The organism is Pararhizobium sp. O133, assembly GCF_051669845.1.
GTDB lineage: Bacteria > Pseudomonadota > Alphaproteobacteria > Rhizobiales > Rhizobiaceae > Pararhizobium.
Window position 1 is genome coordinate 2,571,194 of sequence record NZ_CP196426.1, and the last position, 57,233, is coordinate 2,628,426.

The 57,233-nt window shown below is 61.1% G+C and carries 49 protein-coding genes (1 of these 49 cut by a window edge); 28 read left to right on the plus strand and 21 right to left on the minus strand.

The annotated features are described in order from the left end of the window. A protein-coding gene (locus ACST81_RS12280; RefSeq protein ID WP_438747995.1) for an IS1182 family transposase crosses the window boundary here: on the plus strand, positions 1-1,047 show its 3' portion. It extends 324 nt beyond the left edge of the window; only the last 1,047 of its 1,371 coding nucleotides appear in the window; the start codon falls outside the window, past its left edge; it ends in the stop codon at positions 1,045-1,047. Between the two features lie 191 nt (positions 1,048-1,238). On the opposite strand, the gene ACST81_RS12285 is transcribed toward ACST81_RS12280, so the two are convergent. Together ACST81_RS12285 and ACST81_RS12290 are read right to left on the minus strand one after the other, a co-directional pair. Beyond that, on the minus strand, positions 1,239-1,976 hold the full coding sequence (locus ACST81_RS12285; protein WP_438747997.1) for a helix-turn-helix transcriptional regulator: 738 nt from the start codon (positions 1,974-1,976) through the stop codon (positions 1,239-1,241). Positions 1,977-2,142: 166 nt separating this feature from the next. Beyond that, entirely contained in the window at positions 2,143-4,455 is a 2,313-nt protein-coding gene (locus ACST81_RS12290) for an NADP-dependent malic enzyme (protein ID WP_438747999.1), read from the minus strand. 204 nt (positions 4,456-4,659) lie between these two features. On the opposite strand from ACST81_RS12290, the gene ACST81_RS12295 reads away from it, so the two are divergent. Together ACST81_RS12295 and ACST81_RS12300 are read left to right on the plus strand one after the other, a co-directional pair. Continuing rightward, positions 4,660-5,499 carry a UDP-2,3-diacylglucosamine diphosphatase gene (locus tag ACST81_RS12295; protein ID WP_438748001.1) on the plus strand — a complete coding sequence of 280 codons (840 nt, stop codon included), beginning with the start codon at positions 4,660-4,662 and terminating at the stop codon, positions 5,497-5,499. A 93-nt stretch (positions 5,500-5,592) separates the two neighbouring features. Further along, a complete protein-coding gene (locus ACST81_RS12300; RefSeq protein WP_438748003.1) occupies positions 5,593-6,813 on the plus strand; it encodes an MFS transporter in 1,221 nt (406 codons plus the stop codon). Here the strand turns inward: ACST81_RS12300 and dgcA are convergent. Further along, positions 6,765-7,748, minus strand: a complete 984-nt coding sequence (dgcA, locus tag ACST81_RS12305) for an N-acetyl-D-Glu racemase DgcA (RefSeq protein ID WP_438748005.1) — start codon at positions 7,746-7,748, stop codon at positions 6,765-6,767. The two genes, ACST81_RS12300 and dgcA, sit on opposite strands and share 49 nt — an antisense overlap. 141 nt (positions 7,749-7,889) lie before the next feature. Between dgcA and ACST81_RS12310 the strand changes: the two genes are divergently transcribed. The 4 genes from ACST81_RS12310 to ACST81_RS12325 all read left to right on the plus strand — a co-directional run bounded on the left by ACST81_RS12310 (position 7,890) and on the right by ACST81_RS12325 (position 12,161). After that, positions 7,890-9,032, plus strand: a complete 1,143-nt coding sequence (locus ACST81_RS12310) for an MlaE family lipid ABC transporter permease subunit (protein ID WP_438748007.1) — start codon at positions 7,890-7,892, stop codon at positions 9,030-9,032. Between the two features lie 35 nt (positions 9,033-9,067). After that, the gene (locus ACST81_RS12315) at positions 9,068-9,883 is read left to right on the plus strand and encodes an ABC transporter ATP-binding protein (RefSeq protein WP_438753541.1); all 816 of its coding nucleotides are present in this window, start codon (positions 9,068-9,070) and stop codon (positions 9,881-9,883) included. A gap of 93 nt (positions 9,884-9,976) precedes the next feature. After that, positions 9,977-11,347, plus strand: a complete 1,371-nt coding sequence (locus tag ACST81_RS12320) for an MlaD family protein (RefSeq protein ID WP_438748008.1) — start codon at positions 9,977-9,979, stop codon at positions 11,345-11,347. A gap of 199 nt (positions 11,348-11,546) precedes the next feature. Continuing rightward, positions 11,547-12,161 (plus strand): ABC-type transport auxiliary lipoprotein family protein, encoded by a 615-nt coding sequence (locus tag ACST81_RS12325; RefSeq protein WP_438748009.1) that lies wholly within the window; start codon positions 11,547-11,549, stop codon positions 12,159-12,161. A gap of 3 nt (positions 12,162-12,164) precedes the next feature. On the opposite strand, the gene ACST81_RS12330 is transcribed toward ACST81_RS12325, so the two are convergent. Next, positions 12,165-12,428 carry a BON domain-containing protein gene (locus ACST81_RS12330; RefSeq protein WP_438748011.1) on the minus strand — a complete coding sequence of 88 codons (264 nt, stop codon included), beginning with the start codon at positions 12,426-12,428 and terminating at the stop codon, positions 12,165-12,167. Positions 12,429-12,585: 157 nt separating this feature from the next. Here ACST81_RS12330 and ACST81_RS12335 point away from each other — a divergent pair, with 157 nt between their 5' ends. Further along, complete coding sequence (locus tag ACST81_RS12335; protein WP_438748012.1) at positions 12,586-12,858, plus strand: hypothetical protein; 273 nt, start codon at positions 12,586-12,588, stop codon at positions 12,856-12,858. 72 nt (positions 12,859-12,930) lie between these two features. Here the strand turns inward: ACST81_RS12335 and hemF are convergent, their stop codons facing one another. Next, the gene (gene hemF / locus ACST81_RS12340) at positions 12,931-13,842 is read right to left on the minus strand and encodes an oxygen-dependent coproporphyrinogen oxidase (protein WP_438748014.1); all 912 of its coding nucleotides are present in this window, start codon (positions 13,840-13,842) and stop codon (positions 12,931-12,933) included. A 210-nt stretch (positions 13,843-14,052) separates the two neighbouring features. On the opposite strand from hemF, the gene ACST81_RS12345 reads away from it, so the two are divergent. After that, on the plus strand, positions 14,053-14,313 hold the full coding sequence (locus ACST81_RS12345; protein WP_438748016.1) for a hypothetical protein: 261 nt from the start codon (positions 14,053-14,055) through the stop codon (positions 14,311-14,313). Between the two features lie 86 nt (positions 14,314-14,399). After that, positions 14,400-15,605: an MFS transporter gene (locus tag ACST81_RS12350; protein WP_438748018.1), complete on the plus strand. Its 1,206-nt coding sequence runs from the start codon at positions 14,400-14,402 to the stop codon at positions 15,603-15,605. A gap of 13 nt (positions 15,606-15,618) precedes the next feature. Here the strand turns inward: ACST81_RS12350 and soxR are convergent, their stop codons facing one another. Beyond that, on the minus strand, positions 15,619-16,089 hold the full coding sequence (gene soxR / locus ACST81_RS12355) for a redox-sensitive transcriptional activator SoxR (protein WP_438748020.1): 471 nt from the start codon (positions 16,087-16,089) through the stop codon (positions 15,619-15,621). 74 nt (positions 16,090-16,163) lie between these two features. On the opposite strand from soxR, the gene ACST81_RS12360 reads away from it, so the two are divergent. Beyond that, positions 16,164-16,733, plus strand: a complete 570-nt coding sequence (locus ACST81_RS12360) for an NADPH-dependent FMN reductase (protein ID WP_438748021.1) — start codon at positions 16,164-16,166, stop codon at positions 16,731-16,733. 15 nt (positions 16,734-16,748) lie between these two features. Here the strand turns inward: ACST81_RS12360 and ACST81_RS12365 are convergent, their stop codons facing one another. Then, complete coding sequence (locus ACST81_RS12365; protein ID WP_438748024.1) at positions 16,749-17,207, minus strand: tRNA (cytidine(34)-2'-O)-methyltransferase; 459 nt, start codon at positions 17,205-17,207, stop codon at positions 16,749-16,751. Between the two features lie 397 nt (positions 17,208-17,604). Between ACST81_RS12365 and ACST81_RS12370 the strand changes: the two genes are divergently transcribed. From ACST81_RS12370 to ACST81_RS12390, 5 genes are all read left to right on the plus strand, one after another. Continuing rightward, positions 17,605-19,458, plus strand: coding sequence for an ABC transporter ATP-binding protein (locus tag ACST81_RS12370; RefSeq protein WP_438748026.1), 1,854 nt, complete (start codon positions 17,605-17,607; stop codon positions 19,456-19,458). A gap of 136 nt (positions 19,459-19,594) precedes the next feature. Continuing rightward, positions 19,595-21,460 carry an ABC transporter ATP-binding protein gene (locus tag ACST81_RS12375; RefSeq protein WP_438748028.1) on the plus strand — a complete coding sequence of 622 codons (1,866 nt, stop codon included), beginning with the start codon at positions 19,595-19,597 and terminating at the stop codon, positions 21,458-21,460. Positions 21,461-21,831: 371 nt separating this feature from the next. Further along, positions 21,832-22,410 (plus strand): ubiquinol-cytochrome c reductase iron-sulfur subunit, encoded by a 579-nt coding sequence (gene petA / locus ACST81_RS12380; RefSeq protein WP_438748030.1) that lies wholly within the window; start codon positions 21,832-21,834, stop codon positions 22,408-22,410. A gap of 14 nt (positions 22,411-22,424) precedes the next feature. Then, complete coding sequence (locus tag ACST81_RS12385; protein ID WP_438748032.1) at positions 22,425-23,681, plus strand: cytochrome b; 1,257 nt, start codon at positions 22,425-22,427, stop codon at positions 23,679-23,681. 23 nt (positions 23,682-23,704) lie between these two features. After that, a complete protein-coding gene (locus ACST81_RS12390; RefSeq protein ID WP_438748034.1) occupies positions 23,705-24,586 on the plus strand; it encodes a cytochrome c1 in 882 nt (293 codons plus the stop codon). Between the two features lie 185 nt (positions 24,587-24,771). Here ACST81_RS12390 and ACST81_RS12395 read toward each other — a convergent pair whose 3' ends face one another. The 3 genes from ACST81_RS12395 to ACST81_RS12405 all read right to left on the minus strand — a co-directional run bounded on the left by ACST81_RS12395 (position 24,772) and on the right by ACST81_RS12405 (position 32,254). Continuing rightward, positions 24,772-25,158, minus strand: a complete 387-nt coding sequence (locus ACST81_RS12395) for a type II toxin-antitoxin system PemK/MazF family toxin (RefSeq protein WP_438748036.1) — start codon at positions 25,156-25,158, stop codon at positions 24,772-24,774. Further along, the gene (locus tag ACST81_RS12400; protein ID WP_438748039.1) at positions 25,094-25,447 is read right to left on the minus strand and encodes a hypothetical protein; all 354 of its coding nucleotides are present in this window, start codon (positions 25,445-25,447) and stop codon (positions 25,094-25,096) included. The genes ACST81_RS12395 and ACST81_RS12400 overlap by 65 nt, the downstream gene beginning before the upstream one ends. Before the next feature lie 174 nt (positions 25,448-25,621). Next, positions 25,622-32,254: a kinesin gene (locus tag ACST81_RS12405; RefSeq protein ID WP_438748040.1), complete on the minus strand. Its 6,633-nt coding sequence runs from the start codon at positions 32,252-32,254 to the stop codon at positions 25,622-25,624. Between the two features lie 666 nt (positions 32,255-32,920). Here ACST81_RS12405 and ACST81_RS12410 point away from each other — a divergent pair. Continuing rightward, on the plus strand, positions 32,921-33,289 hold the full coding sequence (locus ACST81_RS12410) for an Hpt domain-containing protein (protein ID WP_438748042.1): 369 nt from the start codon (positions 32,921-32,923) through the stop codon (positions 33,287-33,289). 206 nt (positions 33,290-33,495) lie between these two features. After that, positions 33,496-33,816, plus strand: coding sequence for a 2Fe-2S iron-sulfur cluster-binding protein (locus ACST81_RS12415; protein ID WP_438748043.1), 321 nt, complete (start codon positions 33,496-33,498; stop codon positions 33,814-33,816). 422 nt (positions 33,817-34,238) lie between these two features. On the opposite strand, the gene ACST81_RS12420 is transcribed toward ACST81_RS12415, so the two are convergent. Beyond that, positions 34,239-34,907, minus strand: coding sequence for a DUF922 domain-containing Zn-dependent protease (locus tag ACST81_RS12420; protein ID WP_438748044.1), 669 nt, complete (start codon positions 34,905-34,907; stop codon positions 34,239-34,241). A gap of 140 nt (positions 34,908-35,047) precedes the next feature. Between ACST81_RS12420 and folP the strand changes: the two genes are divergently transcribed. The 3 genes from folP to folK are packed head-to-tail and all read left to right on the plus strand — an operon-like array spanning position 35,048 to position 36,852. Continuing rightward, the gene (folP, locus tag ACST81_RS12425; protein ID WP_438748046.1) at positions 35,048-35,896 is read left to right on the plus strand and encodes a dihydropteroate synthase; all 849 of its coding nucleotides are present in this window, start codon (positions 35,048-35,050) and stop codon (positions 35,894-35,896) included. A 28-nt stretch (positions 35,897-35,924) separates the two neighbouring features. Then, a complete protein-coding gene (folB, locus tag ACST81_RS12430; protein ID WP_438748048.1) occupies positions 35,925-36,293 on the plus strand; it encodes a dihydroneopterin aldolase in 369 nt (122 codons plus the stop codon). Position 36,294: 1 nt separating this feature from the next. Beyond that, positions 36,295-36,852, plus strand: a complete 558-nt coding sequence (gene folK / locus ACST81_RS12435) for a 2-amino-4-hydroxy-6-hydroxymethyldihydropteridine diphosphokinase (protein WP_438748051.1) — start codon at positions 36,295-36,297, stop codon at positions 36,850-36,852. 16 nt (positions 36,853-36,868) lie between these two features. Here folK and ACST81_RS12440 read toward each other — a convergent pair whose 3' ends face one another. Continuing rightward, on the minus strand, positions 36,869-37,423 hold the full coding sequence (locus ACST81_RS12440; RefSeq protein WP_438748052.1) for a hypothetical protein: 555 nt from the start codon (positions 37,421-37,423) through the stop codon (positions 36,869-36,871). Positions 37,424-37,681: 258 nt separating this feature from the next. Here ACST81_RS12440 and ACST81_RS12445 point away from each other — a divergent pair, with 258 nt between their 5' ends. Both ACST81_RS12445 and ACST81_RS12450 read left to right on the plus strand, forming a co-directional pair. Then, positions 37,682-38,545, plus strand: coding sequence for a cytochrome b/b6 domain-containing protein (locus ACST81_RS12445; protein ID WP_438748053.1), 864 nt, complete (start codon positions 37,682-37,684; stop codon positions 38,543-38,545). After that, the gene (locus tag ACST81_RS12450) at positions 38,542-39,333 is read left to right on the plus strand and encodes a molybdopterin-binding protein (protein ID WP_438748054.1); all 792 of its coding nucleotides are present in this window, start codon (positions 38,542-38,544) and stop codon (positions 39,331-39,333) included. The genes ACST81_RS12445 and ACST81_RS12450 overlap by 4 nt, the downstream gene beginning before the upstream one ends. Here the strand turns inward: ACST81_RS12450 and ACST81_RS12455 are convergent. The 4 genes from ACST81_RS12455 to ACST81_RS12470 form a co-directional block, all read right to left on the minus strand. Further along, entirely contained in the window at positions 39,330-40,412 is a 1,083-nt protein-coding gene (locus ACST81_RS12455) for a YcjF family protein (protein WP_438748056.1), read from the minus strand. The genes ACST81_RS12450 and ACST81_RS12455 overlap by 4 nt on opposite strands. After that, positions 40,409-41,884, minus strand: coding sequence for a YcjX family protein (locus ACST81_RS12460; protein WP_438748059.1), 1,476 nt, complete (start codon positions 41,882-41,884; stop codon positions 40,409-40,411). Before ACST81_RS12460 ends, ACST81_RS12455 begins: the two co-directional genes overlap by 4 nt. A 109-nt stretch (positions 41,885-41,993) precedes the next feature. Continuing rightward, positions 41,994-42,524, minus strand: coding sequence for a SixA phosphatase family protein (locus ACST81_RS12465; protein WP_438748060.1), 531 nt, complete (start codon positions 42,522-42,524; stop codon positions 41,994-41,996). Positions 42,525-42,602: 78 nt separating this feature from the next. Beyond that, on the minus strand, positions 42,603-42,854 hold the full coding sequence (locus ACST81_RS12470; protein WP_438748062.1) for an EAL domain-containing protein: 252 nt from the start codon (positions 42,852-42,854) through the stop codon (positions 42,603-42,605). Between the two features lie 334 nt (positions 42,855-43,188). On the opposite strand from ACST81_RS12470, the gene dksA reads away from it, so the two are divergent. Next, positions 43,189-43,608, plus strand: a complete 420-nt coding sequence (gene dksA, locus ACST81_RS12475; RefSeq protein ID WP_438748063.1) for an RNA polymerase-binding protein DksA — start codon at positions 43,189-43,191, stop codon at positions 43,606-43,608. 112 nt (positions 43,609-43,720) lie between these two features. On the opposite strand, the gene ACST81_RS12480 is transcribed toward dksA, so the two are convergent. Continuing rightward, positions 43,721-44,800, minus strand: a complete 1,080-nt coding sequence (locus tag ACST81_RS12480; RefSeq protein WP_438748065.1) for a flagellar biosynthetic protein FliO — start codon at positions 44,798-44,800, stop codon at positions 43,721-43,723. A 344-nt stretch (positions 44,801-45,144) separates the two neighbouring features. Here ACST81_RS12480 and cckA point away from each other — a divergent pair, with 344 nt between their 5' ends. Then, positions 45,145-47,745, plus strand: a complete 2,601-nt coding sequence (gene cckA / locus ACST81_RS12485) for a cell cycle histidine kinase CckA (RefSeq protein WP_438748068.1) — start codon at positions 45,145-45,147, stop codon at positions 47,743-47,745. 83 nt (positions 47,746-47,828) lie between these two features. On the opposite strand, the gene ACST81_RS12490 is transcribed toward cckA, so the two are convergent. Together ACST81_RS12490 and ACST81_RS12495 are read right to left on the minus strand one after the other, a co-directional pair. Beyond that, complete coding sequence (locus ACST81_RS12490; RefSeq protein WP_438748069.1) at positions 47,829-48,758, minus strand: pseudouridine-5'-phosphate glycosidase; 930 nt, start codon at positions 48,756-48,758, stop codon at positions 47,829-47,831. A 28-nt stretch (positions 48,759-48,786) separates the two neighbouring features. Next, positions 48,787-49,734, minus strand: coding sequence for a carbohydrate kinase family protein (locus tag ACST81_RS12495; RefSeq protein WP_438748071.1), 948 nt, complete (start codon positions 49,732-49,734; stop codon positions 48,787-48,789). Positions 49,735-49,969: 235 nt separating this feature from the next. Between ACST81_RS12495 and recA the strand changes: the two genes are divergently transcribed. The 3 genes from recA (at position 49,970) to ACST81_RS12510 (ending at position 55,049) form a co-directional block, all read left to right on the plus strand. Next, positions 49,970-51,061: a recombinase RecA gene (recA, locus tag ACST81_RS12500; protein WP_438748073.1), complete on the plus strand. Its 1,092-nt coding sequence runs from the start codon at positions 49,970-49,972 to the stop codon at positions 51,059-51,061. A gap of 224 nt (positions 51,062-51,285) precedes the next feature. Continuing rightward, positions 51,286-53,949: an alanine--tRNA ligase gene (gene alaS / locus ACST81_RS12505; protein ID WP_438748074.1), complete on the plus strand. Its 2,664-nt coding sequence runs from the start codon at positions 51,286-51,288 to the stop codon at positions 53,947-53,949. Between the two features lie 248 nt (positions 53,950-54,197). Next, positions 54,198-55,049, plus strand: a complete 852-nt coding sequence (locus ACST81_RS12510) for an AraC family transcriptional regulator (protein WP_438748076.1) — start codon at positions 54,198-54,200, stop codon at positions 55,047-55,049. 98 nt (positions 55,050-55,147) lie between these two features. Here ACST81_RS12510 and ACST81_RS12515 read toward each other — a convergent pair whose 3' ends face one another. Continuing rightward, positions 55,148-55,918 (minus strand): HAD-IIB family hydrolase, encoded by a 771-nt coding sequence (locus tag ACST81_RS12515; RefSeq protein ID WP_438748078.1) that lies wholly within the window; start codon positions 55,916-55,918, stop codon positions 55,148-55,150. Next, a complete protein-coding gene (locus ACST81_RS12520; RefSeq protein ID WP_438748080.1) occupies positions 55,888-57,225 on the minus strand; it encodes a glycosyltransferase family 4 protein in 1,338 nt (445 codons plus the stop codon). The genes ACST81_RS12515 and ACST81_RS12520 overlap by 31 nt, the downstream gene beginning before the upstream one ends. Between the last annotated feature and the right edge of the window lie 8 nt (positions 57,226-57,233).

A 57,233-nucleotide genomic window follows, 5' to 3' on the forward strand; every position in this document is an offset into this window, starting at 1 on the left:
CAGAACCGCCGCCGTCGCTTCAAGGATACCGACGTGGCGCAGGATATCTTCGATGCGATCGTCGAGCAGGCGATCCGGCACGGCCTGGTCGATGGCACGGTGCTGTACACGGATTCGACGCATCTGAAGGCCAATGCCAACAAGGGCAAGTACGACTTGGAGATGATTGCCAAGTCACGCGCCGACTACTGGACCGATCTCGACCGGGCAATCGAGGCGGAGCGCGCCGCCCATGGCCAGAAGCCGTTGAAGGAAAAAGAGCGCGAGCCTATGGTGAAGGAAACCAAGGTCAGCCGCACCGACTCGGACAGCGGCTATATGGTGCGCGACGGCAAGCCCAAGGGCTTCTTTTACTTGGATCATCGCACGGTGGATGGCCGCCATGCCATCATCACCGACACCCATGTGACACCTGCCAATGTGCATGACAGCATCGTCTACCTCGAACGCCTCGACCGGCAGCGCGCGCGCTTCGACTTCAACGTCGGTGCGGTGGGGCTCGACGCGGGCTATGCCACGTCGGGCATCGCCAAGGGACTGGAGGACAGAGACATCCTCGGAGTGACCGGCTATCGCAACCCGACACCGCCCAAGGCCGGGATGATGCGCAAGTCGAAGTTCGTCTACGAGCCCGAGACGGACGGCTATCGCTGCCCTCAGGGCCAGTTGCTGACCTATGCCACCACCGACCGCACCGGCTACAAGCATTACGGCTCCGACCCCGCCCTCTGCCGTGACTGCCCGCTGCTTGCCTCCTGCACCTCTAACGCCAAAGCAGAGCGCACCATCACCCGCCATGTCTGGCAAGATGCCCGCGAGCGAACAGACGCTCATCGCAAGACGCCTTGGGGCAAGGCGATTTACAAGCGGCGAAAGGAGACGGTCGAGCGCTCCTTTGCCGACGCCAAACAGCTTCACGGCCATCGTTATGCACGCTTCCGCGGCCTGATCAAAGTCAGATGGCAATGCCTTCTCGCCGCCGCCGCGCAGAACATCAAAAAGATCGCAACCGCAATGACCAAGGCTTCAAAGCCCGCCTGGGGATAAGGCCATGGCCCGCTTCGGATAACACTACCCGGCCGCACAAACACTACCTGAGCGCGCACTCCACAAACAAGAAAACCCGCCGAGAAAAATCGACGGGTTTGTCAGCAGTCTGAACCAGTGCGTCCTGTAAGGACGCACTGGAGGAGGGATGGAATGGGGCTGGAGCGATCAGTACGATCGGCAAGGCTGGCTCAAAGCGACGAGATCAGGTCGCGCCGGACGGCCTGCGCGACGGCCTGGCTGTTGGAGACGACGTTGAGCTTGCGGCGGGCATTGGTCATGAAGAAGCGGACGGTGCGCTCGGAAATGCCGAGGATCGTGCCGATCTCCCAATAGCTCTTGCCGGCGGCTGCCCAGCCGAGCACCTCGGTCTCGCGGTGGGTCAGTGCCTTGGTGCAATGGTCCGACAGCTGGATGCGGTTGTCGTTTTCGAGAAGGGAAGCGTGAAAGAGATTGGCGAGCAGCTGGAAATCGCGCAGGTGGCAGCGCTTGTAGGCCGGCCAGTCTTCCGCCTTCATGTCGGCCTGGATGGCAAGGAAGGCGATCCGCCGCGTCGGCGTCGGGAGCGGCAACGTCACGCCTTCAAGCCCGTGACCGAGTTCGGCGGCCGCGGCAAACAACGGCTCACTGTCGGGATGCAGCTTGCGGGCGGTCGCCCAGTCCACAGGACGCACACCGCCCATCGCCATTTTGAGAACCGGATCGATCCGCCTGAAGCCGCCGTCCATATAGGCGCGCAGGCTGCCGGCACCGAGCGTATGGTGCAGTCGGTGGATTGCAAAACCCGCCGCGAACACATCGGCGTCGAGGTAAAGCAAGTTCGCAATGCTGAAAGTGCCGCGCATCAGGTCGAAAAACTGTGTTGGTTCAACGAGTTTCTCGTTTTCCATAATGTCCAGCAGGTCAAAGAACGCCTGTTGGTCCGCCATGCCGCATACCCTGTTATTCTATGGGTTTCAGCATGATTACGGTTTCAGTCTTTGTCCAGCGCAATCTTCGGTAAACTGGATATTTATAGGAAATTAAACCTATAATTGCATTTTTGAGCGCTTTTCACTCAATGTGAGCCGGAGGATATCCAGCCCACATTGGCGGTCACGCTGGATACGACGCTTCGACCACCGCAAGCGCGGCCATGTTGACCACGCCGCGCGACGTGACCGACGGCGACAGGATGTGCGCGGGCAGGGCCGCTCCAAGCAGGATCGGGCCGACATGCAGGCTGTCCGTCATTGTCTTGACGACGCCGAGCGTGATGTTGGCGGCATCGAGATTGGGGAAAACCAGAAGATTGGCTTCGCCGGCCAGCGTGCTGTTTGGCATGACGCGCTTGCGCAGGGTTTCCGAAATGGCGGAATCCCCGTGCATTTCGCCGTCTGCTTCGAGATCCGGCTCCCGTTCGCGGGCGAGCTGCATCGCCTTGCGCATCTTCGTGGCGCTCTCGGAATCGCGCGAGCCGAAATTGGAATGCGAGACAAGGGCGGCGCGCGGGGTGATGCCGAAGCGGCGGATTTCCTGCGCCGCCATGATCGTCTTTTCCGCAACTTCTTCGGCGCTCGGATTGAAGGTCACATAAGTGTCGGTCATGAAGGTCGCGCCGCGCTGGGAGATCAGCAGGCTGAGGGCGGAGAAGTCGAGAACGCCCTCGCGTTTGCCGATGATCTGGGAAACATCGCGCAGGTGACGGCTGTAGCGGCCTTCCACACCGCAGATCAGCGCATCGGCCTCACCGCGCCGAACGGCGAGCGCGCCGATGACGGTCTGGTTGGTTCGCACGATCGTGCGGGCTGCTTCCGGAATGACGCCGAGACGGCCGACGAGCGAGAAATACTCGTCGACATAGTCGCGGAAGCGCGGATCGCCTTCCGGGTTCACGACTTCGAAATCGGTATCCGGCCGGATGCGCAGGCCATAACGCTTCAGGCGGGTCTCGATGATATGCGGGCGGCCGATCAGGATCGGGCGCGCCGTTCCGTCTTCGAGCAGGACCTGGGCGGCGCGCAGCACGCGCTCGTCTTCACCTTCCGCGAAGATGACGCGGTTTTTCTGGGCGTTCTTGGCGGCCGCGAAAATCGGCTTCATGATGAAGCCGGAGCGGAAGACGAAGCGGTTGAGCTGGTCGAGATAGGCATCGAAATCGGCGATCGGCCGATTGGCGACGCCACTGTCGGCGGCGGCCTTGGCAACCGCCGGCGCGATGCGCAGGATCAGCCGCTGGTCGAACGGCGAGGGGATCAGGTAATCCGGGCCAAAGACCGGTGTTTCGCCCGAATAGGCGCGGGCGGCGACATCCGACGGTTCCTCGCGGGCAAGCGCGGCGATGGCGCGCACGGCCGCCATCTTCATTTCCTCGTTGATCGTCCGGGCGCCGCAATCGAGCGCGCCGCGGAAGATGTAGGGAAAACACAGGACATTGTTGACCTGGTTGGGGAAATCGGAGCGGCCGGTGCAGATCATCGCGTCCGGGCGGGCGGCGCGCGCGACCTCGGGCATGATCTCGGGATTGGGATTGGCGAGCGCCATGATCAGCGGCTTTTCGGCCATCTGGACCAGCAGTTCCGGCTTCAAGACGCCGGCGGCGGAGAGTCCGAGGAAGACGTCGGCGCCGGCAATGCTGTCGGCCAGAACACGGTTGGCGCTGTCCTGCGCGTAGATCGACTTCCACTGGTCCATCAGCACTTCGCGGCCGACATAGACGAGGCCTTCGAGGTCGTGTACCCAGATATTTCCCGGCTGCGCGCCGAGCGTCACCAAAAGGTTGAGGCAGGCGAGTGCGGCAGCACCGGCGCCGGACGTGACGATCTTTGCGTTTGCGATGTCCTTGCCGGCGAGTTCAAGGCCGTTGAGGATGGCGGCGGCGACGATGATGGCGGTTCCGTGCTGGTCGTCGTGGAAGACCGGAATATCCATCTTCTCGCGCAGGCGACGTTCGACCTCGAAACATTCCGGTGCCTTGATGTCCTCAAGGTTGATGCCGCCGAATGTGGGTTCCAGCGCGGAAATGACATTGACCATCTGGTCGATTTCCGGGGCGTCGATCTCGATGTCGAAAACGTCGATGCCGGCAAACTTCTTGAACAGGACGGCCTTGCCTTCCATTACCGGTTTGGAGGCCAGCGGTCCGATATTGCCGAGGCCGAGCACGGCCGTGCCGTTCGACACGACGGCCACGAGGTTTGAGCGTGCGGTATAGTCGGCGGCTGTCGCCGGATCGTCACGAATGGCAAGACAGGGGGCTGCGACACCCGGCGAATAGGCAAGGGCGAGGTCGCGTTGGTTGCCGAGCGGCTTGGTCGGCTGGATCTCGAGCTTGCCGGGGCGCGGATAGCGATGGAAGAACAGCGCTTGCTCGTCGAGGTCGCCGCTTGCGGGTGCCGTTGGGGTCTTGGCCTTGTCGCCGGTGCTCATAATGTCAATTCCTCGCATGTCGTCGCGGCTCTTTTTGCATGAAACGAACCGTCCGTACAGTTTTGAAAAGCCTGTTTATGGCCGGTTTTCTCGAACAGCTGTCTTGCCCGTCGCGGGCCGCGTTCCACAGGCTGTCATTCTCCTGAAACAAGAGTCTGTTTTTGAAGCCCCTTAAGAGAGCCCGAGAGACCTTTGCGAGGCAACATGACCGAGAAAGAGCAAGAGCCAGCCATTCGGCATTTCAGGACCCTGTTCATTTCCGATGTCCATCTGGGATCGAAGGCGGCCAAGACCGACTATCTTCTCGATTTCCTGCGCGTGACGGACGCCGAGACCATCATTCTCGTCGGCGATATCGTCGATGGCTGGCGGCTCAAGCGCAGCTGGTACTGGCCGCAGTCCTGTAACGACGTCGTGCAGAAGCTGTTGCGCAAGGCCCGCAAGGGCAGCCGCGTCATCTATATCCCCGGAAACCATGACGAATTCATGCGGGATTTCCCTGGGGTGCATTTCGGCGGCATCGAGGTCGCCCAGCGTCACATGCACGACGGTGCCGACGGGTTGAAATATCTGGTCCTGCATGGCGACGAATTCGATGTCGTGGTGCGCAATGCGCGCCTGCTCGCCTATCTCGGCGATTGGGCCTATGACATGGCGATCGCCATCAACATTGGCCTGTCCGCCGTGCGCCGGCGCCTCGGCTTGCCCTACTGGTCGTTTTCCGCCTGGGCCAAGCTGCAAGTTAAGCATGCGGTGAATTTCATCGGTGAATTCCAGAAGGTCGTGGCGGAAGAGGCGCGCCGGGAAAATGCCGATGGCGTCATCTGCGGCCATATTCACCACGCCGTCATCGAGGACATCGGCGGTATCCGCTACATCAATACCGGCGACTGGGTTGAAAGCTGCACGGCGATCGCCGAGCATCACGACGGCACGATGGAACTGATCACCTGGCGCCAGCTGAGCGGCGCTCTTGTCGTGAAGGAAGATGCGTCCGAAGTCGAAATGATGATGATACAGGCTCTTTCGCAACAGGCGGCGTGAAAAGTGCACGCGCTGAAGATGTAGGGAAATCTAGCTGCTGGCGTGGTTGTGAGCCACTGTGATAGATCGTGGATATCGTATTCAGGTCACTCCATGATTCCCTCATCACCGCCTCCCTTTCATGAGGAAGCGCCGGCCTATTTCGTGCCGCGCATTGCCTTGCTGTTCTGTGCGCCCCTGATCATCAACGGCTTCGCCATGCCGTATTTTCCGGTCTGGCTGAGCACGCTGTCACTCAGCGATTTCGAGATCGGCATCATCCTGGCGGTGCCGATGTTCGTGCGCGTCGTCACGGCGCCCTTGGTCGGGTTGCTGGCCGACAGGATCGGGGAACGGGCAAGGGTGCTGATCTGGTCGGCCGTGCTCTCGTTGCTGACCGCTCTGGCCTTATTCGTTTCGCACAGTTTCTGGTTCGTGCTGATCATTTATGCGCTGCAAGGCGGCGTCTATTCGCCCTATGTGCCGATCGTCGAAGCCATCGCGCTGACCGGCGTGCGACGCTGGGGTTTCGATTATGCGACCATGCGCGTGTGGGGATCTGTCGCCTTCATTGGCGCTACCATGTTCGGCGGGGTGATGATTGGGCTTTTCGGCGGCGCGATGGTGCTGCCGGCGATGGCGGGCGGCTTCCTGCTGATGATCCTTCTCACTTTTATCGCACCGCGTGTCGGCAAGCCGCGCCGTCCGTCGACGCTGACGACGCTGACCGAGCCGCCGCCGAAGGCGCTGCGCAAACTCGACCTGCAACTGCTGCTGATCGGCGTGACCCTCGTCAACGGCAGCCATGCCATGCTTTTCGCCTTTTCAGCGATCTATTGGCAGCATATCGGTTTTACCGGCACCGAGATTGGCCTTCTGTGGAGTGCCGGCGTCGCGGCTGAGGTTGCGATGTTCTTTTCGGCGCGCTGGGTCATTCGCCGGTTCAGCCTTTGGACGATGATCTTCTCGGGTTGTATTCTTGCCGTCGTCCGCTGGATCATCTTTCCGATGGACCTCGGCTTCTGGGGCTATTTCATCCTCCAGTGCTTCCACGCCTTCACCTATGCCATCATGCATACGGGCATGCAGAACATTCTGGTGCAGCGGGTTCCGGAGGAGCAGGAATCATCCGCGCAAGGCCTGTATTTCTTCTATACCGGCATCTTCTCGGCGATCTTCACATTCACGTCGGGCTACTTCTATACCAGGTTCGGTGTTGACGGATTTTACTCAATGTCGTTGGTCGCCTTTGTCGGCTGCTGTTCCGCGTTCGCGGCCTGGGTCCTTCAACCCCAGAGGGCGGCCGGCGGCGGGAAGACCAGCGAGGCTTCGTAGCGCAGGCCGGGCTCGCGGTCCTGTGCCAGGAGCAACGGCCCGTCGAGATCGACGAATTCCGCCCCCTGCGCCAGAAGCACGGCCGGCGCCATGCCGAGCGAGGTGCCGACCATGCACCCGACCATGATTTTCAGGTTCAGCGCCCGGGCGGCGTCGCGCATGCGCAGCGCTTCGGTGAGACCGCCGGTCTTGTCGAGCTTGATGTTGACGGCGTCATAGAGCCCGGCCATTTTTGCCAAGTCCTCGGTCTTGTGCACGCTCTCGTCGGCGCAGACCGGGACGGGGCGGGCGATTTCAGCGAGAAAGCCGTCCTTGCCGGCAGGCAGAGGCTGTTCGATCAGCGATATGCCCGCGTCGAGGCAGACGGCGAAATGGTGGGCGAGGTTGCCTTCCGTCCAGCCTTCGTTGGCATCAAGGATAATGGCACTGTCAGGGGCCGCAGCGCGGACGGCGCGGATGCGGGAGGCGTCATCCGCCGTTCCGACCTTGATCTTGAGCAAGGCCCTATGGGCGTACTTCGTCGCTTGCGCCGCCATCGCGTCCGGCTCCCCGAGCGACAGCGTGTAGGCGGTGGTGAGCGCCAACGGCTCTTCGACGCCGGCGATTGCGGAGGCACGCGTGCCCGCCGTTTTCGCCTGAAGATCCCACAGCGCGCAATCGACGGCGTTGCGGGCGGCACCGGCCGGCATGGCGTCGCGCAGTTGAACCCTGTCGATGCCCGATTCGATCAGCGGGCGGATTGCCTCGATCGCGGCAAGCACAGTATCGATCGTCTCACCATAGCGGCCATAGGGCACGCATTCTCCGCGTCCGATGAATCCGGCTTGCGCGAGGGTGCAGGTGACCACCGATGCCGTCGTCTTGCTGCCTCGCGAAATGGTAAAGCTTCCGGCGATCGGGAAATGTTCGACGGCGGTTGTCATTGCGCGTTTCATCGATGTCTCCTGTGGCATCCATATCTCAGCGACCAACCGTTTGGCGCGGAAACGTTTCAATCGGTGACAGATGATGCCCGAGCGGTTATGAGTCGCTTACGTTTTATCAAATACAGCCATCTCCGGAAGACAAGAACAGACGTGACGCGTTCGCAAGTGAAAACCGACACCGACGTACAGCTGGAAGATGCTGGCAATGGTGGCAGCAAGGTCTATCGTTTCAGCGGCGATTGGCGCAGCGTCTCCATTCACACCGTCATGCCGCAACTTGACCAGCTGGCATCAAAAGGTGGGACGGCGAGTGAAGTCGATCTCAGCGCCGTCACCGCCATGGACACGGCTGGCGCCTGGGTGGTTCGTCGCTTCCTGACGAAGATCGGCGATGCGAAGCTGACAAGCGACAATCCGCGCTATCTGGAACTTCTCGGTGCCTTGCCCGAAGAGTTGCCGGAACCGAAGGAAGACAAGAAAAAGACGGCTTCCATTTTTTCGCGGTTCTTCGTTGCGATCGGCAAGTCGGTGGTCTCGGCCTGGGAGGACACGGTCGCCGCCATGTTCATTCTCGGTTCGGCGGTACGGGGCGCACAACTGAAGCTTGGCCGCCACAGCGGCCTGTCGCCGGCGGCGATCGTCAACCAGATCGACCGCATGGGCGTCCAGGCGGTGCCGATCATCCTTTTGATGTCCTTCCTGATCGGGGCGATCATCGCCCAGCAGGGCGCTTTCCAGTTGCGTTACTTTGGCGCGGAGCTGTTCGTCGTCGATCTCGTCGGCATCCTGCAATTGCGTGAAATCGGCGTGCTTTTGACCGCGATCATGATCGCCGGCCGCTCGGGAAGCGCGATCACGGCCGAAATCGGCTCGATGAAGATGCGCGAGGAAATCGACGCGCTGAAGGTCATGGGGCTGAGCCCGATCGGCGTTCTGGTGTTTCCGCGCCTCGTTGCCCTGACGGTGGCGCTGCCGCTGCTGACGATCATCGCCAATTTCGCCGCGCTGACGGGGGCTGCGGTCGTTACCTGGAGCTATTCCGGCATCACCTTTGCCACATTCCTGGCGCGCCTGCAGGAAGCAGTCGATTTTTCCTCTGTGCTGGCCGGAATGATCAAGGCGCCGTTCATGGCGCTGATCATCGGCGTCGTCGCCGCGGTCGAGGGCTTGAAGGTCGGTGGTAGCGCCGAATCGCTCGGCAAGCATGTGACGCAGTCGGTGGTGAAATCGATCTTCGTCGTCATCCTGGTCGATGGCCTGTTTGCGATCTTCTATGCGTCGATCGATTTCTGATGGAAGAGATTTTACCGATGGCGACCACTGAGGAGATGACGGCGAGGGAGGGCGATGGACGCGCGTGGGATGGCGCGGAAGTCGTGCTGTCCGTGCAGGACCTGACCGTCGGCTTCGGCTCCAACATCGTGCTCGACAAGCTGAACCTCAACATCTATCGCGGCGAAATCCTCGGCTTCGTCGGCGCGTCCGGCACCGGCAAGTCCGTGTTGATGCGCACGGTGCTACGCCTCCTGCCGCGCCGTTCCGGCTCGATCAAAATCCTCGGCGTCGAATATGATGCGGTGAGCGAAGAGGAGCGCGTGGCGCTCGACATGCGGCTGGGCGTGCTCTTCCAGCACGGCGCGCTGTTCTCATCGCTGACCGTCCGGGAAAACATTCAGGTTCCGATGCGCGAATATCTCAACCTACCGCAGGAACTGATGGACGAACTGGCACGGCTGAAGATCGAGATGGTGGGACTGGCGCCGGAAGCGGCGGACAAGTTCCCCTCCGAACTCTCCGGCGGCATGATCAAGCGGGCAGCACTTGCGCGTGCTCTGGCGCTCGATCCCGACCTGGTTTTCCTCGACGAGCCGACCTCCGGGCTTGATCCGATCGGGGCCGCCGAGTTCGACAACCTAATCGCCAAACTGCGCGACACCCTGGGATTGACCGTGTATATGGTGACTCACGATCTCGACAGCCTGTTTTCCGTCTGCGACCGGATCGCGGTTTTGGGGAAGAAGAAGGTTCTGGTCGAGGGAACGATCGAGGATATGCTCGCCTGCGATGACGAATGGGTCACGTCTTATTTCCAGGGCAAGCGCGCGCGCTCGATCGTTCGCGACGACGACAAGAAGGCCTCGTGACGACATGCGGGCATGACGATCGCCTGTGGTTTCGAGTGATTTGATTAAAGCAGGGAACCGCATGAGCGGCGTCCCCCAAGGGTACCGGTAGCAATGGAAACAAAAGCCAACTACGCCATCGTCGGTTTTTTCACCGTCGCGGTGATTTTCGCGGCCTTCGGCTTCGTTTACTGGATGTCTCAATATGGCCGCAGCGGCGAAATGGTGGAGTTGGTGGTCAGCATTCCCGGTTCCGCCAACGGTTTGAGCGTCGGCTCGCCGGTACGCTTCAACGGCATTCCCGTCGGCTCGGTCCGCAATCTGGCGATCAATTCCAACGATCCGCGTTACTCCGTCGCCGTGACCGAAGTCTCCGCCGATGCGCCGGTCCTGAAATCCACCACCGCGACCCTGGAAATCCAGGGACTGACCGGTGCCGCCTATATCGAACTCAGCGGCGGCAACAAGGGTGAGGAAAACATCCTGCAGAAGGCGCTTGAAAGCGGCAAGTCGGCACAGATCACCGCCGACCAGTCCAGCGTCACCAGTCTGCTTGCCACGGCCGACAAGATTCTCGACCGGGCAAACAGCGCGATCGGCGATATCCAGGGCTTCGTCAAGGATGTGCGCGGGCCGCTCACCAACACGATCTCCAATGCCGATCGCTTCACCAAGTCGCTGGCTGACAATTCCGAAGGGATCGACACGTTCCTGAAAAGCGTCAGCGCGCTCTCGACCTCGATCACGGCGGCCGCGGGCAAGCTTGATTCGACGCTGTCGGCAGCCGATACGCTGGTGAAGTCCGTCGACCCGAAGAAGATCGACCATATCGTCAGCAATGTCGAAAAGATCAGCAACGATCTCAGCGTCGCTTCGAGCGGCGTTTCCGAAACGATCGCCAGCTTCAAGAAGACCGCTGAGACCTACGAGCGCTTCGGCGAAAAAGCGACGGCGTCTCTCGATCGTGTCGATACGTTGATCGCCGCCGTCGATAGCCAGAAGGTGACAGGCGTGGTCAACGACGTCTCGGCCGCAAGCGCCGATGCCCGCAAGGCTATCGCCAACATTGCCGAGCTTGCCGATCGAATCAGGGGCCGTCAGAAGGACATCGACCAGACGATTACCGATGTCACGCAGATGGCGAACAAGCTGAATGCCGCATCGAGCCGGGTCGACGGCATCCTAGTCAAGCTGGACGGGTTCCTCGGCGATGCCGACGCGCCATCGCTCTCTGCCGATGCGCGCGCGACGCTTGCCTCGTTCCGCAAGGTTGCCGACAACCTGAATGCGCAGATCGGCCCGATCGCCGATAATCTCAAGCGTTTCTCCGGCTCGGGTCTTCGGGATATCGAAGCTCTGGTCAGCGATACGCGCCGCACGGTGAAGACGCTCGATACGACAATCTCGACCTTTGACAAGGATCCGCAACGGCTGCTCTTCGGTGGCGAAACCGTCAAGCAATACGATGGCCGCACCCGCCGCTAGGCGGACCGCCGAGACCGTGTCTGATCGATTGATGTCCCGATCGGAATCAGGCTTAGCCTGATGGGCGGGGCCATGCGTGGCAAGGCTGCAATCCCGGCCGGGTTTTTGCCTCATCCCGGAGCATCCGCGCCGCTTTTAGGCTTGTTTTGATGCGATCAGTGTCTAAGTTGCTGCTGATTGACGAAGGATAGTGTTTGAAATGAATTTTCCGGACGTGCTGTTTGGTCCAAAGGCAGGATTGATCCGGGCCTGCGCGGTGTTTTTGGTGGCCGCATCCCTGTCTGCCTGCGCCGGCAAGGCAAACAACGATACTTATGGTCTTTCCGCATCGCCTGTCGTCGAAGGGCCGGCATCGACAGCCAAGCAGATTCTCGTTCCCGAACCGACGGCGTTGAAGGCGCTCGACAGCGATCAGGTCGTGATTCGTCTTTCCGGTTCGGAAATCCAGTATCTGGCCAATTCGCAGTGGAGCGACCGGCTGCCGAAAATGGTACAGTCGAAGCTCGTCCAGGCTTTCGAGAACACCGGCAAGATCGGTGGCGTCGGCAAGCCGGGCGAGGGGCTCGCCATCGACTATCAGGTCATCACGGATATCCGCTCGTTCGAAATCTCGACGGACGGATCGGATACGGCTGTCGTCGAGATTTTTGCGAAGATCGTCAACGATCGCAATGGCACCGTGCGTGCCCAGAAGGCGTTTCGCGCCACAATGCCGGTGAGCGGCAGCGGCCATCCCGCCTTCGTCGCCGCGCTTGACCGCGCCTTCGCGGAAGTCTCGGTTGATATCGTTGGATGGACGCTGAAGGCGATTTAAGCTTTAAACGGCCGTTATCCGGTTGACTATCTCGGCCACGCCTTCCACGGATCGTGCGGCTTGCTCGGCCCTGTCGACCTCTTCAAGCGTCGCGACCGTGCCGGTGAGCAGGATCGTGTTTCCCTTCGAGACCACGGTAACATCGGAAGCGTCGAGCCCATCGACCATGGTCAGGCAGTCGGCGACCCTCGTTTCAAGGTCGGCATAGTCCTGCGGGAAAAACTCCTCCGGCGCCTCGCCGTGAAATGTGCGTTCCTTGAAGACCATGGCTGCGTTCTCCCGTGTTGGATATCGTCCAACAACGCATCCGAACCGCTTTTGTTCGACCCTGTTCCATTCGAAACAGCGCGTATCGGTGCCTCGTGAGATTGTTGGGTCACTGGATGAGACGAACTCATCAGCAACCAACAGAGGAGAAATCATCATGCGCAAGTTCATCATTTCCGCCACTGTCGCCATCGTTGCAGCCGTCTCGTTTGCCGCCCCGTCGCAGGCTGGCGGCTTCTCCATCGGCTTCGGCGGCCACGGCCATCACGGCCATCACGGTCACCATCACGGTGGCAACTTCTCGGTCGGCTTCTATGACGGCGGTTACTACGGCGGCGGCTACTACGAGCCTTCCTGCTTCATCAAGAAGGTGAAGCGCTGGGATAAGTGGGGCAACCTGCGCATCAAGAAGATCCGCGTCTGCAATTGATCTCTTCAATTCAACTACGAAACACCCGGCCGTTTTTGCGCGGTCGGGTTTTTCGTTGAACCAGTTCGCGGATCAGGGCCAGCGAACCACCGGTGGCATCGAGGACAGGATCGAATTGACATTGCCGCCCGTCTTCAGGCCGAAGATCGTGCCGCGGTCATAGAGCAGGTTGAATTCGACATAACGGCCGCGGCGCACCAGTTGCTCGTCGCGATCCTCTTCCGTCCAGGACTTGTTGAAATTCGCGCGCACGATCTTCGGATAGACCATGCTGAAGGCCTTGCCGACATCTTGCGTAAAGGCGAAGTCGGCATTCCAGCCGCCTTTTTCATCATCCGAATGCTGCCAGTCAAAGAAGATGCCGCCGGTGCCGCGCGGTTCGTTGCGATGCTTCAGGAAGAAATAGTCGTCGCACCAGTCCTTGAAGCGCGGATAATCCGCGACAGGATGCCGGCGGCAGGCGATTTCCATGCCCTTGTGGAACAGCATCGTATCGGGATCGGTCTGCGTGCGGCGGCGGTCAAGCACAGGCGTCAGGTCGGCGCCGCCGCCGAACCAGTGGCTGGTCGTCACGACCATGCGGGTGTTCATATGAACGGCGGGCACGTTCGGATTGACCGGGTGGGCGATGAGCGAGACGCCGGAAGCCCAGAAGCGCGGATCTTCGTTTGCGCCAGGAATCTGGCCGCGGAATTCGGGCGAAAATTCGCCATGGACGGTGGACGTATGCACGCCGACCTTTTCGAAGACGCGGCCTTCCATCATCGACATGCGGCCGCCGCCACCCGCACCTTCATCGCGGCTCCAGTCGGTGCCGACGAAACGGCCAGGCTCGCGATCGGACAGCGGACCGGTCAATTCGTCTTCCAGCGTCTCGAAAGCCGAGCAGATACTCGTGCGCAGCGTTTCGAACCAGGCTCTCGCCTTCGATTTCTTGTCCTCGATATCCGCGGGCAATCCCTGCGGCAGGTCCGGTCTTTCCATGGGCGTATTCCTGTTCGACAGTGCTGGAAGCGGCACAGATCGGCCGATTCACGTCCGGTTTGACGTCTCACATTTCTGCCATGCTTGGCAACGGCGGTCTGGTAACCCGGTCTTTGTGTCACAGGTGGCCACGGCCGAATTTCCGACTCGCAAAAACAGGAATATCTCCCTATCTTCTCCCATGAGGCTCTGCTTGAGAAAGGTTGGCCTATGGCGAGACTTCCCGCAGGACCACCGCTGGATGGACTGAAGCGTCAGATCGACCGGCACCGGAACGGCACGGCGCGCGGTGGCAACAGCCTGTTCGTGCGTGAAACGTTCCGGCTCGATCGCGATGACGCCCGCCTCAAGGCAAAGGAGTGGTTCGATGCCTGGCCGAAAGCGGCCTACTGGACGGAGGTCGAGAGCTGGCGCCTGCTCGATGGCGACCAGATCGAGTTCACCATGCGGCGCCTGCCGACGGCCGACTAGTATCCGTCATATTGTCTTCACCGGGGCAACGTCCTAGTTCGGGCAAATTGCTCTCGCCCGATTCGGGCATCTTCCAAAGTCTTCCCATGATCGTTTTGTACCCGGCTGTCCTGCGTTCCGTCGTCGTCCTGTCGATCACGCAAATCATCGCCTGGGGCACGATGTTCATGGCGATCTCCGTGACCGGCGAGGCGATGGCGGCCGACCTGCGTCTCAGCCGGGGCACGATTTTCCTCGGTCCGACGGTCATGCTGGTCGCGATGGCAGTGTGTTCGCCGTCGGTTGGCCGGCTCTACAATCGCTACGGCGCGCGGCTTGTGCTAGCGGGCGGCTCGCTCCTTGCTGCCCCCGGTCTGTGGCTGTTGGCCGCCTCCGATAATCCATATGTCTATTTTACCGCCTGGGGCATTCTGGGTTTTGCCGGCGCTGCATGCCTCACCACGTCGGCCCATGTATTCCTGGCCGAACTGGCCGGCGAGGGCGCGCGCCGCGCGATCGGCGCGCAGATGCTGTTCATGGCGCTGGCGCCGAGCCTGTCCTGGCCGGTCACCGACTTTCTGCAGGCGGAGTTCGGCTGGCGCGGTGTCTCTGTGATGTATGGCTGCCTGATGCTGTTCGTCTGCCTGCCGCTACATCTCTGCGCCCTGCCGAAGACGAGCCGACCTTCGGCTACGAACGATAGCGGGAAATCCGCGTCTATTCGGGGCGGTCAGGGACGGCGGATCACCGTGCTCATCACGACGGCGATCGCGCTGAACGGTTTCGTCACCTGGGGCTTTCAACTGGTGATCATCGACCTGTTCCGGAGCTTTGACGTCGCCGGCTATCTGGCGGTTGGCTTCGGTTCGGCCATCGGCTTCGTCCAGATGTCGGCGCGGCTGTTCGATTTTCTCGGCGGTAACCGGTGGAACGGGCTGAAAACCAGTCTCGTCGCTGCCGTCATCATGCCGCCATGTCTGCTGGTTTTGGCTTTCGGCGACGGGGCGGAATGGTCTATCCTCCTGTTCCTGCTGCTCTATGGGCTTTCGAGCGGGGCGATGTCCGTGGGTCGGGCGACGCTGCCGCTGGTGTTTTTCAAACCGGCTGATTATGCGGGTGTCGCGGCGCGGCTGGCTCTGCCGCTCAACCTCGCCTTCGCCGCTGCGCCACCCTTCTTCACCATAGTTCTCAGCGCGTATGGAAACCGCATCGCTCTGGCCTTCGCGCTGCTCTGCGCGCTCGGCACGCTTGCCAGCATGCTGGCCTTGAGCAGGCTGGCGAAATCCGATGGATATGCTGCGGCTGCGCGCTGACCAACCAGCGCCGCTATTCGTCGGGATGCTCGAGCAGGTAGGCGCCGGCGCCCTTTTTCGACAAGGCGTCATAGGGATTGCGCAGCGGACAGTCGTTCATCGAGAGGCAGCCGCAGCCGATGCAGGAGGTCAACTGGTCGCGAAGCGCCGTCAACCTGGCGATCCGTTCGTTGAGATCCGCCTTCCAGTTGCGCGACAGGCGCTCCCAGTCGCTGGCCATCAGCGGCCGATCATCCGGCAGCGAAGATAAGGTCTTCTGGATGTCGGCAAGCGGAATGCCGGTACGCTGGGCGATCTTGATGACGGCGATGCGACGCAGCACGCTGCGCGGATAACGCCGCTGGTTTCCCTGGCTGCGCATGCTCTTGATCAGCCCCTTGGTCTCATAGAAATGCAGCGTCGAGACCGCGACGCCGCTGCGGGCGGCGACCTCTCCGACGCTCAGCTCACGGCGCAGATGTTCAGGATGATTTTTTTCCGCCATGCGCCTTGACCTCAACTTTAGTTGAGGTTTTATAACATGGGCTCCATCGGATCAGCAACGGAGCTTGCACACGCATGAACGAGAAATTGACCATCGCCGTCGTCTACGGCAGCGCCCGCCAGGGTCGCTTCTGCGAAACGGTCGTCAACTGGGCGCTGACGGAACTCTGGGCCGAAAGCGGTTTCCGGGTGACGCTGATCGATCCGCTCCAGCTCAAGAGCGCCAGCGAAAACCCGGCCGAAAACGGGGCCTCGCTGGAGGACAGGATCGCCGAGGCGGATGCCTTCATCGTCGTGACGCCGGAATACAATCACGGCTATCCGGCGGCGCTCAAGGAGTTGATCGACAGCACTTATGAGCCTTGGCATGCCAAGCCGGTCGGCTTCATTTCCTATGGCGGCGTCTCGGGCGGCTTGCGTGCTGTCGAACAGTTGCGCCAGGTCTTTGCCGAACTGCACGCCGTCACCATCCGCGACAGCGTCAGCTTTTCCAATGTCTGGGCGCAATTCGACAGCGCCGGCAATCCCTTTAAGGCGGCGGAAGCCAAGGCGGGGCTGCAGGTGATGCTGCGGCGGCTGAAGTGGTGGGCGAGGGCGCTGAAAACCGCCCGTAGCGAAAACGCCTATGGGAACGTTGCCGCGTGAGGGGCGCTTTCGGCTTCAGAGCGTGATTTGCCGGATCGCCTCGCCCGATATCATCGCGACCGACATGGCGACGTTCAGCGAACGCTGGCCTTCGACCATCGGCACGATGATGCGGGCGTCGGCCCGTTCATGGACATGGTCAGGCACGCCGGCGCTCTCGCGTCCGAACAAAAGCGTATCACCGGGCTGGAAGACAAAGCGCGTATAGGGTTCGGCGGCCTTGGTGGAGGCCAGCACCAGCCGCCGTCCTTGCGCTCGCCTCGTCTCCTCGAATCGCTCCCAGTTGACGTGCCGCGTCAGTGTGGCGGCAGCGATGTAGTCCATGCCCGCCCGTTTCAGGTTCTTGTCGGAAAGATCGAAACCCGCCGGTTCGATGATATCGACGGCGAGGCCGAGACAGGCGGCAAGGCGCAGGATCGTGCCGGTATTGCCGGGAATGTCGGGCTGGTAGAGGGCGATGCGAAGCGGATGCACGGACATATCACCGGATCGAATGGAGAGGATCAATGCCCGTAATCAATCTGTGCCGTTCTGGCAACAGAAAGCGTCCGGCGCCGAAAATGAATAAAAAAGTGGCTGCGACAATCTGGCGTATCGGCGCAAAAGGTTCTAAGTCTTCCACATCTTCAACGCGAACCGACGGAGGCATGCATGGATACCATTCTAATCATCAGCCTCCAGGCTGTGCCTCCAGTCCGCATGGGCTGACCGGTTTCGCGCCTTTTCTCTATTGGCTTGTCCGCGTACGACCGACCGCTTTCCGGCCGAACACGTCTTGTGCGCAAGAACGGCGTTTTCCCGGCTGAAGACTTCAAGACAATGAATGCGGGGCTGCCCGCCTTCCTTTAAGGTTTCCTGAAGGAGCTAGACTATGTTCGGCTGGTTTGAATCCCGCCTCGATCCCTATCCCACCGAGGAGCCCAAGGTTCCGCCGCAGGGACTGTTTGCCTTCTGCTGGCACTATACGAAGCCGGCCGCGCCGTGGCTCATCACCATGTCGATCTGCACCATGCTGATCGCGGTCGGTGAAGTCGCATTGTTCCAGTTTCTCGGCAATGTCGTCGACTGGCTGTCCTCGGCGCAGAAGGAAAACTTCCTGCAGAGCGAAGGCACGCGCCTGTTCTGGATGGGGGCGCTGATCCTGATCGGCCTGCCGGTGCTGGTGACCTTCGATTCGATCATCATGCACCAGGTGCTGCTCGGCAATTATCCGATGATAGCACGCTGGCAGATGCATCGTTACCTGCTGCGTCAGGGCATGACCTTCTTCGCCAACGAGTTTGCCGGCCGCGTCGCCACCAAGGTGATGCAGACCTCGCTTGCCGTGCGCGAAACGGTGATGAAGATCCTCGACGTCTTCGTCTATGTCGTCAGCTATTTCATCTCGATGCTGGTGGTCGTGGCCGCCGCCGACTGGCGGCTGCTCGCGCCGCTCGTCGTCTGGATTCTGATCTATGTGTCGATCGTCACCTATTTCGTGCCGCGCCTGCGCAGGATTTCCAAGGATCAGGCCGACGCGCGGTCGATGATGACGGGCCGTGTCGTCGACAGCTACACCAATATCTCTACGGTCAAGCTGTTCTCGCATGCCGGCCGCGAGGAGGTCTATGCCAAGGAAAGCATGGATATTTTCCTGCAAACCGTGCACCGGCAGATGCGCAAGGTGACGCTGTTCCATGCGCTCGTCTATGCCAACAACTGCATCGCGCTCTTTGCGATCTCGGCGCTCGGCATCTATTTCTGGATGACCAGCGGCATGTCGGTCGGCTCGATCGCAATCGCGGTGGCGCTCGCCATGCGCGTCAACGGCATGTCGCAATGGGTGATGTGGGAAGTCTCGGCGCTGTTTGAAAACATCGGCACGGTCTACGACGGCATGAGCATGATGACCAAGGCGCATGACATCGTCGACAAGGACGATGCCAAGGCGCTGAAAGCCCCCGAGGGGGCGATCGCGTTCGACAATATCCGCTTCCATTACGGCAAGAACAAGGGTGTGATCGACAATCTCTCGCTCTCCATCAAGCCGGGCGAGAAGATCGGCCTTGTCGGGCGCTCCGGCGCCGGCAAGACCACGCTGATGAACGTGCTGTTGCGCTTCTACGATCTCGAAGGCGGTGCGATCCGCATCGACGGGCAGGACATTTCTAAGGTGACGCAGGACAGTCTGCGCGGCCAGATCGGCGTGGTGACGCAGGATACGTCGCTGCTTCACCGCTCGATCCGCGACAACATCGCCTACGGTCATCCAGAGGCTGATGATGCCGAAATCACGGCTGCCGCCAAGCGCGCCAATGCCTGGGACTTCATCGAGCAGCTCGAGGACAACCAGGGCCGCAGGGGGCTGGACGCACAGGTCGGCGAACGCGGCGTCAAGCTCTCCGGCGGCCAGCGCCAACGCATCGCGATCGCCCGGGTCTTCCTGAAGGACGCGCCGATCCTGATCCTCGACGAGGCGACCTCGGCGCTGGATTCGGAAGTCGAGGCGGCGATCCAGGAAAACCTGTTCGCGCTGATGGCAGGCAAGACGGTGATCGCCATTGCCCACCGCCTGTCGACGCTGACAGAAATGGACCGGCTGGTGATCCTCGAATCCGGCAAGATCGTCGAGACCGGCAGCCATGCCGAACTCATCGCGCGCCGGGGGCTCTATGCCGATCTCTGGTCGCGCCAGTCCGGCGGGTTTCTTGCCGACGATCCGGAAAAGGAAGAGGCGGCCGAATAGGCGCTTATCCTCTCCACTCAAAATGGGGAGGATACTTTTGCGATTTCCGATCGCGACAAATTCGCATTGCCAATTTGTAATCTCGCCCGCGAATATTTTGCATTGCCGCATTTTCCCCAAGGCCTATATCTGAGCCATGTTGCGCGCCGTCTTCGCCTTTTTCGAGAACTGGATAGAGTCGTTTACGGCAGGCGATGGCCTGCAGCCGCCGGAAAGGCTCGTTCCCTACATCTGGTTTTATATCCGCCAGGCGAAAGCGCCGTTCATTGCCATGCTCGTTCTCGGCGGCATGACGGCGGCGATCGAGGCGACGTTGTTCTGGTTTGTCGGCCGGGTCGTCGATATCCTGGCGACGGTCAAGCCGGGCGATGGCTGGAGCGGACTGCTTGCGGCGCATGGCGCCGAACTGTTCGGCATGCTCGTCCTGATCGGCGTCGTGCGCTTCGTCGTATCGCTCTTGATGTCGCTGGTCGATCAGCAGGTCATCACGCCCGGATTCTACAACCTGGTTCGCTGGCAGTCCTATCTTCACGTCGCGCGCCAGTCGCTCACCTTCTTCCAGAACGACTTTTCCGGCCGGATCGTCACGAAGGTCTGGTCGGGCGGACAGGCGGTCGGCGACGTCGTCACTTCGCTGATGGAAAGCGTCTGGTTCGTCGGCATCTATTCCGTCTCGACGCTGGTGCTGGTCGGGCAGCTCGACCTGTCGCTCGCCATCGTCGTGCTCTTCTGGCTGATCGGCTTTGCCTTCCTCGCCCGGTATTTCGTGCCGCGCATCCGCCAGCATTCGAAGGAGACGGCGGAGGCATCCTCCATGCTCAGCGGCCGCATGGTCGATGCCTACAGCAATATCCAGACGCTGAAGCTTTTTGCGCGCGACGAGGAAAACGACCGCTACATGCGGCAGGGTTTCGACATTTTTCAGGACAGCATCATTCGCTTCACCCGGTTCATCACCGGCGTGCGGGCATCGATGGCGTTTCTTTCCGGCATCATGATCGTCACCATGGCGGGCCTCAGCGTCCATCTCTGGCTGCATGGCCTGATCAGTTCCGGCGCCGTCGCCTTTACGCTGGCGCTTGTGCTGCGGCTGAACTTCTTGCTCAGCCGCATGATGGTGCAGTTCAACGGCATCATGCGCAATATCGGCACGATCCAGAATGCCGCCGAAATGATTTCGCAGCCGGTGCAATTGGTGGATGCTCCCGGCGCCGGCAACCTGACTGTCGAAACGCCGTCGATCCGCTTCGAAGACATCCGGTTCCACTATGGCAGGGACCGGGGTCTCATTGACAATCTGTCGCTCACGATTCGTCCGGGCGAGAAAGTCGGTATTGTCGGCCGCTCGGGCGCGGGCAAGACCACGCTCGTCAACCTGCTCCTGCGATTCTACGACCTGGAGGGCGGGCGCATCCTGATCGACGGACAGGACATCGCGACGGTGCGGCAGGAATCGCTGCGCACGCAGATCGGCGTCGTCAGCCAGGACACCTCGCTACTGCATCGCTCGATCCGCGACAACATCCTGTTCGGACGGCCGGATGCGGATGAAGAGGGCTTGCGCGAGGCGGCGAGAAAAGCCGAGGCCCTCGACTTCATCGAACGGCTGCAGGACCAGCGTGGCCGCACGGGATTCGACGCCCATGTCGGCGAGCGCGGCGTCAAGCTGTCCGGCGGCCAGCGTCAGCGGATCGCCATTGCCCGCGTCATGCTGAAGGACGCGCCGATCCTGGTTCTGGACGAGGCGACCTCGGCGCTCGATTCGGAAGTCGAGGCTGCGATCCAGTCCAATCTCGACCGCCTGATGCACGGCAAGACGGTGCTCGCCATTGCCCATCGACTCTCGACCATCGCCGCGCTCGATCGTCTGATCGTCGTCGAGGAGGGGCGGATTGTCGAGGACGGAACCCACGACCATCTGATCGCCGCCGGCGGTCTTTATGCCGATCTCTGGCTGCGCCAGTCGGGTGGTTTTCTGGCGCGGGATGCCGCCGCCGAATAGCGGTGACAAAAGGCCGCGCCGACAGTTTCCGAAGCTCCGTTTTGCGTGCGGGCAAGTGTGAAAATCGGTTTGCGAACATTGGCTTCGGTTTTCCCGCGACATTGTGGCTCACCTCTTGTGCTCAAGGCTGGACATCCCATGCGATCAAGCATAGAACCCGCCGGATTGCCGGGGAATCTGCCGTTTATCGTGACGTGCGAGGTTTGCCCCGGTTTTGATGCATGAGACGGAAAAACGAAAGTTTTCGGCGAATCGTGTATCCGACTTATTGATTTGGCGGTGTTCTTTCGCTCAAGTGGCATCACGGGACGCGGATTGACGCCGGGGGATTGTGCGGTTACCGCAACATTGCGTGAGAGGATGGTTTAGCCGTGAGCGAACACGAGATATCAAGCGAAACCCTGAGCGAGCCTACTCGCCGTGACTTCCTGTATCTGACCACCGGCATGGCCGGCGTGGTCGGCGCCGCTGCGGTTGCCTGGCCGTTCATCGACCAGATGCGCCCGGATGCCTCGACGCTGGCCCTTGCCTCGATCGAAGTGGATGTCTCGAGCCTGCAGCCGGGCATGTCGCTGACGGTGAAATGGCGCGGAAAGCCGGTGTTCATCCGTAATCGTACCGATGAGGAAGTCAAGGAAGCCGACGCGGTCGCGCTTTCCGACCTCAAGGACCCGGTCGCACGCAACGCCAACCTTCCTGCCGATGCACAGGCCACCGGCCTCGATCGCTCGGCCGGCAAGGGCAAGGAAAACTGGATCGTGATGATCGGTTCCTGCACCCATCTCGGCTGCGTGCCGCTCGGCCAGTCCGGCGAATACAATGGATGGTTCTGTCCCTGCCATGGCTCGGCCTATGATACGGCCGGCCGTATTCGAAAAGGCCCGGCGCCCGAAAACCTGCCGGTTCCGACCTTTGCTTTTACCACTGACACAGTCATCAAGATCGGCTGAGGGGAATACTGACTATGAGTGGGGATCATTCAACCTACACACCGACGACCGGTATCGAGAAATGGATCGACTCGCGCCTGCCGCTGCCGCGGATGGTGCATGACAGCTTCGTCTCCTACCCCGTCCCGCGTAACCTGAACTACGCCTATACTTTCGGCGCGATGCTGTCGGTGATGCTGATCATCCAGATCCTCACCGGTGTCGTCCTGGCCATGCACTATGTGGCTCACACGGCTTACGCTTTTGAGTCGGTCGAAAAGATTGCGCGCGACGTGAACCACGGCTGGCTGCTGCGCTACATGCATGCCAATGGTGCATCCTTCTTCTTTATCGCGGTCTATCTGCACATTGCCCGCGGCCTCTACTATGGCTCGTACAAGGCGCCGCGCGAAATCCTCTGGATCCTCGGCGTCGTCATCTATCTCCTGATGATGGCAACCGGCTTCATGGGCTATGTTCTGCCCTGGGGTCAGATGTCCTTCTGGGGCGCGACCGTTATTACCGGCTTCTTCTCGGCTTTCCCGCTGGTGGGTGAGTGGCTGCAGCAGTTCCTGCTCGGTGGCTTCGCCGTCGACCAGCCGACGCTGAACCGCTTCTTCTCGCTGCATTACCTGCTTCCCTTCATGATTGCCGGCGTTGTCGTCCTGCATATCTGGGCGCTGCACGTCACCGGCCAGACCAACCCGACCGGCGTCGAAGTCAAGACCAAGACCGATACGGTTGCGTTCACGCCCTATGCGACGATGAAGGATGCGCTCGGCGTTTCCGTCTTCCTGATCGCCTATGCCTGGTTCGTCTTCTACATGCCGAACTATCTCGGCCACCCCGACAACTACATCATGGCCAACCCGCTGAAGACGCCGGCCCATATCGTTCCGGAATGGTATTACCTGCCGTTCTACGCGATGCTGCGCGCCATCACCTTCAACATCGGCCCGATCGACTCCAAGCTCGGCGGCGTTCTGGTGATGTTCGGCTCGATCATCATCCTGTTTTTCCTGCCCTGGCTCGACACGTCGAAGGTCCGTTCCGCTGTCTACCGTCCCTGGTACAAGCTGTTCTTCTGGCTCTTCGTTGCCAATGCCATCCTGCTCGGCTGGCTGGGTTCGCGTGCACCGACCGATCTCTACACCCTGATGGCCCAGATTGGCACGTTCTACTACTTCGCGTTCTTCCTCATCATCATGCCGGTTCTCGGCCTGGTCGAAACCCCGAAGCGTATTCCGAATTCGATTACGGAAGCGGTTCTGGAAAAGCAGAACAAAAAGTAAGCGGCTCGAGAGGAACTGAACCAATGAAAAAGCTTGTTACAAGCCTCCTGTCGCTCGCATTCGCAGCCGGCATCCTGGGCGGCACGGCCTATGCCGCCGAGGAAGAGCATGGGGTGAAGGAAGCGACGGAGCACGCCGTTGCCAACGCGCACTTTCCGATCTTCAAGCCGAAGAACATCGACTGGAGCTTTGCCGGTCCCTTCGGTCACTATGACAAGGGACAATTGCAGCGCGGTCTGAAGGTGTACACGGAAGTCTGTTCCGCCTGCCATTCGATGAACCTCGTGTCCTTCCGCACGCTGGAAGACCTGGGCTATTCCGACGCGCAGGTGAAGACCTTCGCCGCGAACTACGAAGTGCAGGACGGTCCGAATGGCGATGGTGAAATGTTCACCCGCAAGGCAGTCGCATCCGATCACTTTCCGTCGCCGTTCCCGAACGAGGAAGCCGCCGCTGCCGCCAACAACGGTGCGGCGCCGCCGGACTTCTCGCTGCTCGCCAAAGCGCGCGGCGTGGAGCGTGGCTTCCCGCTGTTCATCCTGGATATCTTCACTCAGTACCAGGAAGGTGGCCCGGACTATATCCACTCGCTGCTGACCGGCTATCAGGAACCGCCGGAAGGTGTGACGGTTCCGGAAGGCACGCACTTCAACCCGTACTTCAACGCCGCCATGTCGCTTGCAATGGCCCCGCCGCTCTCCGATGACCAGGTCACCTATGACGATGGCACGCCGCAGACGGTCGACCAGTACGCCCAGGACGTTTCGGCCTTCCTGATGTGGACGGCCGAACCGCACCTGGAAGAACGCAAACGCACGGGCTTCATGGTCCTCGTCTTCCTGGTGATTTTCACCGGTCTCCTGTACCTGACGAAGAAGTCGATCTACGCGAACAAGAAACACTGAGGCTTTCAATGTTTCGAACGAAAAAAGGCGGTCCCGTGAGGCCGCCTTTTTTGTGTATGGAGTGTGACAACGACGTTGCCTAGTTTAATGCGTGTCGCGATCTTTCAGATTCGCTCCGCACGCTTCAGCTTTGTTTTGGCGCATGTCTTTTCGCAAAACCACCGCACACTTTTGCGAGACATGCTTTAAAGCAGAATGTTTGCGAACTCCCGTTCGCAGGCGAGGCGATCCGTTGCAGCCAACGCGCCGAGTTTGCGAAGAATAAGGGCATTTGGAATCGTCGCAAGTCTCCAGCGAACGAGGCACGGTTGAGGTAGATTTGCGCTTGCAAGATCTGTAAGCAGAATATCACTTGGCCATGTCGAAGCCTTCGCTGTCGTAATCATGGCCACGACTGTCGCGCTGTTGACGCCATTGAAGCGACTGCCCGACAGAACAACCGCTGGACGTCTTTTGAGAACTGGTATGTCTGAAAACGGAAAGGGGACGACGATCGTTTCGTATCTTTCACAGATCACGGAACGCTGCCTCATCCTCAGGACTGTCCCATTCTTCAAATAACTTTGAAACATTGATCAGATAGTCGTCGGCGAGTTGAACTTCGCGAATGGAAACAAGCTCGCCACGCCGGTTTTTGAACCAATCGCTCCAAACACGTTTCATGCTGCCTTCCGGTCTGATCGCTTCCGTGGGACGACCATCCTTGCCGGTTTTCATCCGTATCCATCGGCCGACAACGCCGTCAGTTTCCAGGTTGATGTATTCTTCGTCGGGGAGGGCTCTGAGGCGTTCGCGCAACTGTGGGCTTTCCACGTGCTTGAACCAGATTGCAATGTCGGAAATTTTAACCTGCAGGGTCATTGCTGCTCCTCAATCCCTTAAGAGAACAGGGGGTCTATAGGGGGTATTCTAGTATTGAATTGGGCCCCGTCAATGCGTTGGCGATGAACATCGTTCAACGGATAATTTCCAAACAGGAAAAGGCCCGTCGTGCAGGACGGGCCTTCTCTCGAAATGCGCGGGATATATACGCGTTTAGCTGAACCGGCCGGCCGCATGCGCCAGCATCGTATAGACCTTGCCGGTATCGGACGTCAGGTAGGTCTGGGTCATCACCTTGTCGCGGTCGTTGCGGGCGACGTCGCCGAGCAGCTTTTCGAAATCGGCGATGTAGCGATCGACGGCAGTGCGGAATTCCGGTTCGCGGTCATACTTGCGCTTGATCTCGTCAAAGGTCTGCTGGCCCTTGAGGGTATAGAGGCGACGTGTGAACACGTCGCGTTCGCCGCGCTGGTAACGCCGCCACAGATCGACCGAGGCATCGTGGTCGATGGCGCGGGCGATATCCACGGACAGCGAGTTCAGCGATTCCATCACGTGGCGCGGATTGCGGTTGTCGCCGGAACGGGCGGCGGGCTGAGGCTCGCTGGCACGCTGCACCGGCGGCGTTACGACCGGCTCTTCCTCGCGCGATGCGCCACGCAGCAGGTCGCGCATCCAGCCGCTGCCTTCTTCACCACGCGGGCGGGCGTCGGCTGCGGGCTCGGGCTGGCGGATGGCCGGTTGCTGGGCGAGGGGGCGTTGCTGCTCGATGCCGAGGCTGCCGCGAAGCAGAGGTTCTGTTTCCGGGCGACGCGGCTGTTCCACGACCTGTTGCTGGGCGACGGGTTGCTGAACAACGGGCTGTTGTATGGCGGCGCGAACCGGAGCGGCAGCGACCGGCTGCTGGGCAGGCTGCTGGCGTGTCACCGGCTGGGAGATTTCCAACTGGCCGGACGATTTGCCGATGATGTCGGACAGTTCTTGCAGGGCCTTGATCTGCTCGGCGACGGCGCGGCGCATCACCGAAGCATTTTCCTTGGCTTCTTCGGGCAGGTCGAAGGCGCCGCGCTTCAGTTCGTCGCGGGTCATGTCGAGTTCCTTACGGATCTCGTGGGCCGAGCGGCGGATTTCGTCCGTGGCGCCGCTGAAGCGGGCGACGGCTTCCTCGACGGCCTGGCGGATAGCTTCGCCCATTTGCAAGGCGGCACCATCAGACTTCTTGCTCGCGTCGTTCATCAGGCGATCGATATCCGACAGCGATGCACCGACGCTACCGCGAAGGCGCTGGGCGACTTCCTTCGAGCGTTCCTCGGCACGGGCAAAGGCGCCTTCCACGGAGAGGCCGGCATCTTCACCAGCCTTGGTAACGGCGGCCTGCATCGCTTCGCTTGCCGATACCGCGCGTTCCTCGGCTTCCGACAGCGTCCTGCTGACATTGGCGAAGGAGGCCTGGACGCCGGCACGCAGGTTGTTGGCGATCTCGCTCGAGCGTTCTTCAGCCCGGACGAACACCGATTCCACCGACATACTGGCATCGTCACCGGCCTTGATCACGGCATCGCGCATCGCGTCCGCAGCCGATGCGGCGCGTTGTTCGGCATCGCTCAGGATGCGGCCGACATCGCTGAACGACGACTGGATGCCCGAGCGAAGGTTGCCGGCCACCTGTGCCGAGCGATCCTCGGCGCGCTGGAAGGCGCCATCAACGAAGCCTTCGAGCGCATGCATGGTCTTTTCGATTTCCTCGGACCGGCTGACGAGGCCGATCGAGAGGGTGCGCAGAGCATCCTGGCGTTCTTCGAGCGTGCTGACCAGGTTCGACTGGGCAGCGGCGAGAAGATCGGACGCCTGGCCGAGAACCTTCGAGTGATCCTCGAAGCGACCGACGATTCCGCCAATCTGCGACAAGGTCGTGCCGGAAATGTCCGCCAGCTTGTCGACCTTGCCTTCGAGCAGGCGCGTGGTCGTTGACAGCATGTCGGAGGCGCGCGTCGCCGAGTCCGAGAACCGGGCGGTCGTCGATTCCAGTTGCTGATCCATGGCGCCGAGATTGGCGCTTGCCTGTTCGATGACGCCGGCGATGGAGGCGTTGCTGGCCGAAAGCTGCTCGATCAGGCCCGAGGCCGTCGATTGCAGACGGTTCTCGACCATCTTCATGGCCATTGCGGTTTCGTCGGCGCGGGTGGAAATCGCGTTCAGCGTTTCGCCGGTGCGGGCCGTCAGGCTCTCGAGCAGGTTGGCGTTTTCGGCACGCAGGCGTTCCGCGCTTTCGCGGGCAGCACCACTGATGCGGTCGGCAGCTTCCTTGCCGGTCGCGGCATACTGATCGATGATCGGGCGGGCCTGCTCGTCGATCAGGCGCGTCAGTTCGGCGGAGCGGCCGGCGAGCATCGAATTGAGTTCGCGCGTGCTGTCGTCGAGCGTCGTGCGGATCGTATCGCCGCGGGTCTCCAGCGCCTTCTCGACGTCCGAAAGGCTCTGCTGCAGCGAGGAAGCCTGCTCGGCGACGCGGCTCTGCGTCTGGGCGATGCGGGACGTAGCGCCATCCGCAGCTTCGCCGACGGAGCGGGCGAGTTCCGCGCTGCGCATGGCCGCGGTGGCTGCCGTCTGCTCGACCGCGGATTGGAAATCGGCCTGGCGGGCCGCCATGGCTTCCGCGAAGTCCTGGCCGGCCTTGGCGAGCAGATCGGCCGAACGCTGGGCTTCCGCGTCGATGCCTTGCGATGCGTCGCTAACGGCGCCGCGCAGGCTGGTGACGAGGCCGGCGGCCTTGCCCTCGATCGTGCGGCTGACATTGTCGAGACCGATCGACAGGGCGCGGTCCATGGTGCCGAGGCGTTCCTCGATGCGGCCCGTGCCGCCTTCGATGCTGGCCTCGATGCGGGTTGCGGCTTCGGCGCTGACGCGGCCGAGCTCAGCCGTATGGCTGCCGAGCGTTTCGGCAATGCGTGTCGCGGCGGCGCCGCTGATCCGGTCGATCTCTTCGGTGCGGCCGCTGATGCTTTCGGAAATGCGGGCGGCAGCGGCGGCGCTGACCTGGTCGAGTTCCGCCGTGTGCCCCGACAGGGCTTCTGCAATGCGGGTCGCGGCAAGGCTGCCGATCCGGTCGATCTCGTCGGTGCGGCCGGCAAGACTGTCGGCGATGCGAGCGGCTGCCTGGCCACTGGCCTGATCCAGCTCGACGACCTTCGACGACAGGCTGTCGGAAATCCGCTCCGCCGCCCTGTCGCTGACCTGGTCAAGCTCGGCGATCTTTGTCGAGAGGGTATCGGCGATGCGCTGGCCGGCATTGTCGACGAATTCGCTGACGCCGCCGACACTTTCGCGGATGCGGCCCTCGAGCACGCCAAGGCTGCTCTCGATGCGCGCGCCGGTACCATCGACGCTGTTGTTGATGTTGGAGAGCGACGCATCCATGCGCTGGGTCAGCGTGTCGGCGGCGCGGCTGATCTGATCGGCGGTCTGGCCGAGCTGCGACGCGACATGGCTGGTGCTTTCGACCATGCGCTGTTCGAGTGCCTCGGCGCTGCGGTCGATGACGCCGCTGAGCGCAGCCTGACGTTCTTCCAGCGTCATTTCGAGCATGCTGGAACTGGTGGCCATCGTGGTTGCGATGGACAGCGACTGCTCCTCGAGAACGTCGGAAAGCTGGGTCTTGCCATGCGTGACCGCAACGTTGATCGCGTTGATACGATCATCCAGCGTCGCGCGAATCTGGTCATGGGTGGAGGCAAGCGACGTGCTGAGCTGATCGGCGCGGCCGGCGAGCGTCTGCTCGATATCGGAGGCCTTGCTGACCATTGCCGCCGCCATGTCCGAGGCATGACCGGAGAGCACGGTGGCGATCTCGGCCGAAGTGTGGGTCATGGTGCCGGCAATGTCGGTGACGCGGCTGGAGAGATTGTCGGCGATCTCGGCGACGCGGCCCGAAAGCTGCTGTTCGATATCGCCGGTGCGGTCGGCCATGGCTTCGGCGATCGCGGTGACGCGGAAGGACAGGCTGTCGGCGATCTCTTCGGTACGGTTGCTCAGCGTGTCGGCCATTTCCGTGGCGCGCGCGGTCATCGTGTCGGCGATTTCGGAGGAGCGGTCGCTCAATAGGGCATCGAGCGTCGAGGTCTGCGTGGCGAGCGTATCGCCCAGCGCTCGGCTGCGTTCCGAAAGGATCGCGTCCAGACGTTCCGTAGTGCCGCTGATGGTATTTTCGATGGCGCCGGTCGATGTCGAGAGAACGGCGGACAGGGCACCAGTGCGTTCGGACAGGATTCCGTCGATCCGCTCAGCGGTACCCTCGAAAGCGCTATCGATGGCAGCTGTGGAAGACGTCAGTACACCCGCGAGCACACCGGTTCGCTGCGACAGAATGGTGTCGATGCGTTCCGCGGTTCCGTCGAAGGCGCGGTCAATGGCGGTTGCGGACGAGGCCAGTGCGCCGGTCAGCGCATCCGTACGCTGCGACAGGATCGTGTCGATCCGCCCGGCAGTGCCTTCCAGGGCGCTGTCGAGGGCAGCCGTCGAAGACGCCAGGGTGCCAGTCAGCGCATCCGTGCGCTGCGACAGGATCGTGTCGATCCGTTCGGCGGTTCCGTCGAAGGCGCTGTTGATGGCGGCCGTCGACGATGACAGCACGCCGGTCAGCGCGCCGGTGCGCTGGGACAGGATGGCGTCGATCCGCTCTGCCGTGCCTTCAAAAGCGCTGTCGATCAGTTCGGAATTCGTGGCCATCAGGGTCGACAGTTCCAGGGTCCGCTCCGACAGCGTGTTGTCGAGGCGGTGCTGGCTGGCGGCGATCGCGCTGGTAATCTCGTCGGCGCGGTTGGACAGGGTGTCTTCGATCCGGCCGTGAATGGCTTGCAAGCCATCGATGAAACCGCTGGTGCGGGTATCCAAGTTGTCGGCGAGTTGCTGGTTGCTGGTGGCGATGGCGCTGGTACGGGCTTCCAGCGTATCGGCAAGCCGCTGCTGGCTTTCGGTGAGAACAGTTTCGAGCGAGCCGGCGCGCTGCGAGAAGCCGGATTCGATCCGGTCCTGGGCGGCAGTGAGCGCGCTCATCAATGTGCCGGAGCGTTCCGCCAGCACGCTGTCGATGCGGGTGTGGGCGTTGCCGATCGCATCGCCCAGTTCGGCGGTCTTGCTGCTGATCGTGTGTTCGATGAAATCCTGCGTGGTGCCGAGCGTCGTCGCGAGTGTCAGCGACTGTTCGGAGAGCGCCGATTCAAAGCGCTCGATACCGCCGTCGAGTATGCCACCGATCGCGTCCGAACCGCCGGTCACCGACTGGTTGATGCGGGCAAGGCTTTCCATCAGCTTGGAATCGAGCATGCCGGCACGCTTGTCGAAGGCGGTGGCAAATTCGTGGAAGCGGGAATCGAAGGCGCTGGCCAACTGGCCGACGGTGGTCGTCAGCTTTTCCTCGAAGAAGCCCGACCGCAGGTCGAGATCCATGATCGTGTCGTCGGCGGTGGTCTTCAGGCTCTGGCGGAAGCTCGCGCCCTTTTCGTCGAGCGTGGCGTTGAGCGTGTTCAAAATATCGTCGAGGCCACCGACGATCGCTTGCTGGCCGACATTGAGGCTCTCGTTCAGATCGCGGGTGCGTGCGATCAGCGTTTCGTTGAGCTGGCGGGCGCGCTCGTTCAGCGCCGCGTTGAGTTTTTCGGTGTTGGCGTCGAGCGTTGAGGCGCGGGTCTCGAACTGGCCGAGCAACTGATGGCCGCGCTTGGCAAGCGTCTGGCTGAGCGTTTCCAGGCGTGTGTCGAACTCGTTGCCGAGCGCGACGCCAGCCGTTGTCAGGCCGGAGAGCAGGGCGTCGGTGCGAGTCGACAGCATGGCGCCGATCGTCTGGGTGGCGCTGTCGGAGCGTTCCATCAGGGCAGCGGCGCGCGTCTCGATCATCGAGGCGAAGGCTTCGCCCGATGTGGCGATCCGGTTGGAAATATCATCGCCGGCAACGGCGAGCTCGTCCTTCAATTGGGTGTGGGCGCCGGAGATCGACGAGCGGATGCGCTCGGCATGGCCGACGATGGCTTCGCGCTCGAGGCCAAGCTCCTGGACGAGGGTGCGGACGCGCAACTCATTGTCGCTGTAGGAGCGCTCAAGCGCGTTGACTTCGGAATGAACCAGCGTTTCGAGTTCGGTGGCACGGGCGATGGTGCGCTCGATACCTTCGTTCATGGCCGAGACTTCGCGGCGCACGGCCTGGCCGACCGTCATGATGCGTTCGGAGGCGGCGGTTTCCGGTTCCGCGAGGCGAAGCGCGACTTCCGCCATGGAGCGGGCGGCACTGCGCAATTCCTGGGCACGCGAAATCATGATCGCGAAGGAGAAGAACAGCATGACCGGCAGGATTATGAAAATCGCCACGCCGACGGCGCCCGGCATGGCCGAGAGGTCGGCAAGCGATCGAATCTGCCAGATTTCCGGTCCATAAAGGAGATTGGCGACACCGAGGCCGCCAACGATCCACAGAAGAGAGATGGCGGCGGCGATGCGCATGGCCGAACGGCTGGAGCGGACGTCCAACGAGCGCAGAACGGCGGCCGGGGTCTTGCGGCCATCATCATTGGCGGGAGCGAAGGTGGGGGCCTTTGGGGCCGGTTCGGGAGAAAGGCTTCTTGGCGCCTCAGCGGAGCGAGCCGTCCGGTTCGCCTGTTCCTGCTGGGGCTTTGTCCCGGCCTGGCCGGCCACGGGTGCCTGCTTTGCGGGGGCGGACGCCTTTGCCTCCGGACCGTCCGACGACGCCTTGTCGTTCAGGGCAGACTTAAGCTCGTCAAAGTCGATTTTCAGGGCATCTTCCAACGCCTGGAACGCTTTGTCGTCGATCGACTCGTTGCTTTTATTTGTCGCCATGCGGATACGCCTCGTTACCAAACTGTCCTTTCGGAAGGACCCTCCGCAACACCGCCTGCATTGGGGAGCACCTCCGATACCCGGACGGTGAACAGCAGGATACGCGCACTACATCGACGCAGAACCCTGACATGCACCCATTTCTACACGTACCGACGGATAACGCATCGAGACCCTTGGGTACTTCATTCAACGCAGTTTTCCGTCAGGATCGTTCCAGCCTGCCAGCATGAATACATCCCTCAACGTACCGTAGTGACACATTCACCGGTTTCTTACAATTAAGGGTGTCCCGCATTCGTTAAAATCCTAACAAGTTCTTAATGAAAAATGCGCCTAACGTCACCGCAAACCCTTGTAATCCGGTGGTTTAACGCTCGTTAACCATGCCGAGCGAAAGCTGCCCTCATTGTGCCTCGTTTTAATCAGATAGCAGCGCCGCTCACGCCTAATAAGCCCAGCATGAGAGCGGAATGAAGGCAGGGCAGGGTGCGGCGATGACAAGGCCGGCATCATTTCCAAAGCCTGATCATACCCGACAGGACCAGCGTTTCGAGACTGACGCCGACAAAATCGGGGCGTCCGAGGGGCGGGGAATATAAAAAAACGGTCAGGCGGTTGAATGCCGCTTGCGCCAGAAAAAAACAACAACAAGGATATTGGCACATGGCTGCCCTCAAAATCGCATTCGAAGCACCGGACAATTTTGGAGGCGCTTGCCCGTCCAAGTCGCGGCCGATCGATCTCGTTCACCTGGCGACACAGACGATGGGCGACAAGCTGCTCGAAATCGAGGTGCTGCAGATGTTCGCGCGCCAGACCCGGCAGCTGATGAAAGAGCTTTCGTCCGATGATGCCGAGGTCCGCGGCGCGACGGCACATCGCCTGAGGGGCGCTGCTCTTGCCGTTGGCGCCTTCGGCGTCGCCCACAGCGCCGATGCGGTCGAAGCGCATCCGCAGGACGCGAGCCATCTCGTAGCCCTCAGCGCAGCGGTGATCGAGGCTGAACTCTTTATCCTGAAGCTCTGCCGGTAACCGTTGGATACCGTCTTCGGGATGTCTCAGCGACAAACGGTCACGGCCATTGTCGCTTCTTGCCAAATGCCCCTCGTGTTGACTGGCGAGGGGAATTGTTGGAAGAAATCGGATGAATTCGCCGCGTTCCGCCGCCGCCTCCGTTTCGAGGCGGCGCACTTGTTCCTGCGGCATGCCAATCCAACGCCAAGCATCCGGAAGCCATCATGCCCAAACTGATCATTATCGCCTTTGACGGCACGCGCCACGACCTCGACGTCCAGAACGGTTCGACCGTGATGGAAAATGCCGTGCGTAACTCCATTCCCGGCATCGAGGCCGAGTGTGGCGGCGCCTGCGCCTGCGCGACCTGTCATGTCTATGTCGACGACGCGTGGTCGGCGACGGTCGGTGCTCCGGAAGCGATGGAAGAGGACATGCTCGATTTCGCCTATGACGTGAAGCCGACTTCGCGGCTGAGCTGTCAGATCAAGATGAAGGACGGTCTGGACGGTCTCGTCGTTCACGTTCCCGAGCGGCAGGCCTGAGGCCATTCGCCGTCTGAGCAGCGCGCAAAAAAAGCCCCGCCTGTCGCGATCGACGAGCGGGGCCAGGAGGGCGCATCGCATACAGATGAGGGAGGGAACACCTGCTGCAAAAGGATACGCCAGGAGAACACAACATGCGCGATTGTATCGGGCGGTCGAGCATCAATCCGACCGAGACAGTCAAGCGCGAAACAATACTTCCGGTCCGCGACATCCATCATGGATGCATAAGTGTTGGAGCCGGTGAGGAGTGAGAAAGGATTTCTTTCCGTTCTTCACTCTATGATTTAAATCTACCTGAAATTGCGACACTGTTCTATCGCTAGAAATCACCAATAAAATACTGTTGACGCGCAAGGTTCGCACCAGCGCGGTGATTCATTTCTTCATGTTTTTGTGATTTGAGGGTGACGCGCCTGATATCAGCGCTTCGTCATCGTATCCAGCCGGTACTGCAGAAGCCGGACCATGCGGCGATCGAAATTGGCTGCCTCCCTCCGGTCAAAACGAGCCTGGTCACGGTCGTGGTCCTGGATCGCCGTCTCGCTGAGGCGTGCCACACGCGCCTGCATGCGTTCGCAATCTGCCTCCGGCTTCAGCGCCAGGAAATCCTTCTCAAGCTTGCGGGCATGGTTGCGGGCGATCTCCGCATGGCGCTCCTCGTGGCGCTTGATATCGCTTGCCAGCGTATCCCAGACGAGAGCGAGGTCGCGATTGGCCTTCCGGCGGTTCTTCCAGCGGGGCAGGATCAGCCTGGTGCTCAGCGTCACCTTCGCGCTGCCGACGGCACAGCGCTCGCCATGTTTCACATAGGTCACCGTGCCGCCGAACTTGATCTTGGTCGCGCCGGGATGACGCGTGCCCGTCGAGTTCATCATCGGCCCGTGCTCGGACAGGGCCTTGTCGAGTTCTTCGGCCGTGCGGCCGCCGACGGAGAAATACGTGATGGACTTGTTCACGACGGTATCGGCAAGGGCCGGCGTCGTGTTGCTCGCCGCGATACTCAAAAACAGGAGCGTGGCGATGGAAAGGCGGCCGATCGGCATATGGTACGGGTCTCGGGTGTTGAACTTCGATAGAGCTTGGGGCATAGCCAGCGCAAGCGCAACAGCAAATCACCGATCGCCGCTTTCAAACCGGAAAACACAATTCGTTCCGCGCCTTTGAGGCAACAGGTGGCATATCGCTCAAGGCCCTTCGTTTGGTGACAGGGCGGCAAGGGGAGGAGACCATGGACGATCCTTTTCAGCCTTTCGAGTGGAAGCTGGCGCATGGCCGGACGCTGACGCTCGGCCCGGTCGGCCTGTTGATGGCGATCATCAATGTGACACCGGATTCATTCTCGGACGGAGGCTCTTACGCGGAGACGAATGCAGCGGTCGCGCAGGCCCTGCGATGCCTTGAGGACGGCGCTTCGATCGTCGATATCGGCGGTGAATCGACCCGGCCGGGGGCCGAACTCGTGACGGCCCAGCAAGAGCAGGACCGGGTGCTTCCCGTCATTGCTGCGCTGGCCAGCCAGACGAATGCGATCATTTCCATCGATACCTACAGGGCGGAAACGGCGAAGCTTGCGATTGAGGCGGGCGCCCATATCGTCAACGATGTGCATGGCCTGCAACGTGAGCCCGCCATCGCCAATGTCGCGGCCGCCGCCGGCGCGGGGCTCTGCATCATGCACACCGGCCGCGACAGGGAAAAGCTCGTTGATGTCGTCCGCGACCAGTATCATTTCCTCGATCGATCGCTGGAGATTGCCGCAGCGGCGGGCGTCGTGCGCGACCGGATCGTTCTCGATCCCGGTTTCGGCTTTGCCAAGGATACGGACGAGAATGTCGCGCTGATGGCCCGTTTTACCGAACTGCACGGCTTCGGCCTGCCTTTGCTTGCCGGCACCTCGCGCAAGCGCTTTATCGGAGCCATGACCGGGCGCGAAGCGCAGGACAGGGATGTCGCCACGGCTGCGACGACCGCCTTGCTCAGAATGTCGGGTGCCGCGGTTTTCCGGGTACACGATGTCGCAATCAACAGGGATGCGCTTCTCGTCGCTGATGCTATGCTGGCTGCAAAAAGACAATGACGGCAGGACTTGGGAAGGAATATCGACCATGACAGCCACCTACACGATCACCCTCAAGAATTGTGCCTTCTTCGCCCGCCACGGTGTACATGACGAGGAGGAATTTTTGGGGCAGCGCTTCTTCGTCGATGCGGAACTGGACGTAGAGCAGGGCACCGCGCTTATCGAGGATTCCATTGACGATACCGTGCATTACGGCATCGCCTTCACCGAGATCGAGCGGATCATCACCGGCCGCAGGCGTTACCTGATCGAAGCATTGGCGCTGGAGGTGGCAACGACGCTCTGTTCGCGTTTCCCGCAGATCCGCCGCGCCAAAATTTCGATCCGCAAGCCGAACGCGCCCGTTCCTGGCGTGCTCGACTATGTCGAGGTCACGGTCGAGCATTTTGCCTGACATGATCATGCATGAAGCAACACTGGGGCTCGGCGGCAATATCGGCGATCCCGCCGCCTCGATGGCGCGGGCGCTGACGCTGCTGGACGCCCGGGAAGATTGCGCGGTCACGGCCGTCTCGAAGCTCTACCGCACGCCGCCCTGGGGCAAGACGGATCAGGCCTGGTTCTTCAATGCCTGCGCGCAGGTGAAAACATCTCTTTCGCCGGAGGAACTGCTCGACGCTTGCCTATCGATCGAGCGGCAGATGAAGCGGGAACGGCTGGAGCGCTGGGGGCCGCGCACCATCGATATCGACATCCTGACCTTCGACGATCTCGCCCAGCACACCGCGACGCTGCAAATCCCGCATCCGCGCATGACAGAACGCGGCTTCGTGCTGATGCCGCTCGCCGATTTCGCTCAGGATCTGATTGTGTCGGGGCGCACTGTGGAGGACTGGCTGAAACATGCCGATATCACGGGCATCGAAGTCGCCGATCCCGACAGTGGATGGTGGCGGCGCGCCCGAGCGGCAGCCGCAACGCAAAAAGAGCCGGACTGGCCGGCTCTTAGATAGTCTATGGAACAGATCGTTACTGCTTGATCGAGCCGACTGCGATATTGTCGACCTGACGGTTGAGGCTGACGCCGATGACCGGCACCATCGTGTCTTCGACCTTCACCGAAATGGTGATGTTGAGCGTCGAATCGCCCTGCATGCGGGCGATCATAGCGCCGTTCAGCTTCTTGCGGTTAATACCGACGACGATCTTGTCATTGGCAACGTTGCCGGAAATGATGTCCAGTCCCTTGCCGTTGGCGCCGTCGAGAAACTTGCCTTTATAGCTCTTGCCGGCCTGGGTGATCAGCGCGGACATCGGCTGCTTGAAGACGCCGACGCGGCAGAAGCCATCCAGCTTGATGCCGGCCGAGGATCCGTCGGACGGCTCGCCGGTCAGGTCGCAGGTGAACTTGGTGCCCTTGTACTTGCCGGCGACGATTTCGCCGGGGCCTTTCCATTGGCCGGCCACCTGTTCAAAAAACGCCTTGTCATTACTTCCTGAAAACGCAGGCGAAGCTGCGCAGGAAATGGCTGCAAGCGAGGCTGCGGCAATGCCGCGAGCGATCAAAGACGGGCGCGAAAACATGAACTATCCTTGATGGTCAACGTCCAGAATGTGAGGCTACATTTGCACTTAAATGGTTAATGGAGCGTTGCATTGGCGGCTTTCCAGGCTGGCAAACCTACTCACGAAATGTTTCATTTCGCGCCATGAAAATCCGAAAACCATTGGAAAACATCGGCTTTCACGGGACTCTCACCACGATGTGTGCAGCGGTGACAGGACGTGCGTTTGAAACCCGGTACGGCTTTGTTACGTAAATGCGCATAAAGGGAGGCCGAGATGACCATCATAGACGACATTGAATCGCGTTCCGATTCTCCTCTGGCCAAGGGCAAGGTGATCTATCGGCACAGGGTGGCGACTCGTCTTACCCACTGGACCTGGGCGATCGCGTTATTTTTCTTGTTGTTGAGCGGGTTGCAGATATTCAACGCGCATCCGGAACTCTATATCGGCAAGCAGTCGGGCTTTGAGTTCGACAACAGCGTCCTGTCCATGCGTGCGGCACAGGCCGCTGACGGGACGGTCGATGGATATACGACCGTGTTCGGTCGCAGTTTCAAGACGACAGGCGTGTTCGGCATGAGTGGCCCGGCTGATAACCCGTCCTATCGCGGCTTCCCGTCCTGGGCGACGCTGCCCTCCTATCAGGACCTGGCGACAGGGCGTGTCATTCATTTCTTCTTTGCGTGGTTCTTCGCCGCGGCGTTTCTCGTCTGGTTCGTCAGCAGCCTGATCAGCGGTCACTTGAAGCGCGATATTCTGCCGACGATGGCGGATATTCGAGCTGTGCCGAAAAGCCTGTCGGATCACCTGCGGTTCCGTTTCCATCACGACGGCCGCTACAATGTTCTGCAGAAGCTCGCCTATGCCGGCATCCTGCTCCTCATCTTCCCGCTGATCATTTTGACGGGCATCACCATGTCGCCGGGCATGAATGCCGCCTGGCCGTGGCTGCTGGACGTATTCGGTGGACGGCAGACGGCGCGCACCATCCATTTCCTTTGCATGGCGACACTGGTGGCTTTCTTTCTCATTCACATCCTCATGGTTCTTGCCGCCGGGCCGCTCAATGAATTGCGCTCGATCGTCACCGGCTGGTACCGGACCGATCCGGATACGAAAGAGGAGCACTTGGCATGAGCCGGATCATCGTCAACCGCCGCAAATTCCTCACCATTGCCGGTGTTGCTACCGCTGCCATTCCGTTGTCAGGCTGTGATGCGCTTGATGGCTTCCTGTCCAACCAGAGCCCTGTCCGTGAATTCATGGCCTCCGCCAACAGCCTGACCTACCGGGCTCATCGCATGCTGATCGGCGCCGATACGCTGGTTCCGGAATTTGCAGCCAGCGAAATTCGCCAAGGCCAGCGCCCGAACGGCTCGACCGATCCGACCGACGAGGCCTATCTGGCATTAAAAGAAAAGGCGTTCGCCGACTACCGGCTGACGGTCGGCGGGCTGGTGGAAAAGCCGCTGAGCTTCAGCCTCGACGAATTGCGCAACATGCCTGCCCGCACCCAGATTACCCGGCATGACTGCGTCGAGGGTTGGAGTTGCATCGCCAAATGGACCGGCGTTCCGCTTGCGACGATCCTCGACCAGGTGAAGGTGAAGCCGGAAGCGAAATTCGTCGTCTTTCACTGCTACGATACGATGAATCTCGGCCTGTCGGGCGCGGTCGCCTATTACGAATCGATCGACATGATCGATGCGCGTCATCCGCAGACCATCCTCGCCTATGGCAACAACGATCAGGCGCTCTCCATTGCCAACGGCGCGCCGCTGAGGGTGCGCGTCGAACGCCAGCTCGGCTACAAGATGGCAAAATACATCAAGGGCATCGAACTGACCTCGACACTCGCCCCGTTCGGTCGCGGCAAGGGCGGATTCTGGGAAGATCTTGGCTACGACTGGTATGGCGGGATTTAGGCGTTTGTATCGTCGAACATTTTCGCCCTGGACCCGCCCGGCGTCAGGTCGCCGATGAAGTCGCCGATGCCGGGGCGCTTGAGGGCGCGGAATGGCATCGGCCGGCAAAGGTCCATGGCGGCGATACCGATGCGGGCTGTCATCAGCCCGTTGATCACGCCTTCGCCGAGGCGGGCGGAGAGTTTCGAGGCAATGCCGTGACCCAATACCTGCTGGATCAGACTGTCGCCGACAGCGATCGAGCCTGTGACGGCAAGATGGGCGATGACGTCGCGCATCAGCCGCATGAGGCCGAACGTGCCCGGCCTGCCGCCGTAGAGATCCGCCATTGCCCGGATCAGGCGGGCGGATTCATAGATGACATAACCGAGATCGACGAGTGCACGCGGGCTGACGGCGGTGACGATCGAGACGCGCTTCGAGGCATTGAGGATAAGGGTGCGGGCTTGCCGGTCGAGCGGTGTCAGCAGTTCGCGTTCCGTCAGGTCGAGCAGGTGCGGACCGTCGATAATCTCTGTTTCCGTTTCCTTCAGCCGCGAGCGCCCGCGCGCGGTCTGCGGCTTGGCTGCGAGCAGATGAACCAGATGTGCCATGACCTGCCGGGCCGGTTTCGCTGTTGGCGCCGTGCTGGCGTCGATCGCTTCCTGTTTCAGCGCCTGGACAGCGTTCAGCCGCATGATGCCGGCCATCTCGCGGCCGATGACGACAAGAAAGGCGAGGAGGCCGATGACGGCCGTGGCGATGGCGAGATATCCCAGCCAGTCGGCGCGGGTGAAGAGATCGCGGATCAGGCTATCGACCCAGAGGCCAACGGCCAGTGATACGAGCAGCCCGAGCGCTCCGAAGGCAAGCTTGCCGAACGAGAATCGCCGCTTGCGCGGCATGGCTTCCGGCGCATCCGGAAGGGCCGTCGTTGTCGCCGCGAAGGGATCGTCGTCATCCGTCGTCATCACGATGTTCTCGTCGAAACTCGCGGGCGAACGCTTTGCCGGATCCGGCTTTCGGGTTGCGCCTGCCTGATCGCTTTCGAGCGTGAAGGCGGCGGGCTTGCGCTGGGGGATCTTGGGGATATCGCTCATGCCAGCCGGTCTCCGAACAGGAATTGCATGGCCCGGTCAAGCCGGATGTGCGGCACCGACAATTTCAGGCCGCCGCCGGTTTCCTCGATATGGGGCGGACGGAACCGCACGAAGCTGAGGTCTGGAACGAGGCTATGTTCCGGTTTTGATTCAAGGTCTTCAAAAAGTGAATCCGGATTCTTCGGTAGGTCTCCGGTAAATATGGCTGTTTTCCGTTCTCCGTCGAAGGTTTCGCCGTTGATCCTCTCGCCTGCGATGGGCGTGCCGACGATCACCGGCAGGGCGTGGCCGTCATGGTTGACAGTGGCTTCGCGGGTGGCCCGCACAGAGGCAATCGCCATGACTTCCAGCCCCGCGCCGCTCATGCCGATCCGCTCGACGGCGCGCTGGACGAGCCGTTCGGTGATCCGCTCCAGCCGGTCATGGCTTTCATGGTGCAGATGATCGGCCTTGGTCGCGGCGATCAGCACCTTGTCGATTCGCTTGGTGAGGAAGGATGACAGGAAGGAGTTGGTGCCCGGCTGGAAGCTTGCGAGCACGTCGGCGAGAGCGCCCTCCAGATCCAGCAGCGATTCCGGGCCGCGGTTGATCGCCTGCAGCGCGTCGACGAGCACGATCTGACGGTCGAGCCGGGCGAAGTGCTCGCGGAAAAAGGGCTTCACCACATGCGTCTTGTAGGCCTCGTAACGCCGCTCCATCATCGCCCAGAGAGAGCCTTTTGGCGCCCGACCTTCCGGCAGGTTGGCAAGCGGCGAGAAGGTCAAAGCCGGCGACCCCTCAAGATCGCCCGGCATCAGGAAACGGCCCGGCGGCAGGGTGGACAGCGATCGCTCGTCGGATTTGCAGGCCTGGAGATAGCGGGTGAACACCTCTGCCAGCCGGCGCGCATCGGTTTCTTCCGCCGGCTGGGTGATGTCGAGGGAGGATGCCACGGATAGCCAGTGGGCCGACAGTTCGGCGCGCACGCCGGTTTTGGCGCGCTCCACCGTCCGGTCGCTGAAGGTGCGAAAATCCTGCGTCAGAAGGGGCAGGTCGAGCAACCATTCGCCGGGATAATCGACGATGTCGATTGACAGCCTGCCGGGTGAAAACAACCTGTTCCAGCCTGATGCGCTTTCGTAGTCGAGCGTGATGCGCAATTGCGAGATGGCTCGGGTCGAATCCGGCCAGACCCGATCGCGCACCAGCGCCATGATGTGATCTTCATACTGGAAGCGCGGCACTGCATCGTCCGGCTGCGGTTCCAGCCGTATTTTCGAGACGCGCCCGGAACGGGCGGCTTCGAACACCGGCAGACGGCCGCCATTGAGGAGATTGTGGACCAGCGACGAGATGAAAACGGTCTTGCCGGCGCGCGACAGGCCGGTGACGCCGAGCCGCAGCGTCGGATGGACGAAGCCCGAGGCACGGTCGGCGAGCGTATCGAGCGCAAGTCTTGCATCATCGGTGAAGCGGGTCAGGAATGGCGGCAAGATTGGGCCTCGGTATGCGTTTGATCTGGCGCCGGGCAGGCGCGGTCATCTGCGATATAGGGTGCGCAAGCGGCCGAAAAAAGGTTTTGCGGCCAAGCCTTGAGCGAGCTTACTCCATATGCCCGTCGGGCATGATGAGCGCTACCAGCCTGCCATGCGGCAGGGCGTCGGGGCGAGGACGTGCCTCGAAATCAATGGCCGCAAGCGCGCCTGGCGGGTATCCGACCGGAATGACCTCGGACGCGGATTGTTCGCCGATGCTTTCGCGCAGGATTTCCTCGATCACCGGATTGTGGCCGACCACCATCAGGGAGGAGACGCTGGCATCCTGGCCCGCGATAATGTCGCGATAGACGTCGGCGGCACCGGCATAAAGGGCATCGACATGACGGATGTCCAGGTCTTCCCGCACCGAGCGGCGGAAAGCTTCGGCTGTCTGGCGGCAACGGACCGCGGTCGAGCACAGCACCAAATCCGGCTTGAAGCCGCGATCGGACGCCAGATCGGCGACGATCTCGGCGGCGGCAAAGCCGGTATCGTCGAGAGGCCGGTCAAAGTCCGTCTGGCCGGGCAGCGCCCAGCCGGCCCTGGCGTGCCGGAGAAGGTAAAGCCGGAAAACCGGGGCGGGTGCGGCGGACATGGAGCGGATTCCCGGATTGTGACATGACCGGCCGTGGCGTTCGACCGTTCAGCTTTGTCCGCCGGGGCCTCACAAAGATCAAGCCACGGCGGTCTGTTTTTCCGGCTCGTTGCGTCTGGCGAACTGTTGGGCGGTCAGTTTTTCCAGTGTTTCGGTGAACGGCATGGGACGGCCGAAACAATATCCCTGCATGATGCCGCAGCCGAGCGCCCGCAGGATGACGACCTGTTCGGATGTTTCCATGCCCTCGATGACGCAGGCGCAGCCAATATTGCGGCAGAGATCGACGATGGTGCGGAGCTTTGATAACGGCAATCCCATGCGGTTCATGATCGGCCAATCCTGTTGCGAATGCGAATTTTGCTGGATGTTTCATCTGCAGGCAGAAAAACACCTGGGTGTTTTTGTGCGACGCACATGGATGTGAAAATCTAAATCCGGTTCGTCCCCAATCATGGCGACAGATTTACGATATGTGGCCCGCTTCGGCCGCAAGACAATTTCGCGCACAAACCTGTATCTGTAATTTTGATGAAATATTAGCCTGTTAGCCTGCAATCTGAGCAAGGCTTAAAAAACGGTGCGCTGTTTTTCAGAGACTTGAAAGAGCGCATGCATGGGGCTATACACCGCCGCATATGAGATGTTCTTCAGGAGAATCGCGTTGAGTGAGAAGATCGATCTTAGTTCCTTCGTCCTTTCGGAGAACGAGGAATTCATGAATACCAATCAGCGGGCATATTTTAGAGCAAAACTGAACGCCTGGAAAAACGACATCCTCCGTGAAGCCCGCGAAACACTGGGTCACCTCGCGGAGGAAAGTGCAAACCACCCCGACCTGGCAGACAGGGCGTCTTCCGAAACCGACCGGGCCATCGAGCTTCGAGCCCGCGACCGCCAGCGCAAGCTGATCTCCAAGATCGATGCCGCCCTGCAACGGCTCGACGAAGGCACCTACGGTTACTGCGAGGAAACCGGCGAACCGATCGGCCTCAAGCGCCTTGATGCGCGGCCGATCGCGACATTGTCGATCGAGGCGCAGGAGCGTCACGAGCGCCGGGAAAAAGTCTACCGCGACGAGTAAACCGTTTCGGCGGGACATGATCCAACAAAAACGGCGCGAGATGATCGCGCCGTTTTTGTTGTTCGGGTTTGTCCGACGAACTTCCATCGGCTCGGCCTATCCCAAGCGGAAATCAATTCTTCCTGTTGACGGCAATCTCGCTCAGCATGCGGTTCATCTCGTCTTCCAGCGAGGGTTCGCTGCGTCCGCTGGGTGTGGTGCCGAGCCGGGGCTCCTGTCGAACCGTGGCGTTGGCCGGATTGTTACGCTGTTCCGCCTCCAGGCGAATGTCGTCCACCGTCAGCTTGCCGAGGTCTCCGGTGATTTCGGCATCGAGAATGCGCTCGAATTCAGCTGCCGACGTCTCCCGCTGCGCTTGCACGGGGGGCTCTGTTTGAACGACCGGTTGGCTTTGCAGAACCGGCTGTGTCTGGATGGCCGGTACTGCAGCCTGTGTTGCTGCAACGAGTGGACCGGGCTCGGTCTGGGCGCGCTGAATGGGAACAGTCTGATTGGCAGCAAGGACGCGGTTCCTGGCGGATTCCAGAATGTCCTCTGGTGTCCGGGCCGTGCCGCTGGGCGCGACCTGCGGAATGGCGGTCGACGCGACCGGTTGCGGGCGCGGCTGCTGGCTCGGGATTGCGACTGTGCGCTCCGGTTGAGGCTGGCGCGCCACGGTTTCCGGCTGCGAGCGGCTTGGGGTCGGCTGGACTGAGCGCACAGGCTGCGGGGCGGCGTCGGCATTGTCACCATAGAGCACCTGGCCCATACCGGATACCGGCGCGGGCCGCGTTTCAGGTTGCGGTGCCGCGCGTCGCTGCTCTGCCGCCGGACGTTCGATCGAGCGTTCCGGCAAGGCACGCTCGGCCGGCGGTCGCGCAACACCGGCTTCCGGTGTGACGACAGTCGCCGTGGCCACCGGTGACGGCGTGGCGATCCGGCTTTCGATGACGACGTCGGTCGGCCCACCGATCATGATCAGGTGTTCGACATCGTCACGGCGTACCAGAACAAGCCGTCGGCGTGTGTCGATCGCGGCCGCGTCAAGCACGGCAAGCCTGGGCTGGCGGTTCTTGCCGCCGCGAATGAACGGAGAGGAAGGCCGGTTGCGAATGAACCACAGGACGCCCACAAGGCACAACAGACCCAGAGCCACAGCGCCCGCGGCAATGATGAATTTGGTACCGTTGTTGCCAACGATATCTTCGATCATGTGCTGTACTCCTTTGAGACCCGGTTCCGCCTTTATTTGACGGCTTTTTTCAAATCGAGGCAAGCAGCATCGCGCATTGTCCCGTTCTCATTCTTCAACCCGCATGTAGCGCTCGTGTCCGGTTCGGCGAGGGGATCGGGGACATTCCCTGTGAATTGACGGCAATGCCTTTCATGCAAGTGCTTTCTGCTCTTCCCTATGGCTGTTAAAGATGATTCCTGCTTGGTGTTCCGCATTCCGCCGGCGCGGATTGCATATCCGCCCCGATTGCCGCCAAGCGGAGCAGACGAGCCGAACCCACGACCATTCCGGTTGCATGTGGTGCGGTGGCAAACGAGGACCTTATGACGAAATTGCGGCAGGCAGGTGACTATCACATGCCTATAGTGGATCGTGGAACCCGGCCCGGCACGGTGCTGAGGATCATCCTGCTCGCCATCGTGCTGACGGCCTCGGCGGTGTCGTTCGTCGTCTTCAAGAGCCAGCTCGAAAATGAGATCGTGCTTGGCATTCTTGGCGTGCTGGCCATGGTCGGCATCTTTTTCCTGGTCTCCTCCGTCATCGGCTTCATCGAGGTCATGCCGCAATCACGGCCTGACGAACTGGCGCGCGCCTTCCTCGACGGCCATCAGGACGGGACGCTGGTCACCGACCGCAAGGGCCGCATCATCTACGCTAACGCCGCCTATGGCGGGCTCACCGGCGCGACCAAGGCGACCGAGATCCAGTCGCTGGAAACCATCCTGTCGCGCAACCGCGAGGCGACGGAGGCGATCTACCGCCTGACCAACGGCCTGCACGAAGGCAAGGCCGGCCACGAGGAGTTTCGCCTGTTGAAGCCGCTGAGCCCAATCGGTGGCTCCGCAGGCTCCGGCGCTCACTGGTTCCGCCTGAAGGCACGGGCGCTGCCGCTCGAGGATGGCGAGCGCAACCCGCTCTATATCTGGCAGATTTCCGATATCACTTCAGAGCGGGACGACCAGGAGCGCTTCTTCAAGGAATTGCAGAACGCCATCGACTATCTCGATCACGCGCCGGCCGGATTCTTCTCCGCCGGCAAGAAGGGCGAGATCTTCTATATCAACGCGACTTTGGCCGACTGGCTGGGGCTGGATCTTACCAAGTTCCAGCCGGGCTCGATGACCATCGCCGATCTGGTGGCGGGCGAGGGGCTGGCGTTGGTGCAATCGGTGCAGGCGGAGCCGGGCCTGAAAAAGACCAAGACGCTTGATCTCGACCTGCGTAAGTCCAATGGCCAGGGCTTTGCCGTGCGCATGGTGCACCGCGTATCTTCCGCGCGCGACGGTGCCCCCGGTGAAAGCCGCACGATCGTACTTGCCCGTTCCAATGACGACGAAAGCGACCAGTCGGCCTCGATCGCCGCCATGCGCTTTACCCGCTTCTTCAACAATACGCCGATGGCGATTGCCTCGATCGATGGCGATGGCCGGATACTGAGAACCAACGCGCCGTTCCTGAAGCTGTTTTCCGCAGTCGTTTCGCAGGACGACATGGAGCGCGGCGCGCTGCTCGAAGCCGTCGTGCATGAAAGCGAACGGTCGCGCCTGCGCGAGGCGCTGGAAGCGGCCAAGGATCGGCAGGGCGACATTCCGCCGATCGATTCGCTGCATCCGACCGACGAAACCCGTCATTTTCGCTTCTACGTGAACGCCGTCATCGACCAGAGCGACCAGGCACCGGAAGAGGCGGCCATCGTCTACGCCGTCGAGATCACCGAGCAGAAGGCGCTCGAGACACAGATGGCGCAAACGCAGAAGATGAACGCGGTCGGCACGCTTGCCGGCGGCATCGCGCACGATTTCAACAACGTGCTGACGGCCATCCTGCTTTCCTCCGACCACCTGCTGCTTTCCGCCCGACCTTCGGACGCAAGCTTTGCCGACCTGATGGAGATCAAGCGCAACGCCAACCGCGCTGCCGTGCTGGTGCGCCAGTTGCTGGCCTTCTCGCGCAAGCAGACGATGCGTCCGACGGTGCTGTCGATGACCGATGTCGTCGGTGATCTGCGCATGCTGGTCGATCGCATGACCGGCACGAACGTCAAGCTCGAGGTCGATTACGGCCGCGATCTGTGGCCGGTGCGCACGGACCTTGGCCAGTTCGAGCAGGTCGTGCTCAACCTTGCCGTCAACGCGCGCGATGCCATGCCGAACGGCGGCGTCATTACGTTGCGGACCCGCAATCTGCCGGCCAGTGAAGTGGCGGCGCTGAACCGCCGTGACCTTCCGGAAGACGATTATGTCGCGGTGGAGGTCTCGGACCAGGGCACCGGCATTCCGCCTGAAATTCTCGACAAGATTTTCGAGCCTTTCTTCACCACCAAGGAAGTCGGCAAGGGCACTGGACTTGGCCTGTCGATGGTCTACGGCATCATCAAACAGTCCGGTGGCTACATCTATCCGGAATCCGAAGTCGGCAAGGGCACGACCTTCCACATTCTGCTGCCGCGTTATATCGAGGAAACGCCGCTGCCCGGTGAGACCACCGACACGCAGGCAACGGCTGCGCTCGCCGCCAAGGTTGCTGTCAAGGAAGAGCCGACGGATCTTACCGGCAATTCGGCCGTGGTTCTTCTGGTCGAGGACGAGGAGGCGGTACGTCGCGGCGGCAAGCGCATGCTGGAAACCCGCGGCTATACCGTGCACGAAGCCGGTTCCGGGGTCGAGGCGTTGGAGATCATGGAAGAGCTGAGCGGCGCCGTCGATATCGTCGTGTCGGACGTCGTGATGCCGGAAATGGATGGTCCGACCCTCTTGCGCGAAATCCGCAAGAACTATCCGGATTTGAAGTTCATTTTCGTCTCCGGCTATGCGGAAGACGCCTTTGCCAGGAACCTGCCGGCGGATGCGAAATTTGGCTTCCTGCCGAAACCTTTCTCGCTCAAGCAACTGGCCGTCGCCGTGCGCGAGATGCTGGACAGCTAACGTTCTGTCTCCATGACGCATATTTGCGCGTCATGGGAAGAATAGGAGATTCCCGCGTCTGTCGCGGCAATCTCCCCGGCTCCTTATTCGACGGTCATGGCGACGGCGATTTCGGCCGCGAGACGGGCGTTGTTTTCAACGAGCGCAATATTGGTTTCAAGGCTGCGGCCGTCGGTCAGGCCGAAGATGTTGTCGAGCAGGTAGGGTGTGACAGCCTTGCCGGTGATTTCGTCGCGGTCGGCGTTGTCGAGGGCGCGGGTGATATAGATTTCCATCTCCTCGCGGGGGATTTCGTTTTTCTCGGGAACCGGATTGGCGATCAGCATGCCGCCGTCGACACCGAGCAGGTCGCGCATCTTCTGGAAATTGGCGATCGCCGCCGGGCTGTTGAGCATCAGCGGGCTCTTCAGGCCGCTGTCGCGCGACCAGAAGGCCGGGAAGATCTCGCTGTCATAGGTGACGACGGGAACGCCGCGGGTTTCGAGCACTTCCAGCGTCTTCGGAATATCGAGGATCGCCTTGGCGCCGGCACAGACGACGATGACGCCGGTGCGCGCCAGTTCGTCGAGATCGGCCGAGATGTCGAAGCTTTCTTCCGCCTTGCGATGCACGCCGCCGATACCGCCGGTGGCAAAGACGCGAATGCCGGCGCGGGCGGCTGCGATCATCGTCGCGGCAACGGTGGTCGCACCGGTGCGGCGCTCGGCGATGGCGAAGGCGAGATCGGCGCGCGACAGCTTCATCGCCCCTTCCGTCTGCGCCAGCGTTTCAAGCTGCGCAGATTCAAGGCCGATATGCAGCACGCCGTCGATCACCGCGATCGTTGCCGGCACGGCACCTTCCTCGCGGATGATCGCCTCGACGCTGCGGGCCATGTTCAGGTTGCCGGGAAACGGCATGCCATGGGTAATGATCGTCGATTCGAGCGCGACGATGGGCGCGTTGCGCGCCTTCGCGGCGGCGACTTCGCTGGAATATTCCATCGGCAGGAACGGGGAAACTGGCTTGGTCATCGCATGTCCTTTTCTTTTGAAGGCGCGTTCATGACAGGATTTCGGCTGATGGTACAAGGCCAATCACCTCGGCGATGGCTTCGCGCGACATTTTTTCCGAGACTGCGAGCGGCGAGCCGACTGTGATGACGGCGGCCGCGACGCCGGTGCGCAGGCATGTTTCGAGCGGCTGTCCGTCGAGAAGGGCCGACAGAAAGCCGGCGGCGAGCGCGTCACCGGCGCCGGTGACATCGCCGAGCCGATCGAGTGCGGGCGGAGAAACGGTGACGATCCGGTCGCCCTTGAAGGCGATGGCCGGCTTGCCGCCACGGGTAATGACGCCGCCACTGAGGCCGGCAGCACGCAGGATCGCCGGCCATTGCGCCGCGTCTTCGGTATTCGCCTCCGTCAGCGCCCGCGCCTCCGCCTCGTTCATGAACAGGAAGCCTATGTTGGCAAGGCACGCGCTGAAACGCGCGACCTTGGCCGGCGAGATCGCGATGCCGGCGGTGATCTTTGATTCCGACGCGGCCTTGCGGATCAGGGCGGCGATGGTTTCCGCCGGCAGATTGGCGTCGGTGACGATCAGGTCGCTTTCTGACAGGGTTTCGCGCATGACGCGCTGCTGCAGCCGGCGCGGCGAAAACAGCCGATAGAGATCCATGTCGGCCAGCGCGATCACCAGATTGCCGTCATTTTCGAGGATGGCGGTATAGCTCGGAGTCTTGCGGTCAAGGAAGATGAAGGGCCGGTCGATGACGCCGGCATGCTCGGCCGCGAGCGTCACCGTTTCGCCGGCCGTATCACCGCCGCGCGGGCTGATCATCCGCGCTTCGAGGCCAAGCCGGGCGAGGTTCCGCGCCGCGTTGAAGCCGCCGCCACCCGCTTCCTCGAACCATGTCCCCGGATTGCTGGCGCCCGGAGCGGTCGTTCCGGCGATGCGCGCGCGGCGGTCGACATGTGCGCCGCCGAAGATGGAAACAACTCTGTCCGTCATGCGATTTCCCATGTGCCGTTGCTGGCGATTCGTTCTTCAAGAGTGTGGATAGGTATAATACCGGATCATTTTCGTGCTTCGTTGCGAATATCGGAACAAGAAAAGAACACTCATTCGTTTGTTATTATGATTCAGATGGATAGTTCGCTCTTGTAAAATGAGAACAAAAAGTGTACATAGCTTTCATCGGCGGCTTCATTGCCTCATTAGCCTCCATAACCTAAAGGTGGATCAAATGGCACAAAACTCTTTGCGGCTTGTAGAGGATAAATCGGTGGACAAAAGCAAGGCACTTGAAGCGGCACTGTCCCAGATCGAACGTTCGTTCGGCAAGGGATCGATCATGAAGCTCGGTGGAAAAGACAGTATCGTCGAGATCGAGACCGTTTCCACGGGCTCTCTCAGCCTGGACATCGCACTGGGCATCGGTGGCCTGCCGAAGGGCCGCATCATCGAAATCTACGGTCCGGAAAGCTCGGGCAAGACGACGCTCGCCTTGCAAACGGTTGCCGAAGCCCAGAAGAAAGGCGGCATCTGCGCCTTTGTCGACGCCGAACACGCGCTCGATCCGGTCTATGCCCGCAAGCTTGGCGTCGATCTGGAAAACCTGCTGATCTCGCAGCCGGATACGGGCGAGCAGGCGCTCGAAATCACCGATACGCTGGTTCGCTCCGGTGCGATCGACGTTCTCGTCATCGACTCCGTCGCCGCCCTGACGCCGCGCGCTGAAATCGAAGGCGAAATGGGCGACAGCCTGCCGGGCCTGCAGGCCCGCCTGATGAGCCAGGCGCTGCGCAAGCTGACGGCGTCGATCTCCAAGTCGAACTGCATGGTGATCTTCATCAACCAGATCCGCATGAAGATCGGCGTCATGTTCGGCTCGCCGGAAACCACGACGGGCGGCAACGCGCTGAAGTTCTATGCCTCCGTCCGCCTCGACATCCGCCGTATCGGCGCCGTCAAGGACCGCGAGGAAGTGGTAGGCAACCAGACCAAGGTCAAGGTCGTCAAGAACAAGATGGCGCCGCCCTTCAAGCAGGTCGAATTCGACATCATGTATGGCGAAGGCGTATCGAAGACCGGCGAACTCGTTGATCTCGGCGTCAAGGCCGGTATCGTCGAAAAGTCGGGTGCCTGGTTCTCCTACAACAGCCAGCGCCTCGGCCAGGGCCGCGAAAACGCCAAGATGTTCCTGCGCGACAATCCGGATACGGCGCGCGAGATTGAACTTGCGCTTCGCCAGAATGCCGGCCTGATCGCCGAGAAGTTCCTCGAAAACGGTGGCCCGGAAGCCGGTGATGACGATGATGATGCCGCACTGGCGTAAGATTCGCTGATTTTCGACATGTCTTTGCCGGTCGCTCTCTTGAAGGGCGGCCGGTTTTCTTTTGTCCGCTGGACAGGGGTTTTCCCGAACGATAAAAGCCTGTGTTCCAAATGGATGGCAGGGATCGGCGAACACCCGGTAACCTGCGATCTTGAAAAATTTTCCGGTTCGCGGCTCAGCTTTGTAGGCTGCGGACGGTCCGATGCAAGAGGTAAGGGCGCAATATGAGCGGCGTGAATGAAATCCGGTCGACGTTCCTCGACTACTTCAAGAAGAATGGTCACGAGGTCGTATCGTCGAGCCCGCTGGTGCCGCGCAACGACCCGACCTTGATGTTCACCAATGCCGGCATGGTGCAGTTCAAGAACGTCTTCACCGGCCTGGAACAGCGCCCCTATTCGACGGCAGCAACGGCGCAGAAATGCGTGCGCGCCGGCGGCAAGCACAACGATCTCGACAATGTCGGCTACACGGCCCGCCACCATACCTTCTTCGAGATGCTCGGCAATTTCTCCTTCGGCGATTATTTCAAGGAACAAGCGATCGAGCTTGCCTGGAACCTGATCACCAAGGACTTCACCATTGATGCGAAGCGCCTGCTGGTCACCGTCTATCACACGGACGACGAGGCGTTCGGCCTGTGGAAGAAGATTGCCGGCCTGTCCGATGACCGGATCATCCGCATCCCGACCAGCGACAATTTCTGGGCAATGGGCGATACCGGCCCCTGCGGCCCGTGCTCGGAAATCTTCTACGATCACGGCGATCATATCTGGGGTGGCCCTCCCGGCTCGAAAGACGAGGACGGTGACCGGTTCATCGAAATCTGGAATCTCGTCTTCATGCAGTACGAGCAGGTGACGAAGGAAGAGCGCGTCAATCTCCCGCGCCCGTCGATCGACACCGGTATGGGCCTGGAGCGCGTTGCCGCCCTGCTGCAGGGCAAGCACGACAACTACGACATTGACCTGTTCCGCGCCCTGATTGCCGCCTCGGAAGAGGCGACCGGCGTCAAGGCCGAAGGCGACCGTCGCGCCAGCCACCGTGTCATCGCCGACCATCTGCGCGCCTCCGCCTTCCTCATCGCCGATGGCGTTTTGCCGTCGAACGAAGGCCGTGGCTATGTGCTGCGCCGCATCATGCGCCGCGCCATGCGTCACGCGCAGTTGCTTGGTGCGCGTGATCCGCTGATGTGGAAACTGCTGCCGGCGCTGGTCGGCCAGATGGGCCGCGCCTATCCGGAGCTGATCCGGGCGGAATCGCTGATTTCTGAAACGCTGAAGCTGGAAGAAACCCGGTTCCGCAAGACGCTGGAACGCGGTCTTGGCCTCCTGTCGGATGCGACGAGCGATCTCGCCGAGGGCGACCAACTGAATGGCGAGACCGCCTTCAAGCTTTACGACACCTATGGCTTCCCGCTCGACCTGACCCAGGATGCGCTGCGCACACGAGGCATCGGCGTCGATACGGATGCCTTCTCCGCTGCGATGGAACGCCAGAAGGCCGAGGCGCGCGCGTCCTGGTCCGGCTCAGGCGACAAGGCGACCGAGACGATCTGGTACGAACTGAAGGAAAAGCTCGGTGCGACCGAGTTCCTCGGCTATGACACCGAAACCGCCGAAGGCGTTGTCCAGGCGATCGTGCGCGACGGCAAGGCGATGGAGACCGCGTCGGCAGGCGAAACCGTCCAACTCGTGTTCAACCAGACGCCGTTCTACGGCGAATCCGGCGGCCAGATGGGCGATACCGGCGTGATCTCGACCGATCATGCAAAACTGACGGTCACCGATGTGCAGAAGCGCGGCGAGGGCCTGTTCGTTCATGCCTGTGTCATCGATCAAGGCACGGTCAAGATCGGCGATGCGGCGGCGCTCACCGTCGATCATAGCAGACGCTCGCGCCTGCGCGCCAATCACTCGGCCACCCACCTGCTGCATGAAGCAATGCGCGAGGTGCTCGGCACGCATGTGGCCCAGAAGGGCTCGCTGGTGGCGCCCGAGCGCCTGCGCTTCGACGTCTCGCATCCAAAGCCGATGTCGGCCGACGAACTGAAGGTCGTCGAGGACATGGCCAACGAGATCATCGTCCAGAATACGCCGGTGACGACGCGTCTGATGAGCGTCGATGACGCGATCGCGGAAGGCGCGATGGCGCTGTTCGGCGAAAAGTATGGCGACGAGGTTCGCGTCGTATCGATGGGGCAGGGCCTTCATGGCTCGAAGGCCAACCGCCCCTATTCCGTCGAACTCTGTGGCGGCACCCATGTCGGCGCCACCGGCGAGATTGGTCTGGTGCGAATCGTCGGCGAAAGTGCCGTCGGCGCCGGCGTGCGCCGCCTGGAGGCCCTGACTGGTTCTGCGGCGCTGGCCTATCTCAACGAGCAGGACGAGCGGGTGAAGACGCTTGCCAGCACGCTGAAAGTTCAGCCGACCGATGTGCTCTCCCGTGTCGAAGCGCTGATGGACGAGCGCCGAAAGCTGGAGCGCGAACTGAACGAGGCCAAGAAGAAGCTGGCGCTTGGTGGTGGCGATGCCGGCGGTTCCGCCGACCAGGTCCAGGAGATCGGCGGCGTCAAGTTCCTCGGCAAGGTCGTGACCGGCGTCGAGCCGAAGGATTTGAAGAGCCTTGCCGATGACGGCAAGACGAGTCTCGGTTCGGGTGTCGTCACCTTCGTCGGCGTGTCGGAAGACGGCAAGGCCAGTGCCGTTGTCGCCGTCACCGACGATCTGACCGTCCGCTTCAGCGCCGTCGATCTCGTCCGCATCGCCTCCGCAACCTTGGGCGGCAAGGGCGGCGGCGGCCGTCCCGACATGGCCCAGGCCGGTGGTCCGGACGGCACCAAAGCCAAGGAAGCAATCGACGCGGTGGGCGCGGCTCTGGCCGGGTAAGCCGGCTTGCGCCTTTTGAAACACATCGAGAAACCGGGCTGAAAGGTCCGGTTTTTCTTTATCCGGGGCTTACTGCATAATTCCTTAAATCGGAATCGATTTAAGGATAAAATTATGCAGCATCTTAAAAGTGTTACAGCGACCTTTGCGCGTCATATTTGACGCGCGGCGCTGTAAGGCCAAGTCCGCAGGATTTGTCAAATCCGGATGTGGTTCTGTCCGGCCGTTCGACTTGTGTGAGGATCGGCATGAAGGAAGACAGCATCTGGGCGGTTTATGAGCAGCGTCTACGGCGCGTATCGGCCTATATCCATGATCATCTGGACGAGGAACTCGATCTCGATCGTCTCTCGGCCATCGCCTGCCTGTCGCCGCATCACTGGCATCGGATTTACCGGGCAGTTCACGGCGAGACGCTGGCTGCGACCGTCAAGCGGCTCAGGCTGCATCGGGCGGCCGGTGATCTGGTAAGCACCAGTCTTTCCGTCGAGGAGATCGCAAGACGAACAGGCTATCCCAACCTGCAATCCTTCAACCGGATTTTCAAATCGGTGTTCGGCATGCCGCCGGCCCGTTATCGCAGGCAGGGCAGCCACACTGTCTTTCAATCGACAAACGGAAAAGGACTGGGCGAGATGTACGACGTCACGATGAAAACGATTGCTCCGCGCGACTTGGTCGGGGTGAGCCATACCGGCTCCTATATGGGCATTGGCCGCGCCTTCGAAACGCTGGGCGGCACGCTGCAGGCGCGCCAGCTTTTCAGGCCGGACATGAAGATGATCGGTGTTTATCTGGACGATCCCGACCTTGTGCCGAAGGATAAGCTTCGGTCCTTTGCCTGCGTCACCGGCGGCGAGGGCGTGCCGGTCGAGGCACCGCTGGTGAACCGGCATCTGGATGGCGGCGATTATGCGGTGCTGCGCCACAAGGGACCATACGCTGATATGCACAAGGCCTATCAATGGCTCTACGGTGAATGGCTGCCGACCTCCGGCCGGGCGTTACGCGACACCGTGATGTTCGAGGAATATATCGACAATCCGCGCGACACGGCACCGACGGAATTGCTGACGGATATTTACCTGCCGCTCAAGTAGGAGAAGATTCCCCCCCCGATCGGCCTATCCGATCGGGGGAGCTCTTGACAGCCGATAGCCGGCTAATAATTCGCAGGGTTCCGCCCGGAATCGGTGGTTCAACCGAAAACACCCCAGTGTTTCAGTCCGTCCAGAACGCCATCGGCCATCAATTCGCTTGAGCCATAGATATCCGATCGGCCATTCGCGATGGATTTGAGCTCGGGCAGGGCATTGCCGACAATGATACCGCGTATGCCCGGCAGTTCGAACATGCTCATGTCGTTGCCGGTGTCGCCGGCGACGACGACCTCGTCATGGGTCAGGCCAAGCTGGCGGCAGAGCCAGGACAGGGCTGCGCCCTTGTCTATCCCATCCGGCAGAATATCGAGATCACGGTTACTGGAATAGATGAGACGGGCCACAAGCCCGGCTTCGGCAAGCCGCTGCTCGATGGGCGTCAAGATCACGGTATCGGCATTGTGCAGATACCAGCTGGATTTCTGCGCATGTTGATACTCATCCGGCTGGATTTGAAGGTCGGGAACGTCCTGCAGCGCCCGGGCGATCAATTCGCGGTCGAAACCAGCGCCGATCGATTGGGCATAGAGATCGGAATGGGACGGCTCCAGCTCATTGTGCAGCATCGTGCCGACGCCGCCGATATAGATGTCCGGTTTGGGCAGGGCGGTGGTCGCGATAAAGGCGCGCTGGTCCTCGATCAGCCGGCCGCTGTTCAGCACCAGCAATGGCCGGCGATCCGGCGGCAGGCTGTTCCATGCCTCGCGAAACCGTGCTTCCGCCGGCCGGTTCCCGGCCAGCGTCCCGTCGATATCGCAACAGACGATGCGGACCGGCCTCAATCTCCGTCCGTCCACGGCTCTGCCCATTCGTTGTCATCCATGGCCTGCGGCATCGGCCGTCCCTCGACGACACCGATCAGTTGTTGCGCAATGCCGGTCCAGGTGAAGAGGCTGCGGGCCTTGTGCGCGCCCATGCGCGACAGACGGCCGGCCAGCCGCTCATGTTTCAGCGGCTTCATTATGGTGATGCCAAGATCATATTTGTCGAACGGATCGGCAAACAGCGCGTGCCGCCCATAGCTGACCGCCCGGAACAGGCCGCCATGGATGGTGATGACCGTCGGCGTACCGCTCGCCATCGCCTCGATCGCCGTCATGCCGAAGGGTTCGTAGCGGCTCGACAGCACGAAGACGTCGGCGGCGCGGTAAAAATCCGGCAGATCCTCTTCCGTGACGAAGCCCGAGAAGACAACCTTGTCCTCCAAACCAAGTGTGGCGACGCGCTCCTTCAGTTGTTTAAAGATCACGGTATCCTGGGCGTCCATGTTCTCCCCACCCACCGCGAGATGAAGGCGCGCTTCGGGCTCGCGTTCTGCCAGGACCGAAAACCCGTCGATCAGCAGATCATAACCCTTATTGGTGGCCAGACGACCCATGGCCATGACCACCTTGCCCTCGAAACCGAAGCGCTGGCGGGCCATCTCGCGTGTTGCCCGCGAAACCGGGAAGAAACGATTGTCGTCATAACCGGGTGGAATCATGTGGACCCGGTCGCGCGGCAGGTTGTAGTCGTTGACCAGCACCTCCACCTGGATCGGCGTCGTGGCGATGACCATGCTGCAGGAGCGGTAGATGATCAGCTCGTGCTTGATGCGTTCGGAAAAGTTAAACTCCTTTTCGAACGTGTCGGCCTTGTCGGGATAGTCGGTCTCCATTTGCCTCTTTTTCCAGAGGCCCAGCGAATGCGGTGTGTGGATATGGGTGACGCCGAGGGCTTCCGAGACGCGCTGGCCCGCGATACCGGCATCCCAATAGTGGCTGTTGATCAACGTATAGGTGAAATTGTTGCGGCGGATGAAGCGGACGGCGTTTTCGCACCATTCCATCAGGTGACTGTAAAGGTATTCCTTGGGGATGAAATCCGGTCCGCCGCAGGGAATGCGGATGACGCGCACGCGCTCGTCGACCTCGTCGAATTCCGGTTGGTCCTCGAAGCGACGGGTGTAGATGTCGACCTCATGGCCGAGTAGCGCCAGCTTGCGCGCGAGTTCGATGACATAGACCACCTGTCCGCCCGTATCGGCGGCGCCCAGCGGCGGTTCGGCGGCGACATATCCATGGGTTGAGATGAGTGCAATGCGTGGCAGATGCGATATTTTCTCTGAGGAGGTCATGTATCCAT

What these genes read in the sequence shown, in the direction of transcription:
- ACST81_RS12445 (WP_438748053.1), top strand. Translation starts at nt 37,682, where the DNA reads ATGACCATCATAGACGACATTGAATCGCGTTCCGATTCTCCTCTGGCC.
- ACST81_RS12300 (WP_438748003.1), top strand. Translation starts at nt 5,593, where the DNA reads ATGATTCCCTCATCACCGCCTCCCTTTCATGAGGAAGCGCCGGCCTAT.
- ACST81_RS12510 (WP_438748076.1), top strand. Translation starts at nt 54,198, where the DNA reads ATGAAGGAAGACAGCATCTGGGCGGTTTATGAGCAGCGTCTACGGCGC.
- ACST81_RS12350 (WP_438748018.1), top strand. Translation starts at nt 14,400, where the DNA reads ATGATCGTTTTGTACCCGGCTGTCCTGCGTTCCGTCGTCGTCCTGTCG.
- folK (WP_438748051.1), top strand. Translation starts at nt 36,295, where the DNA reads ATGATCATGCATGAAGCAACACTGGGGCTCGGCGGCAATATCGGCGAT.
- ACST81_RS12480 (WP_438748065.1), bottom strand. Translation starts at nt 44,800, where the DNA reads ATGATCGAAGATATCGTTGGCAACAACGGTACCAAATTCATCATTGCC.
- ACST81_RS12335 (WP_438748012.1), top strand. Translation starts at nt 12,586, where the DNA reads ATGCGCAAGTTCATCATTTCCGCCACTGTCGCCATCGTTGCAGCCGTC.
- ACST81_RS12515 (WP_438748078.1), bottom strand. Translation starts at nt 55,918, where the DNA reads ATGGGCAGAGCCGTGGACGGACGGAGATTGAGGCCGGTCCGCATCGTC.
- ACST81_RS12455 (WP_438748056.1), bottom strand. Translation starts at nt 40,412, where the DNA reads ATGAGCGATATCCCCAAGATCCCCCAGCGCAAGCCCGCCGCCTTCACG.
- ACST81_RS12490 (WP_438748069.1), bottom strand. Translation starts at nt 48,758, where the DNA reads ATGACCAAGCCAGTTTCCCCGTTCCTGCCGATGGAATATTCCAGCGAA.
- ACST81_RS12420 (WP_438748044.1), bottom strand. Translation starts at nt 34,907, where the DNA reads ATGCCCCAAGCTCTATCGAAGTTCAACACCCGAGACCCGTACCATATG.
- ACST81_RS12320 (WP_438748008.1), top strand. Translation starts at nt 9,977, where the DNA reads ATGGAAACAAAAGCCAACTACGCCATCGTCGGTTTTTTCACCGTCGCG.
- dgcA (WP_438748005.1), bottom strand. Translation starts at nt 7,748, where the DNA reads ATGAAACGCGCAATGACAACCGCCGTCGAACATTTCCCGATCGCCGGA.
- ACST81_RS12375 (WP_438748028.1), top strand. Translation starts at nt 19,595, where the DNA reads ATGTTGCGCGCCGTCTTCGCCTTTTTCGAGAACTGGATAGAGTCGTTT.
- recA (WP_438748073.1), top strand. Translation starts at nt 49,970, where the DNA reads ATGGCACAAAACTCTTTGCGGCTTGTAGAGGATAAATCGGTGGACAAA.
- ACST81_RS12520 (WP_438748080.1), bottom strand. Translation starts at nt 57,225, where the DNA reads ATGACCTCCTCAGAGAAAATATCGCATCTGCCACGCATTGCACTCATC.
- ACST81_RS12395 (WP_438748036.1), bottom strand. Translation starts at nt 25,158, where the DNA reads ATGTTTCAAAGTTATTTGAAGAATGGGACAGTCCTGAGGATGAGGCAG.
- ACST81_RS12465 (WP_438748060.1), bottom strand. Translation starts at nt 42,524, where the DNA reads ATGTCCGCCGCACCCGCCCCGGTTTTCCGGCTTTACCTTCTCCGGCAC.
- ACST81_RS12345 (WP_438748016.1), top strand. Translation starts at nt 14,053, where the DNA reads ATGGCGAGACTTCCCGCAGGACCACCGCTGGATGGACTGAAGCGTCAG.
- ACST81_RS12285 (WP_438747997.1), bottom strand. Translation starts at nt 1,976, where the DNA reads ATGGCGGACCAACAGGCGTTCTTTGACCTGCTGGACATTATGGAAAAC.
- folP (WP_438748046.1), top strand. Translation starts at nt 35,048, where the DNA reads ATGGACGATCCTTTTCAGCCTTTCGAGTGGAAGCTGGCGCATGGCCGG.
- ACST81_RS12400 (WP_438748039.1), bottom strand. Translation starts at nt 25,447, where the DNA reads ATGACCCTGCAGGTTAAAATTTCCGACATTGCAATCTGGTTCAAGCAC.
- ACST81_RS12360 (WP_438748021.1), top strand. Translation starts at nt 16,164, where the DNA reads ATGAACGAGAAATTGACCATCGCCGTCGTCTACGGCAGCGCCCGCCAG.
- ACST81_RS12470 (WP_438748062.1), bottom strand. Translation starts at nt 42,854, where the DNA reads ATGAACCGCATGGGATTGCCGTTATCAAAGCTCCGCACCATCGTCGAT.
- cckA (WP_438748068.1), top strand. Translation starts at nt 45,145, where the DNA reads ATGACGAAATTGCGGCAGGCAGGTGACTATCACATGCCTATAGTGGAT.
- soxR (WP_438748020.1), bottom strand. Translation starts at nt 16,089, where the DNA reads ATGGCGGAAAAAAATCATCCTGAACATCTGCGCCGTGAGCTGAGCGTC.
- ACST81_RS12325 (WP_438748009.1), top strand. Translation starts at nt 11,547, where the DNA reads ATGAATTTTCCGGACGTGCTGTTTGGTCCAAAGGCAGGATTGATCCGG.
- ACST81_RS12450 (WP_438748054.1), top strand. Translation starts at nt 38,542, where the DNA reads ATGAGCCGGATCATCGTCAACCGCCGCAAATTCCTCACCATTGCCGGT.
- ACST81_RS12290 (WP_438747999.1), bottom strand. Translation starts at nt 4,455, where the DNA reads ATGAGCACCGGCGACAAGGCCAAGACCCCAACGGCACCCGCAAGCGGC.
- hemF (WP_438748014.1), bottom strand. Translation starts at nt 13,842, where the DNA reads ATGGAAAGACCGGACCTGCCGCAGGGATTGCCCGCGGATATCGAGGAC.
- ACST81_RS12440 (WP_438748052.1), bottom strand. Translation starts at nt 37,423, where the DNA reads ATGTTTTCGCGCCCGTCTTTGATCGCTCGCGGCATTGCCGCAGCCTCG.
- alaS (WP_438748074.1), top strand. Translation starts at nt 51,286, where the DNA reads ATGAGCGGCGTGAATGAAATCCGGTCGACGTTCCTCGACTACTTCAAG.
- ACST81_RS12390 (WP_438748034.1), top strand. Translation starts at nt 23,705, where the DNA reads ATGAAAAAGCTTGTTACAAGCCTCCTGTCGCTCGCATTCGCAGCCGGC.
- ACST81_RS12405 (WP_438748040.1), bottom strand. Translation starts at nt 32,254, where the DNA reads ATGGCGACAAATAAAAGCAACGAGTCGATCGACGACAAAGCGTTCCAG.
- ACST81_RS12415 (WP_438748043.1), top strand. Translation starts at nt 33,496, where the DNA reads ATGCCCAAACTGATCATTATCGCCTTTGACGGCACGCGCCACGACCTC.
- folB (WP_438748048.1), top strand. Translation starts at nt 35,925, where the DNA reads ATGACAGCCACCTACACGATCACCCTCAAGAATTGTGCCTTCTTCGCC.
- ACST81_RS12385 (WP_438748032.1), top strand. Translation starts at nt 22,425, where the DNA reads ATGAGTGGGGATCATTCAACCTACACACCGACGACCGGTATCGAGAAA.
- ACST81_RS12315 (WP_438753541.1), top strand. Translation starts at nt 9,068, where the DNA reads ATGACGGCGAGGGAGGGCGATGGACGCGCGTGGGATGGCGCGGAAGTC.
- ACST81_RS12410 (WP_438748042.1), top strand. Translation starts at nt 32,921, where the DNA reads ATGGCTGCCCTCAAAATCGCATTCGAAGCACCGGACAATTTTGGAGGC.
- ACST81_RS12295 (WP_438748001.1), top strand. Translation starts at nt 4,660, where the DNA reads ATGACCGAGAAAGAGCAAGAGCCAGCCATTCGGCATTTCAGGACCCTG.
- ACST81_RS12370 (WP_438748026.1), top strand. Translation starts at nt 17,605, where the DNA reads ATGTTCGGCTGGTTTGAATCCCGCCTCGATCCCTATCCCACCGAGGAG.
- ACST81_RS12495 (WP_438748071.1), bottom strand. Translation starts at nt 49,734, where the DNA reads ATGACGGACAGAGTTGTTTCCATCTTCGGCGGCGCACATGTCGACCGC.
- ACST81_RS12330 (WP_438748011.1), bottom strand. Translation starts at nt 12,428, where the DNA reads ATGGTCTTCAAGGAACGCACATTTCACGGCGAGGCGCCGGAGGAGTTT.